The sequence below is a fragment of the Luteolibacter pohnpeiensis genome (assembly GCF_016595435.1).
GTDB lineage: Bacteria > Verrucomicrobiota > Verrucomicrobiia > Verrucomicrobiales > Akkermansiaceae > Luteolibacter > Luteolibacter pohnpeiensis.
Genome location: NZ_JAENIJ010000008.1, coordinates 57,672 through 115,342, shown reverse-complemented (window position 1 = coordinate 115,342; position 57,671 = coordinate 57,672). Strand labels below are relative to the sequence as shown.

Genomic DNA, 57,671 nt, shown 5'->3' with positions numbered 1-57,671 from the left:
GCAGTCGCCTGTTGCGCGGCGATGATTTCCTGCGGTCCGCAGACGGCTGTTGAGTCCGCTGATTGAGCGCCAGGAAACTCAGCTGCAGCCATCTCGACGATCGAGCACTCGGCTTCCCGATCCGGATAATCGATCAGGACTTTCATCAGGAACCGGTCGAGTTGCGCCTCCGGCAGAGGATACGTTCCTTCATGCTCCACTGGGTTCTGGGTTGCCAAGGTCATGAAAGGCGGCTGCAGACGCATGGTTTCACCATCAATCGTGACCTGGCGTTCCTGCATCACTTCCAACAACGCGGCCTGAGTTTTCGCGGGGGCACGGTTGATTTCGTCCGCCAGGAGGAGATTGGTAAAAATCGGACCGTGGCGGAGTTGGAACGTCTGGCTTTTCATGTCAAACAGCCGGAAGCCGGTGACATCCGATGGCATCAGGTCCGGGGTGAATTGAATTCGTGTCGAGCTGCCGCCAAATGCCTTGGCTAGTGTGGTGACAAGATAGGTTTTCCCGAGGCCAGGCTTGCCTTCCAAAAGCACGTGACCACCTGCCAGCAATGCCGCCAACACCTGGTCAATCACCACATCCTGCCCGATAATGACGCGCCGGATTTGATCGCGGATGCGATGGATCAGTTCAGCCAGGCTGTTGACAGGTGGATGGCTCGGGGTTTCAGGATTCAAGTCTTGTGTCATGTTAGAAAATTCAGTTCAGCACTTTTGAAAGTTGTTGCAGGTCCGCCGTAGTCCGAATCAGCACGGCCGAATCTGAAGGAGTGGTTTCGGACAATGCCCGCGCCACGCGGTCGCGGCTCAAGCCTGCGCGATCTGCCAGCCATTGAAAAAAATCGTCATCGCGGTGACCAGCTTTCAGACTCCAGTGCTGGCCGCGCTCTATGATCTGTTCGCGGAGCGGTCTGAGCAACGAAACCGCCTTTTCGAGACGCCATTGGAAATCGCCCAAGGCTTCCAGATGATGATCGTAGCCCCGCAAAGGCGACGGCGCTTCCGCCGCTTCCAAGGGCCCGAATCGGCTGAAATTTTTCCACAGCCAAAGGACCACCAACACCCCGAGGCCGATCAACACTGGCCATAAATACTGCAGTAACATTCGCCAGAGTGAAACCGCACCCCCGCGAAGAAAAATGATACTTCCTGAACGGGATGCATCAATCATTGCCTTCAACAAAGCGGCGTGATCCTTATCACCAATCCACCGGTTGCGGAAAATCCGAGCATCCGTCACCACGGTAATTCTGCCACTTTCCAAAGGCACACTGGCAAAATATCCAGCCTTTCCTCCATTTGACGAAACCACCGAAGTCGAGTCTTCAGCAACCTCGAATTGAGCACCACGGAACTTTACCCGATCCACAGCCTCTGCGACGTTTCCGAATGGTTTCAACTCGATTCCCGATCGATCGAGCATCTCTAGAAGTGGATCGGACAATTTAACTTCGTTGCTGTAGAGGCTCCAATCATTGGTTGAGCCATCGGCATAATTCACCAGCACCACCAGATGGCCACCTTCGCGAACCCATTGTTCAAGGGGGCGCGTGTATCCCTCGTTCGAGAGTGATGTCGCCGGGACCAGACACATCGCATCGCTCCAGTCCGGAGTTGACCAGGAAGACAGCGACTTCACCTCATCCGCGTAGGCCTCTGAAAACCGCTGCGCGGCAAGCCAAGGATTCACCCTCGCTTTCCCCTTGTAGCCAGTCTCCACGGTCACTTCCTTATATTCGCAACCGCACAAGAAAAGCAGAAGCCCGCCTGCAATTGCATAAATCCATGCCTTCATGCCCGCCTCCTTTCCGGCAGCGCCTGGAATGGCCAGCTGCTACACAAAGTTCCCACCTCAAGATCTGCGGGAGCGGTACCCGCATACGCCATTCTCATCCAAGTATGAGTCAAGCTCCCGAAGTAATCCGGATGTGCGACAGCACCGGCATGGCGTACCCGTTCAAGACAATCTCCCTCGGTATCCGATTCCTGAATTTCGACATGGGCCAACACCATGACTTTTGAAATGGCTCCACGGTAAAGCAATCCGAGTGCTTCTTGGCGCAATCCACGCTGCCACAAAGCCATGACCGCTGCCGGAATATCATCCGGTAAGGATTCAGGAGTAACTTCCATTCCCATCACCACTCGCGCCGAGGGTACGGTCGCGGAAGTTGAGGCAATTCCACCCCGGTAGATAAATGCGTGTCGGAAACGCCAGATCACCCAGGCCAAAAAGCAGATCACCAATCCTAAAAGCGAATAGAGGAACAATGGAATGATTTCGGGGGGGATCGACCCAAAAATATCTTCCAACCAACTCCGGCGGGTAGATGATTTTTTGGGCTCTTCCTTGGGGATTTTACGCGTTATGGTATGCACCTCAAAATCCGGATTCGATTTGATCTCTCGGATCACTTCCGCAGGCGGAGGGTTCCCAACTGTCATGCTCTGGGGGCGTGCTGAGGAAATGGCAGGAAGAATGAAGAAGAACAACACCGCCGCTCCGGCTGCAACTTTGCCAAGCCGCTGTCCCAGGCGTTTGAACGCCAACTCAACATCCCATCCCTCGATCCAAGTACGATTGTTGACGTAGATTCCAAACCCCGCTCCGGTTAGAAAAAGATCCACGAGTGACATGGAGAGGATCGTGGCAAAGGCAACGGTGCGCATCACCAGTAGCGGAATCACAAACGGCTCATCCGAAGACCACGATTGCATCGCCTCTGTCCAGGGCGCGTCCTGACCAGATGGCAGCATGATCGCCCCGAGCCCAATCAGGCCGATGGCAAACCAGGCGGTTGCCAAGTCTGCTGATAGAAAAATCCATGTCACAGCTCCATCCCCGCGGCGAGAAAGCTGCCGTGCCCGCATTTTATAATGCTTTCCCCGTAGTCCTTCCAAATCATCCACCGCAAGTGTGATTGGAAGCCAGGGCGACAAGCGACCGAAGCCAAACCTGAAAAAGAGACGGCGAACCCATACCCGAGGGACTTCCCTCCAGATAGATTTCCAACTGGGTTTTTCCCCAAACAGCCGCCGACTGAGCTCGAACAACACCATCCGCGAACCAGCTGGCTTAAACCACCAAATCAAGGCGAGATACAGCGCAGGGTGATCCCACAACAACCAGCCAAGCACCGCAATGGGAATTCCCAACGCCATCCACCACAGAATCAGGCAGCGCCAAAAATGACGCCGGACCATCGCAAATCCAAGATCCACCGCCTCCCAATCGCTACGGGGGCGGATTTCCGCAGTAACCTCATCCAACCTCATAACCGCGGTTCCTCCCAACTAACAATAGATACGCGCTTACCAAAACCCACCCCGTGGCACCCACACCGTATTTGATATTCGAGGGGATCTCCTGAGCTGACCAAAAACCTTCAACCACCGCAGCCATGGCTGTCATGACAGCGGCGCCATAGATCAAGGGAAGCGATCGCTTGGTCGCTTCGACCAATGCCCGGACGCGCGGCAATCGCCCGGGATTCAGGATGGCCAACCCCACCCTCATGCCGGCCATTCCAGCGACAATCATCCCTAACAACTCAAACGAGGAATGTCCGATTACAAAGGTCCAGAATGACTCAGGATTGCCAACCTGATTCACATATCCTGCCGCAGCTCCCATGTAGACCCCATTGAACAACAGGAAAAATAAGGTTCCGACGCCTGCCGCCATGCCGCCCGCAAAAATCCGGAAATCTATGCCGACGTTGTTATAGATGTAGAAACAAAACATCATGAAGTTCGATCCATACTCGGACCTCAAGTGGGCGATTTGTTGTTCCTTGCCGCCATACATTTGCTCCATCGACGCCATGCCAGCTGGTCCGAGGACGGATTGAATCCAGGACATATCGTGCTTCGCCGAAAGTATCATTGCGAAAAACGGCAACCAAAAGACCAGACTGCACAGCAGGAAAAGCCGCCACTCACGCCTTACCGCACATGGAAATCTCCAGGTTACAAATGAGACCGCATGTTCAAAGCCCCCTCTTTTGCCACGGTAGATGACGTTGTAACCTCGAATTACCAGACCATTCAGACGCTCATGCAGGCGATCGCCATACATGCGTGACTCGACCAGTGAGAGGTCGATGCAAAGCTCACGGAACCGACGTGGAAGCTGATCCGCGTGCTCGTTCGGCTTTCCAGATTCCAAACCGGCCACCAGTCGTTCGTATTCCAACCAACGCTGTGAGTTTTTGTGTTCAAAATCACCCGGTGTCATTTCGTCTCCACTCCCTTCCACTTTTCGACTTTGGCCACGGGAGCATCACTGCGACGCTCCTGCACCCAGTGCGCCATCGCCATCAATCGATTCACACCAGCAGTTCCCGCTACTCCGCTAAGGCTGACGATTTGATCCGCAATTTCGACCCGGCGACCTTCCGACCAAAGTCCGGAACGATCCCTGAACATGATCAAGGCTCGCGTTTCATCTGCCGAAAGACCCACAGGCAATGGGATCGCCGCCATGGGAGGTGGTGACGCGATCACCGGCATGGCCTGCAACCGATCATAAACCACCACCGTTCCGGCAGCCAGATCACCCAATCGCTGAAAACGCTTGGAGGACAAGCAGCTCGCGACTCCGAATCCATAAGTGAATATCGGCATGGCATCGATGAATCGCATGAAATTTCGAACCATCGCCTGGCCAAATGTAATGGGAGAACCGTTTGCCTGGATCACACGCAGCCCCATCATCCGCTTGCCGGGTGTCGCCCCCCAGGCTCCGGCTTCGAAGATCACTGGATAAAACCAATCCATCAAAAACCAAACCAGCAAGCCGATGCCGCTGATCACTCGGCCGCCCAGTGCGACACCAGCCCAACCGAGGCAAAGTCCGATCACAAACAACGCCAGGATACGGATCAATAAATCCAACATGAATGCCCCCGCACGAACCATGGGTCCCGCCATTCTAAGACGAATCTCGACGCCTTCCGCGAGTTCAACAGATTGCAAGGTGTCCAGCTTCTCCACGACCATCATTCTCAATCGGTGGCTGCAGACTAAGTGGAATCTGTGGCACGTAAAGAAATCTCGAAACCGAAAACATCGAGGCAACGCATACCATGATCTTTCGAACACTCAGGATCGGACGATTCACCTCGGTGGATTATAGCCCATCATAAAGTGCCTCAATCATCTCCACACATTTTTGTCCCGGCATGACACTCAGCTCCATCTGATTCATCACGTAGGCAAAGGAAATGCCGGTTTCAGGATCCCCGAAGCCATGACTGCCACCTGCTCCAGGATGACCGAAGGCTGCTTGATTCTTCCCATACAATCGGCGGATTTTTTCACCATCCACTCCCACTGGATCCTTTTGACAGCCGCAGGTAAAAACGGTGGGACGCAGCAAGACCCGGTCCTCGGCAGCACTTTGCACCGTCGCCAACGCCAACCGAACTTCAGTAGACAGCGGGCTTTCCAGAGCACCGATTGCCGCCTGATAGAATTTGGCCAAGGCGGACGCGGTGCCAATGCCCCCCATAGAGCAAATCCCTGCCGACCACGCCTTGGGATCGTTCATTTCCTGCACGGAATGCAATCCTCGCGGGGAGGAAAATGCCCGCCTTGTCAGGGTTCCCTCTTGGTTGAACTCTCGATAAAACCCTTCTTCGAGATCACTTTTCGCAGCTTTCCCGGGATACAGCTTGGCAACCCGGGGCCAATATTTCTCAGGCAAGCCGATCCAGAAATCGAGATTCAGAGGGTCGCCAATTTTCTGCCGCCAATACTCACCCAGAGGCATGCCGGTGAGCCGTCTAACAGGTTCTTCTAACAATGCTCCGAAAGTCCTCGGATGATAGCCATGACCATGGCCTAACTGCCAGGCCGGTTCCTGCTCTTCAATCGCGGCCACGACCGCTTCATGATCCCATACGCTGGCTCTCTGATCCAAGGCTGGGAGTCCGCATTGATGGGATAACAAATGGGCAAAAGTCGCTTCCGCGACGGGAAATCGCGACCATACTTCACGAACCCGCGACGACGGATTCAACCCGGCCGATTCCAAAGCGACCAGCAAGGTGGCTGCGGCCGGTCCCTTTGTTGCGGAATAGACAGGCACCATGGTGGCCGAATCCCAGGGCCGGAGCTGTTCTTTTTCGCACCATCCGGCACTTTCGCTCAGAAGTTCGATCCCATTCCACCAGATGCTGATCGAGGCACCCAGTTCACCACGTTCCCGGAAGTTCCGCTCGAAAACCTCCGCAATCTCACCCAGCACTGATGGAGCTACCGCCATGCAACGGCTTTGCCGATCCTAGCTCTTCTTGCAATCCTGAACTTGTTTCGTCTTCTGCAGAACGCCGGGCCATCGCCGGATTTGCGGACCATTCTTCGATCAATCGGAATGCAACCGCAAGCAATGTCGGCCCAAGGAAAACCCCTGCCAGCCCGAATGACAAAGCACCGCCAATCACGCCACAGAAGATCAGCGCAAATGGCATCTTGCTGTTCGCGCTGATCAAATACGGCCGCAAAATGTTATCCACCCCGCTGATTCCGAAAATGCCCCAAACGAGCATGAAAATGCCCCACCCTGGAGTTTCCTGGGAAAACAGCCACAGAGCAGCAGGAATCCAGACCAGCGGCGGACCGAACGGGATCACGGCGAAAAAGAAAGTTAGACCAGCCAACAGCACCGGCCCCGGCACCCCGGCAATCCAAAAGCCAAGCCCTGCCACCAACGCTTGGGCCAATGCCGTGCCGATGATGCCATACATCACCCCGCGCACCGTATCACCTGCTACCTGAAGCAGTCGGCGCCCCCGCCAGCCGGCCAGCCGATCCACAGTCACGCCGAGACGTTCCGAGAGAACCGACGCATCCCGCAAAAGGAAAAAGGTCAAAAACGCACTGATCAGCACCTGGCTGATCCCTTGTAACAAGGTCACTCCTACACTCAGAAGCCAACCTCTTGCCCAAGCGATGATCTTGCCCAACAAGATCACCATATTTGTGGAATGCGGGCCATCCGCGGCATCATCGGGTGCCTCCTCACTTGCCACTTTGGGCGCGATAGGTTCTACCGGCGGCGCATCCTTCAAAATCGGATCTTCGCCGTCTTCGACGACGATTTGCGGACGCGGTGCATTCTCCTCCACATGAGAGGCGCGCTCCAAATCGTCCATCCAACGTTTCTGACCTGCGGAAAATTCCGACCAGTAGGTGGTCACCTCGTCTCCCACGACGGGTAAATTCGCCAACCACTCCGGTGGATTTGCCGGCGGCGTGGAAAACCACTTTTTGGTCGCTGTGGCCAATGATTTCCCGTCCTCAGCCACGCTGAAGCCGATGACTGTCAGTGGTCCGGCCAGGGTCACGGTTAACGTCAGCGTTACCAAACAAGCCGCCAAAGTGCGCGAACCGCGAAACCAGCGGGTAAACCGCTTCTGCAAAGGGCTCAGCGAATAAGCGAGCACGATCGCCCAAATCACGGCCGAAAGGAAGGGTCTGAGGACCAAAACACATCCCAGCAACAATAGAAACAGCGCCAATCCACCAAGGATTGGCTCCACTTTGATCCGACTCCGCTTTTGACCGAACTCCATCTCGTTGCCTGGGATGATACTCGCTCAACGAACGAATCTCCAGATGTATCCTACGATTTTTCTGCCAACCATTTGGCGGCGTGTTTGGCGAAGTAGGTCAGGATCATGTCAGCCCCGGCCCGCTTGATGCCCATTAGGGATTCCAGCACAATTCCCTTTTCGTCCAACCAGCCTGCGGCTGATGCGCTTTTCAGCATCAAATACTCACCGCTCACCTGGTAAGCGGCGACGGGCAGGGTCGAATTTTCACGCACTTTTGAAATCACGTCCAAATACGGTCCGGCTGGCTTGACCATTAAAACGTCAGCTCCCTCCGCCTCATCCAGAAGCGTTTCGCGCATGGCTTCGCGGATATTGCCGGGATCCATTTGATAGGTTTTCTTGTCCCCTTCCTTCGGTTGCGAATCCAGAGCACCGCGAAACGGCCCATAGAAAGAAGAAGCGTATTTCGCCGTGTAACTCATGATCAGCACATCGGTGAATCCTTCCGCATCGAGGACGGCACGGATCGCCGCGACCCGGCCATCCATCATGTCCGATGGAGAGACAATATCCGCGCCAGCGCGAGCGTGGCAGAGCGCTTGTTTGCACAGGATTTCCACAGTCTCGTCGTTCAAAATCTCCAACTCGCCATTTTTATCACGGCGAACCACGCCATCATGACCGTCTGAGCTATAGGGATCGAGCGCCACATCAGTGATCACGCACAACTTCGGATAGGCTTCCTTGAGTGCGCGGATCGCACGAGGAACGAGTCCATCCTCGCGATAGGATTCTTCGCCGTGTGAAGATTTCAGTGACTCTTCAATCTTCGGAAAAAGCACCACCCCGGGGACACCCGCAGCCAGGGCTTCCCCGGCTTCTTTCACCAACCCAGGAATCGACCATCGGGTGCATCCCGGCATTGAACTCAGAGGCGTATCTTCCTCATCTTCATGCAAAAATACCGGAAGGATCAAATCCCCAGGGGTCAAAACCGTTTCCCGGACCATGGACCGGATGGCACTGCTGCGACGATTGCGACGCGGGCGAATCGATAGGTTCATGCGCGGGAGCGTCGGCACTCGGCAGTCCCGATACAAGACTTAGAAAAGGGAATTTCCTTACTTCAGGGATTTTCAGGAATCCGCCACGGCCACCGCATTTGCGGCGGCGTATTCCTTGGCGTGAGTCAGGCTGATGCTGACCTCGCGGATTCCCTCGCGCTTGGCAAAATCAGCAGCCGCGCCACTCAGCATCAATTTCGGAGCTCCGGTCGGACCGCGAACGATTTCCAAATCCAACCAGCCTGCCTCGCCACCAATCCCGGTCCCGAGCGCCTTTGACACGGCTTCTTTTGCGGCAAATCTGGCCGCGTAATGAAGCGCTGGTTTCTTTTGGGCCGCGCAATAGTCACGCTCTGCCTGAGTGAACAGCCGCGCTAAAAATGGCTCACCGTGGCGTTCGATCGCAGATGCAATCCTGTCCACTTCCACCACATCAATTCCGATTCCAAAAATCCGCATTGTGGAAACCTAGAGGTCGTAATTTGCCATCAAGGCCTTCATATCCTTCACTGCGGTGATGAAGCCATAGCGCATGGCGCGTGCGACGATGCTGTGGCCGATGTTGAGCTCCGCCAAATGAGGCACTGTCAGGATTTTGCCGATGTTGCTGTAGTTGATGCCATGTCCGGCATTGACCTGCAGGGCACAGGCCTTGCCATCCTTCGCGGCAGTCACAAGCCGTTCCAGTTCGGCATCCTGAGCCGCACCTTCCGCATTTGCGAATGCACCGGTGTGAAGTTCGATCATGTCGGCACAGGTCTCCGCCGCCGCTTCAATCTGAGCGAGATCCGGATCGATGAACAAACTGACTCGAATTCCGGCGTCTTGCAATCGGGCTACCATCATTCGGGTTCCGTCAAATCGACCACGAACATCCAATCCGCCTTCAGTGGTGACTTCCTCCCGACTTTCAGGGACCAGGCAGGCAAAGTCCGGCTTCAATTTCAAAGCGATCGCCGCCATTTCCTCGGTGACTCCCATCTCAAAATTCAGCGGAAGTCCAACCTCTGCCCGGATCAAAAAAGCATCCGATGTTTGCATGTGCCTCCGGTCCCCGCGAACGTGAATCGTGATGGAGTCGGCGCCGCCTTCCAGTGCATCCAAACCTGCCTGCAGGGGGGATGGCTCAGCATTTGGTGATTCCAGCATTCTCGCGTAGCGAGCTTGGCGCAGGGTTGCCACATGATCGATATTGACTCCGAGAAGCAATGACATGTGCCGATCTAAACTGGACGGCCCGACACCGCAAGCGCGGGGATTGCTTTCTCGCGGCCCATTTTCACCCTCAATTTGAACCGCATTCTCGGCGTCGCGGCCAAAAAAAGCGGCTGCCGATGGGGGGATTTCGGCAGCCGTCCGATTTGCTTTTCTGTGGAATGAACACTCCTGAATCAGCTCCGATGGGTTGGGGGGAGGCCCGTCTCGCTGACAGGAACAACATGTCCCAAAATCGGCCACAAGGCCATTACGCCATCGCGTAACCCACTGAATGAGCTAAAATTTCGACCTATTTCAGCTACTTCACCGAATCAACCAGCATCTACGAAATAAACGGAGCCTCAGTGATCAGTCATCAAGAAGACTTGGGTTTAGTTCTCAATCGGCGGCTCTAGTTTGAATTCCGGAATACGAGTGAAGAACCAATCACCCGTTACTGTTTCACCAAAAAACGCGCCGCTGACATCTGCAGATTCCGCGACTACGTGGTAGCTATTGTAGGAAAAATGTTCACCTGGCGCGATCATCGGAGTTTGTCCAACGATGCCATCGCCCTCCACCACGGTGACTTCGCCGCTTTTCTCACGCACCACCCATTTGCGGGCACGAATGATCACTGGTAATGGCGAATCGTTATGGATCGAGATGAAATACACAAACGGATGCGGTTTGTCCGCCGGAGCCTCAAGACTCGGCATGTAGATCACGTCGTCGACCTTCACCTGGAGGCCATCGAATTCCTGGATTGCATGCGCCATGACGGGATCGTCCGGCGGGATTTCCAGACTGCCAAGCACGAAAGGACAAACGCCTGATGCTTTCCACCGCTGAACCAAAGTAGAAAATGAAGGCAGTGCGCACAGCTGACAATGGGGCGCCCCCAGCAACACCTGGCAATCAACTGACAGCCACCTCACACCACAGGATTTGATTCATTCCTGACTGTGTGGGCGAAAGGTTGAAATTTGCAGGCATCATCTCCACTTGACCACCTCGGCTGTGGCTCGTAATACAGCCCCCACATGGGATTTGACACACTAGGACTCTCCGCACCCGTTCTCGAAGCAATCGGGGAATCCGGATATACCACCCCCACCCCGATCCAGGCGCAGGCGATCCCTGTCATTCTTGATGGCAAGGATGTCATTGGCGCATCGCAAACCGGAACCGGAAAGACCGCAGCCTTTGCTTTGCCGACGCTTTCAAAAATCGAAAAACTCGGCAAACCGCAGATCCTGGTGCTGGAGCCAACTCGCGAATTGGCCCACCAGGTTGCCGAGCAGTTCGAAAAATACGGCAAGCACACCGGTCTCAAAGTCGCTCTTCTCTACGGCGGTGTCGGCCTGGGAAAACAGTCAGACGCACTCACCGCCGGTGTCGATATCGTGGTCGCAACCCCGGGTCGCCTGGTCGATCACTTCTACCGCGCCACCATGCGCTTTGGTGAAGTCAAAGTCCTGATCCTCGACGAAGTCGACCGCATGCTCGACATGGGTTTCCTTCCGCAGGTCCGCAAAATCGTCAATCTCTGCCCATGGGATGGCCGTCAGACGCTGTTTTTCTCCGCCACGATGCCTCCGGCGATCCAGACCTTCGCCCAATGGTGCCTGACCGATCCTGTCAGCATCGAGATCGCACGCCGTGCCGTCGCCTCCACGGTGACTCACGCGTTTTACCCAGTCGCGATGGATCAGCGTGACGAACTGCTGCTCGCCTTGCTGAAAGAAACGGACTATCACTCGGTGATGATTTTCACCCGCACCCGCAAGGAAGCGGATGAGGTCACCAACATGATCAAGGAAAGCGGTCAAAAGAAAGTCGCCGCCATGCACTCGGACATCAGCCAGGTGGATCGGATGAAGGCCCTGGCTGGATTCAAGGCTGGCGATTACGAAATCTTGGTGGCCACCGATGTCGCCGCCCGCGGCATCGACATTTCCGGCGTTTCCCACGTCATCAACTACCGGGTCCCTGAAAACGCCGAAGACTACGTCCACCGCATCGGCCGGACCGGTCGCGCGGAAGCGGAAGGCGATGCGTTCACCATTCTCACGGCTGACGAGCTCGACTACGCGAAATCCGTCGAAGTCTTTATCGATCAAACGATCGCGCGCAAGAAACTGGAAAACTTCTCCTATATCTACACCGCTCTGTTGGACGATTCCCCGCCGAAGCCGATCCGCCGCAAAAAACCGCCGGGCAAAAAGCGCCGCTAATTGGGAAATTCCCAGCCGTCGACCGGTCACTCTGTTTTGCATTTCCACTCTGATCCCGGATGAGAGTGCTCTCCATCGACCCCGCTATCCGCAACACGGGCTACGCCGTGCTGGAGGGAGATCCACGCCGACCCACCGTGCTGGCGTTCGACACCATTTCGATCCCGCGTAGCGTCAGCCAATCCGGAGCGCTGGCTGCCGTGCGGGCTCACCTGGCCAATGTGATCGCCAAATTCGAGCCTGATGAAGTCGCGGTCGAAGGCATCATCTACGTGCAATCGCACCAAACGGCAATTTCCATGGGTGCCGCCCGCGCCGCCGCCCTGATCGCCGCTGCGGACCATGGGTTGACGGTTTACGAATACTCGCCGAAAAAGGTGAAGCTCTCGGTCGTCGGCAAAGGCACCGCGGACAAACAACAAGTCGCTTTCATGGTCCGCGCCCTCCTCGGCCTCGCTGAAACACCGCCACCGGATGCTGCGGACGCGCTTGCGATCGCGATGGCGCACTTGCAAGCTTCTGATCCGCTCAAGGCCAAGCTGCTCGATCGGCGAATCGTCTGAACCACCATGCTCGAAATTCTCCACCTCCCCGGTTTCATCGATTACGATGACGGACTGAAATTGCAGGAATCGACGGTTGCCGCGATCCATGCGAAGGAGAAAGCGGAAACGGTCTATCTGTTAGAGCATCAACCGGTTTACACCATCGGTCGGCTGCGCGATCAATCCTCACTGCGCGATGCGACTTCCCTTCCCTATCCGGTTCATGAAACCAACCGTGGCGGCCAGGCGACATTTCACGGGCCCGGCCAGATTGTCGGCTACCCGCACCTCGATCTATCGAACCGTGGCCGGGATTTGCACGATCATCTGCGCTTGATCGAAGAGGCCTTGATCCAAGGTTGTGCGGATTTCGGCGTCCAAGCGGGTCGGCGGGAAGGTTTGACCGGCGTTTGGGTAGAAAACCGGAAACTCGCCTCGATCGGCGTCGGCGTCCGCAAATGGATTTCGATGCATGGGTTTGCGATCAACATCACCCGCGCCAGCCTGCCACCGTTTTTTGCCATCACCCCATGTGGTCTGGATGGCGTCAGCATGACCTCACTGGAAAGCGAAGCTGGCCGCGAAATTACGATCGCTGAGGCTGCCGCATCGATTTCCGCCGCGCTGCGAAAGCAATTCGAGCATTCCAAAGAGTGACCAAACCGTCCGATTGACGCAGGAAAATTTCGTGGCATCCTGAGGTATGCCAAAAGCGAGCACATCTGCTGCTGTCAAAGCACCCCGGGGCAAAAAATCCGCAGCTCAACCCGTCAAGGAGCTGATCGAAGAAGCCTACTGGAACTACGTTCTGGAACATGGCCAGGAACCGGCCTCGGTCTTCAAGTTCACCAAGGACCATGGCTGGAAAGAGGAGGAATTTTACGCCCATTTCAGCACCTTCCAGGCCATCGAAAAAGCCTTCTGGCGCAGTTTTACCGAGGAAACCGTAGCGATCGTGAATGGCGATCCCGACGCCGCAGAATACGACGCCCGCCAGAAACTGCTGGCGTTTTATTTCACCTTCTTCGAAGGCATGCTGCAGCATCGCTCAAAGCTACTCTGCCGCCTGCCACGCAAGCTTGAGTCAGCCAGGGTGATTTCCGGAATGACCGACGTTTTCAGTCAATTCGCGGAGGCGATTATCGCCGAGGGTCGTCTGGAAGGAAGCATCGCCGGGCCGTCAAAGCTGGACTCGATTTACAAGCGAGGTCTGAAATTGCACCTCTTATGGCTGCTGGATTATTACCGCCGGGATACGAGCAGTAAGTTTGAAGACACCGATGCGTTGATCGAGAAATCCGTCCGATTTTTCTTCGATGCAGCGCGCTGGAGCGTGATCGAATCCGCCTTTGATCTGGCCCGATTCCTCACTCCCCGAAACAACTTCCGCTGAATGTCCGGGCAACGTTCCATTCCAAAAAGCAAGGTCGCACGCGCCGCCTCGCTCGCCGCAACCGGCGCGAAAATCGGCGTGAATTACCTGAAATATAAAGGTCGCTCCGGCATGGGCGACCCAAATGCCCGGGCTTCGTTTCATGATGAAACCGCCATCGACACCTATAAAGCATTCAGCAAACTAAAAGGCGGCCCGCTCAAAGTGGCGCAGATGTTGAGCCTTGATCAAAACCTGATGCCGGATCAATACATCCGCGAATTTTCGAAGGCACAATACACCGCTCCACCTCTTTCCTACCCACTGGTCGTCCGTAGCTTTCAACGCGAATTCGGCAAGAAACCCACGGAGATTTTCGACGAATTTTCCACCGAAGCCGTCGCTGGAGCGTCAATCGGGCAAGTTCACAAAGCCCGTAAAAATGGCAAGGACTACGCTGTGAAAGTCCAATATCCAGGCGTCGCCGACAGCCTCGATTCCGATCTTCGCATCGTCCGTCCGTTGGCGATGGCCTTATTCAAACTCGATGCCGAAACCATCGATCCCTACCTGGGCGAAGTGAAGAAGCGCTTGTTGGAGGAAACCGATTATGCGCATGAACTTCGGAGATCCGTCGAGTTAAGCAAGGCGACTGCTGAGATCGAGAATGTACGATTTCCAACGTACTACCCCGAACTGAGCCGCGATAAGATTCTAACCATGGATTGGATTGATGGATTGCACGTGGATCAATTCGCCAAAACCGATGCGTCGCAGGAAGAACGGAATCAGATCGGGCAATCCCTGTGGGACTTTTATCATCATCAGATTCACGAGCTGCGCATCTTCCACGCCGATCCCCATGCGGGAAACTTCATCGTCAAGGATGGCCAGCTTTGGGTACTCGATTTCGGCTGTGTAAAAGCGCTGGAGCCCGATTTCTATCAGGATTACTTTGCATTGATGGCCTGCTATCAACACGCGCGTGAATCGCAGCTCGATGAGTTGTTAGAACGGCTCACCCTGTTCAAAGTCGGCGAAAGCGTGGAAGAACGGAATTTCCTCCGGCCGTGGATACGTGAATCAATTGAACTGTTAGGCCGCCCGTTCTGGCAGGAAGAATTTGATTTTTCCGACGCCACCTATCTCCGGGAAATCTTCGAATTCGGCGAACGTGCCAAGGTTGATCCGCAGCTTCAGCGTGCCCAGCGCGGCCGCGGCAACCCAGAGGCGCTCTACCTCAACCGAGCCTATTTCGGGCTCTACAATTTGGAAGGGATGCTACGCGCCAAGATTCGCATCTCCATGCCCGGATTCCTCAAAGACGTCGCTTGAGCGGTCTGTGCGAGGAAGTTTTGCAGAACTTTTGCAAAGCTTTGATCGCCGTTTGGCACAAGGGTCGGTTAGATATGTTTTCGTAGCTGCGCTGAGAAAAGCAATGCCATGAAAACCAAATATCTAACTTTAGCCCTCGCGCCCATTCTAGCCCTTCCTCTCACCCAGGCTGCGGATGAAAAAAATCCCTTCGTCAAAAAGGCTCCTGAGAAGAAAGAACTGCCACCACCAGGCCAGGCATTTGTGAACGTCCTCGAGTATTTCGATGTTCCTGCTGATATGCTGGATCAATGGATGGACGCCCAACCACCTTCAACCGACGACAAGCCACTCCGGGCGCAAATTCTAAAATGGGTTGCCGAGAATCAGGCGACGTTGGTGCAAACGACCCTATCCCTCGGCACCGAAAATCGAACTGCTCAAACGAGTTTCACCGCAGAACAAATCTATCCAACTAGCTATGATCCCTCCGCCCCAGGGACATGGGCGAAACCCGTTTCTTTTCAAACTAGAAATGCGGGTTTCACTACGATCGCTGGGATTACGAGAGTAGAAGACAACGTCAGACTCAGCTCGACGTTCGAATCAGTGGAGAAATTGATCCCGTCGTTAAATTACGGAATGCTTGAGAAAAAAACACAGCAATCTACCGATGTCTTCTTACCGAAAATCTGGAATTGTCGCCTGCCTGAAGTTCCAAAAGATCATGATGATCCATTCGCAGATCCAGATCCCGATTGGTTACCGATTCCCTTAACACCTTGTTTCCCCGGCGAAGTCAAATTGCTCTTCAGGACTGACAAACCCATTTCCGAAACAGAGACTACTCGAACTGCAAGAGTCGTCCTAACGCGAGGTGACATTCCAGAATCCACGCATATTCCAAAGTCAAATCTCAAGTCTGAATCCTTCACGATCTCAATGAGAGTCGTTGAAATACCTCAAATGACATTCTCTGCCTGGTTGGACTCGAATGAGCTAACAACCGCCTGCTGGTCAGCAGAGCAAGCGATCCCTCAATGGCTCGAATCATCAACTGCTAAAATCTCGGACCAACTATCCGCGCGAGCACAAATGAATCTGGATTCAGGATTTAGCCAAACGATCGAATATATTTATCCAACAGAATGGATGCCTGCCAAATCTTCAAATCCTGACGAAAGCTCAACGGAGAGCACACCAGAGCAACCAAGCATGGGAACCTCCTACGAAACCCGGAATATCGGTTCCACCCTAAATGGCAAGGTCGAGCAGGACGAGGCCGGAGTCTACTTTTCGGGGACGATCGTAAAAGTTGAACACTTAGGCGACTCCGTCATGCGTCGTATCAAATCAGGTGACGCATGGATTCCTGACGTGACCTTTCCGTTATTTGCATCGACCGAACTGAAGGGCACCTTTCGATTGAATACGGGACACTGGACACTCATAGGAACGACAGGAACCTATACGGAGTTTGGGCAGATCAATCCGGACACCTGCCGACTCTATCTCATGAAAATCGAATAAACCGTTGAAGCACATTCGATTCATCACTCAACCCGGCGGCCTGACGATCCTCATCGCAGGCTTGCTGGCGGCGTGTGTGCTTACGGGAGGTTTGTTCCTATCACGTAAAATCAATCGACAAACTTTGCCTCCCGTCGGAAATCAAATCGATGACAGCTTCCGCCAAGCGATCATCGCAATCGATGAAATGGAACCGCTATGGCAGCAGGCATTGGAAGAGGAAGCCGATATAAGCCTGAAGGAAAATCCAGCAAATAGTGGGAATGCTAGAATTCCCACCGCAGTAGGCGTGATTCAACGGAGTTATCTGATTCCTTCCAAACCGGAAGAGCCCCATGCCCATGCCTCTTTTCAGGAGCATCCAACAATCCGCCCGGTTTTGGAGAAACATGAAAAGAATAACCCGGCTGAGTGGGTTTTCGAAGATTCAATTTTATCCAGCCACGGCGACTTCATCCGTACACCAGGAAAGCCATTGGCTTATGCAAAAGGAAATCGCTCCATGGCTGTGATACTCATTCTTGATCCGACCCAAGCAGGAGCAATCGTTTTCAAGAATATGTTGCCATCACTTCAAGCGGCCGAATTGAATAAAATTCCTGGTTCAGTTCAATGGGTCGGCCCCGATGGAAAGATTATATCAGAAACCTCGCCGAAACCACCGAAACGCCCACCCGATGAAACGCTGAGGCATGTTTCGAGCTTCGGGGATTGGCAGTTAAAGTGTTGGTTTCCGATCAAAGAAACCGTAATCTACCAAGTTCCATCTGTTACGGCTACAGTAACTCTAACCATTCTCCTCATTTCCGGCGGGTTTTGGAGTGCTTCGAATCAACGCAAAGCTGCCTTTGCCGCAGACCAGCGTGTCAGCTTTGTGAACCGGGTTTCCCACGAACTTCGATCCCCTCTCACCAACATCCTTCTCAATACCGATGTCGCTATCGATCAATCATCCAACGATGAAAAACTGAATCAACGGCTCAGGCTTATCCGTGAAGAAACCGGTCGACTTGGACGAATTGTCGACAATGTTCTTACCTTCGCAAAACTCGATCATGGCTGTTTAGAAACTCAACTCACTTTATGCGATCCATCGCGGGTGATCCGGGAAATCCTTGTAAACTTCGCCCCACTTTTTGGACGGAAAGGCATCCATTATTCTTTCGAAAATGATGGTCCCGATAGGATTTCCATCGCCAAGGATGTCCTCACCCAAATTATCAGCAATTTGCTCTCAAATGTTGAAAAATATGCCGGTCTAAATGCCAAGGTCAGCATACAGAGCGGCATCAAATCTGGCCGATATCGAGTGCAAGTATGTGACGATAGCCCCGGCATTCCAAGAGAGGCAGCAGAAAGAATCTTTCTGCCATTCGAGCGAGTTTACGAGACAACTACCGAAGGAGCCAGTGGCACCGGGCTCGGTCTTGCCATTTCAAGAGAACTCGCAATCCGTGCAGGAGGAACACTCGATCTTCTATCCACCACTGAAGGAGCAAGTTTCGAACTCACCCTTCCATGCAGCTTTACCCATGACGACATCCCATGAAGATCTTTCTTGCAGAGGACGATCCCGTAACGCGCACCACCATCCAGGAACTATTGGAGGACGAAGGTTATGAGGTTGCAACAGCAATGGACGGCACTGAAGCCATTCATACCTGGGACCATCATCGCCCGGAGATCATCCTGCTGGACATCATGATGCCCGGAGCCAGTGGCTACGACGTTTGCCGTAGCATCCGAAAAGCCAATCGGTCTATTCCCATTCTTTTTCTATCGGCAAAATCTGAAGAAGTCGATGTCGTCCTGGGGCTTGAGCTTGGAGCCGACGATTTCGTGCGAAAGCCCTTCGGCAAACACGAACTGCTCGCCAGGATTCGCGCAGTCACCCGACGTAACGAATCAATACCAACCGGAGGTAGCTTTCCATTCGGTGATTGGGTGATTTATCCCAAGCGCCTCATTGCAGAGAACCACGGCAATGGCGCGATTGATTTAACCGATCGCGAGATAAAGATCCTACAACTTCTAATCGCCAGGCAAAGTGAAGTCGTAACCCGTGATGAATTGCTCAATACTTGTTGGGGAATGGAATATTATCCGGAATCGAGAACTCTCGATCAGCACATACTCAACCTCCGTAAGAAGTTGGAGCATCATCCATCAACACCTCGATGGATTCAGACGGTTCGTGGCGTGGGATACCGTTACCCATAATCGTAGTTTAAAGAATTTTAAATAAAAATATAGGAATACCTAGATTAGGTATATTATAAACCATCAAATTACAACGTATAACATCATCAAACAAATAATAAATACTATTTCATTTAAATCACCAAAGCCACCATTGATCGTAGCGTCTATATAGAGTTAATGGCGGCAGATATATAACTCCCCCTGAATCATCTTTCATCTTCATGAAATACGGACATTCCTTACCATCAATCTTTTCAGTTGACGTATAGAGATAAATTAAATTTTTACCCTTGACGATGTTCAAATCACCATCATGAAGGGATTCAAGTTGATTGAAAAATCCTTTTAGTTTTTCATAATAGGATTTCTTAATATTTTTCATATCCTCAGAACTGCTATCGTAGCATTTCATCGACCACAGTAAAACCCCACATATCTCAACTTGATAAAAATTAGCTTTATCCAAAGAGGGCAATCCTGATAAAAACTTGCATATTGACCCATCATTCAGATCAGAATCTTTGATATTACTATGAAATATTGGAAGTTCCCAATGAACAGAAGGATTCACATTCATTTCAAATGAGGTCTTATCACCAGAAAACTCCTCCGACTTAATGACTTCATACGGATTTAATATATTACTCTTAATGACTGAAACCTTCCATATCTCACCTTTCTTATGAGATAAATATATTTTATTAACCCCTTCCTTCAAGAATTGATTTATTCTCACACCAAACGGTTCTCCTGAATCAAACACTGCAACAGGATTACCATTAACCATGGCGCACAATAAATTACTTTTCTCATCGGTCGTTGCATCATCGGTCGTTGCATCATCAGCCGTTGCTTTCGAAAGCACTAATACATATACGTCGCTGTAATTAATAGAAAAACTCTCTTCACATCGAACAAAGCTTGAGAAAGTCAAAAATATTAGGAACACCAAGCTACATTTTTTCATATCCCCCCCTTTAAAAGCAGGACCATCTCTGTCAAGCTTTTTTCAATATTTAAAGACTGTTATTAATCCAATAATCATTGCAATTAATAATACTGAAATACCCACGCAATAACCATTATTTAATTAATGCTATATGACGGAAAACGTTGATCTGCCAGGCACCTCACAAATTGACTCAATGCCTGTAATCTACGAGTTGGTAACGCCCAATACGACACATTTCTTCACCCAATCGAAGAACTTTACCCTGACTCACAAAACCGCTCGATTGCCGCTTCTTAAGCGATCCCGGCTTCACGGTGCTCGGCATTTTGCGCTGCATCAGCCATGTAAAAATTCGGCCATCTTCTTCAATTTACTGAAAAGCAAACGCCTCACTCATCTCCATTCAGAATTGGGCTCAACCCTACCTGTCCATGCCCCACGAATGCGATGGAATAGGGTCCCAATCGCCAGGCGGCGCTCGCCGATACGACATACCGGGACCGGGCCTTGCACTGAAGAAGTTAGAAAAACTTCTGTCGCAGAAACCAAGGTTCCGAGATCAATATCAGCCTCGCGAGCGTCGATTCCCAGTTGCCTGGCAAGCTCAAGCACCACTGCCCGGGTGATGCCGGGAAGACATCCCGATGAGAGTTGAGGCGTAAAAAGCTTACCTGCAACCACTGCGAACACATTGGCCGTCGCTGCCTCACAGACTTTACCAGAGGTATTCAAAAAAAGCGTTTCCTCAAAACCGGCATTTCTGGCGTGTTCCAGTGCCAGTAGATTCTCGGCATAGGACGCGCATTTCAGTCCGCTGAGGGGTGATCTTTCGTTGCGGACCCAGGGCGAAATATCAACGGCTATCGATTCCATTTCGGTTCCAGCAGCCTCTGCCGTCAGCCAGACGGATCGATTGGCTCCCGAGTTCAAGTCCCGGATTGATCCGCTGCCGGCCGTGAGGGCGAGCCTTACTTTCGCCCTGCCGATTTCGAGCTGATTCCGCTGCAAAAGCTCGCGAATGATGGACTCGAAAGAATACTCGAGGGATTTCCAGCCCAATCGCTGACAGGATTCCCGAAGTCGGCGAAGATGCTTTCCGAGAAATTTCGGGTTGCCATCAACCGCGAGTATCGTCTCGAACAACCCTAGACCGTGCAGCAAGCCACGATCGCCAGGATTGATCGAGAATTCTCCCTCTTTGATCCATCGCCCATCTTGCCACAGCGTCACCATTCCTGGCGATGTTGTCGGATCTCTCAAAGATGTAAAATTGAAACATCTGCCTCCATTTGTCACGTATGCCCCAGCCATGCGTTTTTTAGCAGTAATTTTGGGGTTGGCCGTAGGTGTTCAAGCTGCGGAACCGTTTCGAATTCAGATCGTCGATCGTGAAAACGGTTGGCCGGTTCCGCTCGTCGAGCTGCAAACCACCCACCAAGAAAAATTCGTTACGGACAACCTCGGAATGGTTGCGATTTCCGATCCTGAGCTGCAGGACCATGAAATCTGGCTCAGCCTGAAAAGCCACGGCTACGGGCTGAAACCCGACGGGCTCGGGTACCAAGGATTTCGCTGCACACCCGAAGCCGGGAAACATCTCCGGGTCGAAATCGACCGCCAGATCATTGCCAAACGGCTTGGCCGCCTCACGGGCGCGGGACTCTATTCCAACAGCCCCAAACCACTGATTCCTGAATCCGGCATCATGGGTTGTGACTCGGTTCTGGTGGCACCCTATCACGGAAAACTGTTCTGGCTCTGGGGCGACACGTCGATGCCCGGTTACCCGCTTGGCATTTTTGATTCATCGGCCGCGACCACACCGCTCCATCCATTGAAAAAATTCGAGGCTCCCCTTGCCTTGGAATTCGACCTCTATCGCGATAAAAATGGGAAGCCACGCGGAGTCGCACCAATGACCGGCGACGGACCAACTTGGCTCAGTGCAATCGTCAGCCTACCCGATAAATCGGGTCGCGAGCACTTGGTCGCGACCTATTCAAAAATCAAAAACTCGCTGTCGGAATATGAAGTCGGCCTGTGCGTGTGGGATGATCCATCCGAACAGTTCAAGCCATACCGGGTCCTTTGGAAAGAGGGCGATGCCATGCCGGATTTAATTCCCCGCGGGCACCCGGTTTTATTCAAAGACATGCTTTTGTTAGGCGATCCCTTTCCCACATTTCAGTGCCCGGCAACGTTCGAGGGTTGGAGCGATGCATCCAGCTGGAAAAAAATCGAGCCGCCAAAGGCTCCGGTTTCAGCAGAGAATGGAAAGCCGGTTCCCGCACACCGTGGATCCGTGGCTTGGAACGCATATCGGGATCGTTGGATCACGATTTACACTCAGAACGGTGGCGACTCGTCCTATCTCGGCGAAATTTGGTATGCGGAAGCCACTTCACCTCTCGGCCCCTGGGGCCCAGCGACGAAGGTGCTGAGCCACGACAACTACACCTTCTACAATCCCCTTCTTCATGCCGAATTGGTTCCGGAAAAGGCGCCCTACATTTTGTTCGAAGGAACCTACACCACAACCTTTGCGAAAAACCCGGTCCCAACCGCGAAATACGATTACAACCAGATCATGTATCGACTCGATCTGGATGACCCAAAGCTCAAGGGCTCGGAAAACTGAGATCAATTTTCTGCGGGCGGCGCGGATTTGCCGCGCTTGCGCGGCGTAGCCCAATGGTCGACGGCGCTGTTGACTAAAAAATCATCCCCTAGTGCCTCGCGCCCTAACAGAATGCGATGAATCATGGTCTTGCGGCTCACCAGGCTCATCACGATTTTCTTTTCGACACCGGCAAGCCTCAGCGTGGTCTCGACGAAAATCCGGTCATTCCCATCGCCCGTGCTGCTGCGGACGCGTTTGCGGAACTTGATCTGCTCCTCGAGCGTGATCAGTTTTTTTTGTTTCCGATCTAACCGAACAGTGAATCGCACCCGATCGTTCGGCAGTTCGACGATTTCAGCGCAATCGATCGCGCTGCTGCGTGCGCCCGTATCCGCCTTGGCCCGCATGCGCAGCGACCATTCCGGAAGCTCGATCCATTCTCTCCAGCCGATGATCATGGGAATTGTTAGGAATTTTCTTCGAGGACGTTCACCACAATATTCGTAGCGAGGTGTTCGCGCAGCTGAATTTCAATCGTATCCGAGTCCAGATTATCAATGCTTTTCTCCAATTTCAGCTGTTGTTTGGCATCGGACGGCAAAGCAATATGCACCACAGGATCGCCTGGTCCTACGGCGGGCATCGTAGTCATTCCCATCACGACTCCCGCGAGCGGGCTGCGGATGATTTCCATTTCTGAACCGAGGAGGTTGGTGCTGCTCGCCACCGCCTGCCCTTCAGCTACCGCATCTCCCGGAGCCACATGAAAGTGCAGGAAGCCCCCGCTTTCGGAACGGATCCAGCGTGTTTCACGAACAATGACCTGATGCGGTGGCGGCTCACAAACTCCGCCGGTCATCTGCAACTCTGCCAGCACATTGGAAATGCCGCGCAAAGTCAGCTCCTGAACGCTCGGCTCCACTTTCCAAACTTCACCCGCCTCCAGCACGATGGTGGGACAGCCGCTTTTCACCGCGGCTTTCCGCAGAGAGCCATCCGGCCCGGCGCTGTTAACGATGACTTCGCAACCAAAGGCGCGTGCGAGCCTAGCGCACTCGGGCTCGTCAAAATCCGTCCGGACGTTGGGAAAATTCGTCCTACGAACCGCCGCCGTGTGCAGGTCGATCAAATAGTCGCAACGGCCGACGACCTGATCGAATACCGCCCGGGCCAATCGGGAGCTCAGACTGCCATGCAAACTGCCGGGAAAGCATCGGTTCAGATCCCGTCGATCCGGCATGTAGCGGCTATGTCGCTCAAACCCCATGATATTGACCACAGGAACCAAAATGAGCGTGCCGTGAGTCAGGGTAAAAGGCGGTTCCTGAATCAGTCGGCGGATGGCTCCCGTTCCATTGATTTCATCTCCATGGACCGCCGCCGTGATACCGACGACCGGACCGTCCTCGGGCGCACGCCAGACCATGAGCGGCAGCGTGACGCTGGAGCCACTGAAGTTTTTTCCGATCTCCAATCGGAGTCGCTTGCGCTCACCCGGCGCAATTTCACTCGCCCCCCATGTTCCGATGTCGCTCGATTTTCGGCTCATCAGGGATTCGGGTCAGTGGTGGATTTTGGGCTCGGCTCCAGCTTTTTGACCCGTCGTCGCTTTTTCGGTTTCGTCGGGATCAGGCCTTTCATGTGCTCGGACTTGCCGTAGCAGAGCAAGGAATCATCTGCTTCCAGAACACGGGATCCCTTCGGATTGGAAATGACCATGCCTTTTCGGCGAAGCGTCAGCACCACAACATCCAGCTCCCGCAACCCGGTATCATCGATGGTCACGCCGACGAACTGGCTTCCTTCCGGAATGTTGATGTCTGCCACTGAATAGCCGCGACTGACGGTAAGTCGCTGGCGGATATCGATTTCTGGAAATTTCACCTGATCCGCGATGTAATCGATGATTTCCCCGGCAATGTCCAAGCCCGTCGCCCCTTCGATCCCCTCCAGGCCGGGGGAAGAGTTCACCTCCATCACCTGCGGGCCCGAGGCACCTTCGAGCATGTCGACGCCGCAAATCCGCAATCCCATGATTTGAGCCGCGCGCACAGCGGCCTCTTCATACACCGAATCCAGCTGGATCATCTCCGCTTTGCCACCGCGATGAACATTTGAGCGAAATTCCTGTCCCTGAGCAGTCCGCCGGATCGCAGCCACGACCCGATCGCCGATCACGAAGGCTCGAACATCCTTGCCTTTGCTTTCGGCTACGAATTTCTGCAACAGCACCTGCTGCTTGGTGCTGTGCAGGGTCTCGATGATCGCCTTCGCGATTTCCAGTTTGTCGGCCAAAATCACTCCGACGCCTTGGGTTCCTTCGAGCAGTTTGATGATCACCGGCGCTCCGCCCACCCGCTGCAATGCATCTTCCACATCGCGCTTGTCATCGACATAGGCACTCAAGGGGATTCCCACGTCGTGCCGGGAGAGAATTTGCAGGCTGCGCAGTTTGTCCCGCGAATTTCCAATCCCAGCCGCCGTGTTCGGGGTGAAGACATCCATCTGCTCAAACTGTCGAACTACGGCAGTGCCGTAGCGTGTGATGGATGTGCCGATCCGCGGAAGAATCGCATCGGGCGTCCTGAGGATCTTGCGGTGGTAATAAAGCTCCGGCGTTCCGTGATCGAGCCCGATGGTAAGCCGAAGCGTATTAAGGACTTCGATTTTATGCCCTCGATTTCGACCCGCTTCAACGAGTCGGCGGGTGGAGTAACACTTCGGCGAACAGGACAAAATGGAAAGTTTCATAACAACAACTCGGTGTCATTCCGTGATGACTCATCCCGATACCGTTTCATAAGACCATTGCCTAATAGAGTCAAAGCAAAGGGAGATCTCAAGCCATAGATCCACTTAAACAGCAGATAGACAAACATTTGAATCGTATCCGCAAATTGCATATAAGCATAATAATTTCTTGCATTCTTGAGTCAAATGACATCGAAAAGAGTAAGTAACAGTTATTAAATTGCACACCTACCAGAGGCATTGAACTGCATCAGCACCCCTACAGCGAATGCCTTCCAGCAAATCATCTAACCACTACATCCACACCTAGATTCAACTATCTACCTGCCAATTCGTTATCTAACTCAAACTTCATTTCATATATCAGATTCACACAGCAAAAACGCTAGGTGAAAATCTGATTTATTCTCTATTTCATTGACCTTTTTGACCTGTTCAGCTGATACCTTGAATCATCTATCAGAAAGCTATTTGGATCATTCAAAAGTTACTGATCACAATCATTACTTTCCCCGTTCTGCATGAAATTAACAAATCCCCGCTTGTATCGGATGGCAACAGGCTTTCCATATTCATCACTCGACGAATCAACCGGGATTGAAGCCATTTCCGGGAGATGGGTATTCGCGCCGCTTGGACCATTGTCTGATTATGAATCTCCGACAAAAAACGGTTGGGGAATTGGATCAAACGATTACTCAGCAGTAGGATTAGACCTTAGCTGGATCCAAGCATCTGAGGTAAATCCAATAGCACCGAGTGACTACTACACTTATAGGATTAACAACTATAAAGATCTCACCGCATTCGATGAGGACTATTACATATCACTGAAATTTGATCCTCGGGCTGCGCTTCGCAGCTTGGACTACGTGATCGCCTCACTCTCATCAGCAAAACGCCAGGCTGTCGATCTGCCAGGTTGCAATTTCGAGATTCGAACCAGTTTTGACCAATTTGAGTCGCCTATGGTGAAATGCCGAGGTGGAGAGGCCTTCGGCATGATTTCATCCGGGGCAGTTAGCAGAACGAATTTTTACCATTTCGAATCTTTATTCACCGGAAACCTGTCTGCTCCGCTCGAGGTGCGATTTTACTATTACGGAGAGAATCTCAGTCCTACCCCTGCCCTCGCCATGTGCGGACCTGATCTACAACGAAGCCCCTTTTCGCTTCGCTTCCTGGCAGTCACAGGTGATGGAACTGCCTCACCATCCTCCCGCTTTGCGGTCCAGGCGGTCGATCTGCCCAATTCGCAGCGTCATGGGCTTCGCAAATAGCTGCGGTGATGTCCGCAGGGACTTGGGAAAAGTGATTTAGGATCATCCTCCGCTTGCCAGGAGTCTTCCGATCCATTCCGTTTGCGGCATGCGGCTCCCTATTTTTCTCAGTAGCGCAACCATCATTGCTCTCGGATTTTTTGCCATGCGCTTTCTGGAGCGCGCACCTGCAACGGGATTTTTGACCGGTGCACTCCAACTCGGCGGCGGATTGCTGATCTGTGGTCTGTTCGCGATTCGGTCGCAAACCCACTGGCACGGAGTCATCGGAGCTGGAGTGGTCTCATTGCTCGGTGCTGCCCGCGGGCTGGCGAATGTCGCGAAACTTCCCGGCTATTTTAGCGGAACCAGACATGACGGACCTGCTCCCCTCTTCGAAAGCTCGGTTGCCTTGATTTGCGTCATTTTGATGTTTCGCGTGTTGCGCTACCTACAAGCCGAGCGGCTGCGGCGGATGTTGGAAGAAGACGATGCCAAGCTGGATAGTTGAGATCTCCACTCGAAGCCGAGTTTTGATCCACACTGCCGTTCATTCGGTTGAATTACTCGTTTCCAGCATCCGGCTGCGGAGTTGATTCACTCGCAGGCGGCGTTCCGGAAGGTGAAGCTTCAACCGGAGGAGTTCCGACCGCCGGAGGTGTTGGAACAACGACCGGTGGTGGCTCAGGGGCAGCTGGAGGCACGTCAGGCGGCGCGGGCGGAAGGAGCAGGTTTTGCCATTGATGCAGCTCAAACCCGGTGCCAATACCGCCGATTTCCTGCAGCAACTCATAGCATCGTTGCCGCCAATGATCATAATCGGGAGGGACCCGATCCTTATCGCGGCTGCCTGGAAAGACCACATAGCTCACTTTTAAATCTGATACAGGCCGACTGTAGGAAGATGCTCTGGCATTGATCTCTTTGGCCAAACGGAGTGAAGCCTCGCCCACCTTATAGGTCGGTCCTGCATCACCCACGATCGCTGGATATAATTTGTCGCCGAATACAACCACCGCGAAATCTCCAGCAGATGGCGCAAATGGATCACCCTTCGTGGACATGATGTCCTGCGGAATCACGATGAACGGGTCATACTCGGCAATCAGGAAGCTACGTCCCTTCATGTCCACGATGCCACGCTTCAGCATCGCGATGCGGCTCTGGAGCCATTTTTTACGCTCTGCCGTGGTTGTTTTGTCCGCGATCTCTTTTTCAGCACCGGCAATTCTTTGCTCGAACCCCACAATCATCGGATTCGGAGTCCTCGTCTGCTTCGGCCAACCGAAACTGGTGTAGGGCTGGTAGTAGGTCGAATTTACGATGGAATCCGGCATCTTCGGCAAACGATCACCATCCGACCCATCCGAAACGACATCCATCTCGGCCTGGAGGAAAAACACCCGGCGCCCTGATTCGGAGCGAAGTTGCAGGATCGTTTCACAGTCGTAGAGATTGTGTTTGGAAAGCAATTCCGAGAGTCGATTCGCATCGGTTCGGATACGTGCTGTTTTTTTATCGTAAAGCTTGTAGAACCAACTGGATACCTCTCCTTTTTCAACCAATCCGGTCAATCCGGGAAGCATCTTGGAAAGATTCGGGTTACTCTGCTCCAATTCCGCAACTGTCTTCGCTGGCGCGGGGACTTTCACCGTGAGCTGATAAGAAGCCACGTAACTATCGTCAGACACCCGTTCTTTCGAAGCGGTTTCGCCCTTGAGGAGATTCAGTTCCGTTTTGAATGGAATACCTGAGCGCAGTTGGCGGACATCGGTCACGGTGCCAAGTTGCGAGCTGGTGACGGCAGGAGGTGGCGTTGCGTCTGACTCCAATTGCTTGCGGATTTCCGCAATTTTGCGCTCATACTCCTCTTCCATTTCCGCATGGATTCGCTCTTCCGCTTGACGCAGGAGGTCTTCATTGGCGGCGGACATCACCACCGGTTTGGGGGCAAAAATCTCCTTCAACCCTCGTTTAACTTTGCCCGGAATGGGCGACAAAAGCGTCACCAAAAATGCCACTCCCAGCAGCAAAAAGCCCGCAGCGATCCACGAAAATCTCTTGGTTTTCCGTCGGTTGCCGCGTTGCTGATCTTCCATGAAGCATAGCGTAGCAGCCTTCTCGTCACCATCAATAGAACTTCGAGACAGAATCGAAAATCCGGCAAAATTTCCGCTCTCTGGAAAGTCAGCCATGACAAACCGTTCCCCATCCCTACACTCGACGCGTGAGCTATCAGGTCTTCGCCCGCAAATATCGTCCCAAAACATTCGCCGATGTCCTCGGTCAGGATCATGTCGTCCGTACGCTAAGCAACGCCATTGCCCAGAATCGCTTGGCACACGCCTATCTTTTCGTCGGTCCGCGCGGCACCGGAAAGACCTCAACCGCACGGATTCTGGCGAAAGCTCTGAATTGCACGGGTGGTCCAAAAATCGATTTTGATCCGGACGAGGATATTTGCCAGGAAATCGCCGAAGGCCGGTCGCTCGATGTGCTGGAAATCGACGGTGCCTCAAACAACGGCGTGGAGCAGGTGCGCGATCTGCGCGAATCCGTCCGCTTCTCCCCAGCCCGCGGCCAATTCAAAATTTACTACATTGACGAGGTTCACATGCTTTCCAACGCAGCCTTCAACGCCCTGTTGAAGACTCTGGAAGAGCCGCCACCACACGTGAAGTTCATCTTCGCCACCACCGAGGCGAACAAAATCCTTCCGACCATCATTTCCCGTTGCCAGCGCTTCGATCTGCGGCCGATCCCAACGGAAACGATTGCCGCGCACTTGCAGCACATCGCCGCCGAAGAAGGCATCACCCTGGAAGCCACGGCTGCGTGGGCGATCGCGAAGGGCGCGGACGGCGGCATGCGCGATGCGCAATCGATGCTGGACCAGTTGGTGGCGTTCTGTGGCGAAACCATCACCGAAGCAAACGTGCTGGATATTTTCGGTTTCACCTCCCGCGAAAAAGTCGCCCAACTCACTGGCTGTCTGCTATCGAGAGAAACTCCAGCTGCGCTTTCCCTGATCCAGAAAGAAGCGGAAACCGGCCGCGAGCTCAGCCAATTGCTGGGCGAACTCATCGGCTGCCTGCGTGCCTTGCTGGTTGCGAAACTCGATCCCACTGCCGATGGCGAAGGCATTCCTGCGGATTTGTGGAATGCCTTGCTTGAGGCTGCCGACGAATACCCGCCAGACCGGATTTTGGCGGCAATTGACGTTTTTGCCGAAACCGAAGGCCGGATGAAATGGGCGACCAACAAGCGGTTGCACTTCGAGCTCGGAGTCATCAAATCGATCCAAACTCTCGGCGAAGTCCGGATCACCGACGTGATCAAAGTGCTCACCCGAGGCGCGGATTTCATCCCTGTCCCAGAACCTCGCCCAGTCCAAACGGAGCAGACACCACCAAGTGCTCCAGCGAGCACAGCTGCACCGGAAGAACCCGCTCCGGTAGAAGCCACAACGAGTGAAACTCCTACCGACGCGCCCCCAGCCACGCCCGAACCCGAACCCGAACCTGAGTCTGCAGCACCGGCTCCACCGGCTACCATTGTCGTCGAATCTGAGCCCAAACGAAGCAAACCCATTGGCGGAGCCATCGGTGCACTGGATTCCCTGATCGCAGCCGCACCTGAGGAAAGCGAGCCACCAGCGGCACCCGAGCCAGCACCTTGGGAAGAACCGAAAAAAGCCGCCGAACCTGAACCCGCGCCAGCAGCTGCGCCCATTGACGACGCATTTCACCAAGATCCGCTGATCCAGTCCGCCCTTGAGAAATTTGAAGGCAAAATCCTAAGATGACGCGGCTGGCGGCAATCATCCTCGAATTTCTTAAAAGGACTGGTGCCTGGGCTCCGGCACTGGTGCTGATTTTGCACGAATTTCTCAATATTCGTGGGTATCGGACCCAAATCGACTGGTGGAACCACTATTCCGGCGGCCTGGCCTTTTGTTTTTTTGCATGGAAAAGCCTGCCATTGTTTGGTCGCTGGATCGGACAAATAACGCCAGTCGGCAGAATTGCGATCGCATTTCTGGCCGGTTGCACCGCTGCACTTTGTTGGGACATCGTCGAATTTTTAATGGATCTGACCTTTTCCAGCAACATTCAGAAGTCGCTTCAGGAGACGATGATGGATCTACTCAACGGCTTCCTTGGATGCTCGACGACGACCGCCATCTTGTGCTTTCTTCTGGCACGCAGTCGGGCAAGATTGGCAAAGCCAACACCCACACGGTGACCTGCCGGTAATCCACCGGCTCCCTTACCCTATTTCAACCGAACTCATCTGATACCATGAACATCGCCAAATTGATGAAACAAGCCCAGGACATGCAGGCCGGGCTTGCCGCCAAACAAGAAGAACTCGCCATCCAAACCGTCGAAGCCTCATCCGGCGGCGGCAAAGTCAACGTCATCGCCACCTGCGCCGGGGACGTGCTTGCCATCAAAATCGACCCATCCGTCGTGGACTCATCCGATGTCGAATTTCTCGAAGATCTCGTGCTGAAAGGCGTGCGTGAAGCCATTGCCAAAGGCAAAGAAAAGGCAGCTGCCGAAATGAAAAAACTCACCGGCGGTCTCGGCATTCCCGGCATGTGATCTGCATCTTGCGGCATCACCATCATGCACATTTCGTTCCGCCGCAGTCTGGGATGGTTTCTGGTGGGATCGTCCCTGCTGCTGCATGCAGCTACCGTCGTTCTTTACTCACGCCAACCGGATCGGTTTGCGGCGGTAACGGTGATCCCGATCTGGGTTTGGGGAGGCATCGGGCTGGTTCTTTCCTCCCTCGCCTACTATTCCCTGCGAGCCTCCCTCTCACTGATCGTCAGTTTTATCTGGGTTGTCACCCTTTTGGTAGGCGCGGATGAGGCGAAGGTCCTCACCAACCTCCATCGCGAAGCTCCGCAACCCGGAATCCCACAACCCTTTAAAGGCGAGCCAGTATTACGGGTTCTCACGATCAATTGCGCGCAATTCAACTTTGGCGATCCCACGCCAGATATCGCCGTCTGGCATCCAGACATCGTTTTATTTCAGCAGACTTTGCCGAAAAGCGTGCGTCACGTCGCCACCGAACTTTACGGCAAAGACGCCCAGATTCGGACCTTTTTCGACAACGGAGTGATCACTCGCTGGAAATTCAAGCAGGAGCCGCTGATTCACTCGAAAGCCAGTCAGGAAGTAACCGTGGTGATGCCGGATGGACGTGAAATTAAAATCGTCAATTTGCACCTACTTACCGCCGCAACGGACATTCGCCTGTGGCAGCCGAGAGCGTGGCGGGAGCACCGGGAAAATCGCGTGCTGCGGAGGAACGAGCTGAACGGGATTCTCTCGCAGCTTTACGAAACCAGTTCGTTCCCGGAGACGCCTGTGATTTTGGGAGGTGATTTCAACGCACCCGCCAACGATCAAGTCATGCGCTACATTCCCGCGGAGCTTACCGATGCCTTCACGGCGGTAGGCAAAGGCTGGGGCAACACGTTCCAGCGGCGCGTGCCGATCCTCCGCATCGACCATCTCTTCTCAACTTCGCATTTCACGCCGGTGCGCTGTCGGGCGGTGACCACGCGTCATTCCGATCACCGGTTTGTGGTGGCTGACTATTTGTTCAACTGTCCGCCTCAGCCCTGATTTTTGGAAGCCGATTCTTCATCTTGCCAGTTCGGCAGCTGGCGGTCATTTTCTCCGCCCCATGCCACGCAACCACACCATCACCATTCTCGCCGGAGACGGCATCGGCCCCGAAGTCATGGACCAGGCCGTGCGCGTGCTCGAAGCCGCTGAAGCGAAATTCGGCTTTACCGTGACCCGCACCGCGCACCCGGTCGGCGGCGCCGCCATTGATGCCACCGGCCATCCGCTTCCGCCGGAAACGGTAGCTGCTTGCGAAAAAGCCCAGGCCATCTTGTTCGGCTCCGTGGGCGGCCCCAAATGGGAAAATCTGCCGCCTGATCTGCAACCAGAACGCGGTGCACTGCTTCCCATCCGCAAGCATTTCGGTCTATTTGCCAACCTTCGCCCTGGAGTTTGCTTGCCTGCACTCACCCATGCATCGCCAGTGAAGCAGGAACTCATCGCCGATGGATTCGACGTGCTTTGCGTGCGCGAACTGACAGGCGGCATCTATTTCGGCTCGCCAAAAGGCCGCCATGAGGAAAACGGCGAACCCGTCGCTCTGGATACGATGATTTACCACAAGAGCGAGATCGAACGTATCGTTCGCGTCGCCTTCACCGCCGCGATGGGGCGCAAAAAACAGCTGCTTTCCGTTGATAAAGCGAACGTCCTGGCATCCTCCGTCCTGTGGCGCGAAACGGTTCTGGAAATTGCGAAAGAATTCCCGGAAGTCGAGCTTTCTCATATGTATGTGGATAATGCAGCGATGCAGCTGATCAAACGTCCTGGCTCATTCGACGTGCTGGTCACCGAAAACCTGTTCGGCGACATTCTTTCCGATGAAATGGCCATGATTTCCGGCTCGCTGGGCATGTTGCCATCCGCCTCGCTCGGCAACCAGCGCGAGGACGGCCTCTACTTCGGCCTCTACGAACCATCCGGCGGCTCGGCCCCGGATATTGCCGGCCAAGGAATCGCCAACCCGATCGCGCAGATCCTTTCGTTGGCGATGCTGCTGCGCTTCTCGCTCGGTGAAACGGAAGCGGCCGATGCAGTCGAAGCAGCAGTCGCGGCTGCAATCGCCGACGGCTTCCGCACGGGTGACATCGCCACCGGACGCGATGGAGAAACCAAGGTGGGCACAGTCGGCATGACCGATGCGATCCTTGAACGCTTCTGAAAAACCTGATCCAATTCCGCGATGTCTCGGTCGAACAAAGCGGATTGGATCACGATCGGTTTCACCGTGTTTCTCGCGGTTTTGATCCTGGCATCGGCCCGCGACGAAACTTACTCGATCAACACGGTCACCGGAGCCACTCGGACACAGGTCCGCTACGCATTCTTCATCTTCGGCGCGGATCGGATCAGCCCGACCTGGGCTACGGAATCCGCCAAGCGACAAGGCATTTCCATCGCAGGAAAATGGAAAAATACCGGCTCGTTTCGCACCGTTCTCGGGATGAAATCGAGAGGCTGCACCTCCAATTTGCCGGCTTCCGCCGAGCTCAACTTGTTATTCCGAAATGGCAAGGTTCCAGCTGACCAGCAAGCCGAGGCCGATGCGCTGCTGCGCAAATTCGTCGCCGAACCGGACGAAACCGCGCGTCGGTACCTGGTTTGGGACTCAATGCTGCTGAATCGGTAACGGACTGTGCCGCCCGCCAAATCGAAGCCTTTCCGGCCGTTCTTTCTTGAATTATTTGTCCCGCCCCTCACGTATCGGCCCCGATCCGTGCGCTTTCCCACCTTAATCATCATTCCCCTGTTGCTCGGCGGCTGCGAACAATTCCGCTTTGCGAAACCCGTTGAACAATTTCCCATTCAGACTCCCGGAAGCTGGGCTGCAGCCAGTTCTGGGAAGGACAAGGCCATTTCCACCGGCTGGCTGAAAACCTTCCAATCCAGGGAGCTGACCCAAACGGTCGATGAGGCCCTGGAGCATAACCGAAACCTCAAAGCGTCGTCCGCCCGGTTGAGAGCAGCACGGGAATCCTTGATCACCACACGCGCCCGGCAACGTCCATCGGTAGGCCTCGGCGGCAATGCTTCCCTGACCAGTTCTGAAAATGGCAGCTCGCCCAGAACCACTAGCGAGAGCTACGGCCTAACCCTGTCCGCCCGCTGGGAGCCCGATCTTTGGGGCAGGTTGCGCGATGCGACCAAGGCATCGGAAGCCGATCTCCGGGCAGCCGAAGAAGATTTCCGCGGAGCAAGACTGTCTCTTGCCGCAAATACTGCGAAGGCTTGGTGCAATCTGATTTCCTCTGAGCAAGAAGTCTCATTGGCCGAGCTCACACTCAAGTCCTACGAGAGCAACCTCCGGATCATCGAGCGCAACTACATCGGCACCGGTGAGGGCGCGCTGGACATTCAATTCGGCCGGACCAACGTCTCATCCGCCAAGCGCACCTTGGAAAGTCAAAAGCAGTCGCGCGAAAGTGCCGCCAGATCCTTGGAATTGCTACTCGGGCGCTATCCATCGGGCAGCATTCGCACCGATAACGATTTGCCGGTTTTACCACCGAATGTTCCAGCTGGATTACCCTCCCAGTTATTGGAAAGAAGGCCCGACTTGGCAGCCGCTCGCGCGCGGGTCATGGCCAGCGCCAAACGTGCGGACGTGGCTCGTAAAGCGTTGTTGCCGAGTTTTTCACTCACGGGAAGCGCGGGAACCCCCACCGACCGATTCGCCCAGCTTCTCAATCCGGATCTGCTGATTTCGACCATCGCCGCGAGCGTAGACCAGGTCATCACCGAGGGCGGAGCCGTTTCTGCCGAGGCCCGCTCGGCATTGGCTCAAAATGAAGCCGCCATCCAGGATTACACTCAAACTGCCCTCGAGGCCTTTCAGGAAGTGGAAGCCACGCTATCGGCCGATGTGTCATTGGGAGCACAAGAAAAGTTCCTCAACTCCGAGCTGGAACAGGCAACTCTCGCCGAAAAACAAGCTGAGCGCGACTATTCGGAAGGCATCAATCCAGACATCCTTTCGGTGCTCGAAGCGCAAAGACGTGCCAACAATGCCCGCGCCAGTATGATCCGCCTGCGAAATCAGCGTTTGCAAAACCGCATCGATCTCCACCTCGCCCTAGGAGGCGACTTTGAAACCCAACCCTGACCTTTCAGGACAAATCTGCGGGATATTCCAGTTCGCCTTTCTGCATTTTTTCAACGAAAGTCGCTGGGAACTCCGCTCGTAATCATCCCGACGCGCTGCTCATGCCCTCTGCTCCCAAGTCTCATCTTCTGATTCGCATTGCCATTCCCGTGGCCATCCTTGCCGGTGGTTACGCGGCTTGGTCGTGGCTGGGTATCCCGGTCAAAGCCCCGACCCCACAACCACGTCCGCCATTGCGACTGAAAACGGAGCATCTGGAACTGAGTCGCTCCGATTTCCCGGTCAGCCTGGAAAGCCAGGGCACCGTCCAGGCACACCACACGACCCCGCTCACGGCGATGGTTTCCGGGGTGATCACCAAAATCAATCCAACCTTCGAAGACGGAGCTTTCTTTGAAAAAGGCGACATTCTGGCCGAACTCGATCCCGCGGATTTGCAGGCCGATCTCACCTCGGCAAAATCGACACTAGCCCGCTCTGAAGCCGCGCTCGCTCAGGAAGAAGCCAGCGCGAAACAAGCCAGGCTCAACTGGGAAGACATCGGCTACGAAGAAGCGCCATCCCCGCTGGTTCTGCGAATTCCACAGCTGAAGGAAGCAAATGCCAATGTGACAGCTGCGCAGGCTGAGCTTGAGCGTGCGACCCGAAATTTGGAACGGGCCAAAATCCGTGCGCCATTCGCCGGCCGGGTCCAATCCCGCCTGGTTGGCCTCGGTCAATCGATCAATGGAACCACCCAGCTTGGTGAAATATTTGCCACGGATACCGCTGAGGTCCGCCTGCCTTTGACCCCTTCCCAGCTCCAATTCATCAATCTGCCGACCCGGGATGACGATCCAACGCTTGATGTCACCCTGACGGATGCCCTGACCGCTCCTGGCACACTCGGCAAACACGAGTGGAAAGCAAAAATCGTCCGCAGCGAAGGCACACTCGATCCGACTTCCCGCGAACTGTTTGCCATTGCGAGAATTGATGATCCATTCGGCCTCATCAACGGCGGCCCGCAATTGCGCATCGGCCAACCCGTGCGCGCCAGCATTCAGGGAAAAGTCCTGAAAGATGTCTTCGTCTTGCCGCGAACCGCTCTGCGAGGAGTCAACCGGGTATTTTTGATCAACCGGGACGATCCACAAATGCCGAAAATCCAGCGCAAGGAAATCAAAGCCATTTGGTCCACGGACCAAATTCTCGTGATCCGCGATGGCCTGGAAGTAGGAAGCTGGCTGGCCACATCCCGCTTGCCTTACGCCCCGAATGGAGCGCCGGTGGAGATCATCTATCCGCAAACTGCAGCGGAGCTTCCGAAACAAGAATCCGAGGATTCCTAAATTTCTAACGCTCTGTTGCGGCGCTATTTGCCTGATCGTATCCATGTCTGAGGAAAAATCGGATCAACCGAAGAAAAAACGTCCGGACCCTTTTCTCGACGCGTGGGTACGCCGAACCCGCAAGCAGTTCTCTGGCAGTGGCATGATTTCACAAGCCGCCCACATTTTCGCTCGTGAAGAAGGCGGCGACGTCGACGTTTGGCGGCGAAGACTACGATCCATCCTGAATGGCCGCCAGGCACCAACTCTCGAAGTCCTGGCGCGCCTCGACAAACTCGCTGCAGGAAAACCGAGTGAACCGCAAATCCCGCCATCTGAGGGCGAATTGTTTTAGAATTCCAACGCATCTTCACGACGAATCAACTGTTTCACATTGACCCGTTGCCTCATCGGGTAAATTTTTCCAGCCCGTTTCGCTGAATCCCGTATCATGCACCGACTCCCATCTGCTTCTGTTGTCCATCGCTTCCGGCTCTCGGCGATGCTGATTTTGATCAATTTCGTTTTGTTCCCGGTATCGATCGTTCTCTTGGGCTACTCGATTTTCGCTGAAAAAATGGAACTCACCTTGATCAGCCTCGGCTTGCTTTTGGTGGGCATCATTCTTGCGTTGATCCAATGGGCAAGCGCAGCGCGCGCCCGTTGTCCGCTTTGCCTCACGCCATCGCTCGCCAACAAAGCGTGTTCGCGCCATCGCAACGCGAAAAAACTGATGGGCAGCTACAAGCTCCGCGTCGCCACCTCCATCACCTTCAAAGGCAATTTCCGCTGCCCTTATTGCGGCGAACCCACCCTGATGGAGGTCCGTCAGCGACGAAATATTCAGGCCTGATCGATCCACGGATTGACAGCGCGCCCTTACCGCAAGAGTTTTCGCCATGCTTTTCCACTTGAAATCCTTGAGATCGCTTGTCCCCTGCGCGGCGGCAATAGTGATTGCACTCACCCCTACCGCTCAAGCAGAACCGACCATGCCCGAGACTCCCACTGACGTAAAAGCTGTACCCGCAGACGCTGTAAAGACCGCATCCGGTCTGGCCTCCAAAGTCCTTCAACAAGGCACCGGCACCATTCACCCTGCCGCAGCTGATACCGTAACGGTTCACTATTCCGGCTGGACCACCGACGGCAAATTATTCGACAGCTCCGTCAAACGCGGCACTCCTGCTACTTTTCCACTGAATCAGGTCATCCCAGGCTGGACCGAAGGTCTCCAGCTCATGGTCGAAGGCGAAAAGCGCCGCTTCTGGATTCCTGCGAATCTCGCCTACGGTGAAAATCCTCCATCTGGAGCACCAGCGGGCATGCTCGTTTTCGATGTGGAGCTGCAAAAAATCACCCAGGCTCCAAAACCACCCGCCGTCCCCGAAGACGTCGCCGCAGCTCCTGCCGACGCGGAGAAAACCGAATCCGGTCTCGCTTCCAAAGTTTTACAAAAAGGCACCGGCACCGAACACCCTAGCCCTGAAGATTCCGTAACTGTTGACTACTCCGGTTGGACCACTGACGGCAAAATGTTCGACAGCTCCGTGATGCGCGGCCGCCCTGCTACATTCGGAGTCACCCAGGTGATCCCAGGTTGGGTCGAGGGCCTCCAACTGATGGTCGAAGGTGAAAAACGCCGCTTCTGGATTCCTGCAAATCTCGCCTACGGCGAAAAAACGACCGGAGGCCGCCCTGCTGGCATGCTCGTATTCGATGTGGAGCTTCACAAGATAGTATCTGGACCAAAAGTTCCTGAAGACGTCGCTGCAGCTCCTGCAGACGCGGAAAAAACCGAATCCGGCATCGCCTCCAAAGTCTTGAAGAAAGGCACCGGCTCCGTTCATCCGAAAGCAACCGACCGGGTCGAAGTTCACTATTCTGGCTGGACGACGGACGGAAAATTGTTCGACAGCTCCGTGATTCGCGGTCAAACCGCAACCTTCGGACTAAACCAAGTCATCCCAGGCTGGACTGAAGGTCTGCAGCTCATGGTCGAAGGCGAAAAGCGCCGCTTCTGGATTCCTGCGAATCTGGCCTACGGCGAAAAACCTGCTGCTGGCCGCCCTGGCGGCATGCTGGTGTTCGATGTTGAACTGTTCAAAATCAAGTGACCAGTTTTCGCTTCATCTGTCTTCTTGCTATCTCCGCGCTGGTTTTTAACTCCTGCGCGGAGATTTCGTCAGAACCGCCCGCTTCTTCCGAAATCAGGGACGCGGAGCGTATGGCGCGTGTGGAAAGTCGCTCCAACTCAACCACCAAGACCTCTGCGGCAGCTTCCACTGCTCCGGATCGGACTGGCAAGCGTGTCGGCAGCATGACCCGCATGCCGTTGGAGCAATTCTTTCAGCTGCAACAAACAGATGGCGCACTCATTTACGATGTTCGCCCGGGTTTCGTTTACGCATTTGGCCACGTTCCTGGCGCCGTCAGCTGGCCCAAACGGGCTTTTGCCAGCAAACTCTCACAATTTGAACCAGCCATCCTCGCCGCAAATCGCTCAGGAAAACCCGTGGTGCTGTATTGCACGGATGCCGAATGCCCGGATTCCCGCACAGTCGCTGGTTGGCTGACGGATCGCGGCTTGGATGTATACGTCCTGGAAGGCGGCTGGGCTGCCTGGAAAGAAGGAGATCTCCCCACTGAATAAAATCCCATGTCTACGACTACCTTTGAGAACGTCAGCGTCGACCCCAAAGCCAATGTTTACTTTGATGGTCGCGTCGTTTCCCACACGCTCCACCTGCCTGATGGCTCACGCAAAACCATCGGCCTGATTTACCCAGGTGAATATCACATCGGCACAGCTGCGCCCGAGCTGATGGAAATTTCCGCCGGAACTTGTGAAGTCACCATTGATGGAACCGATGTAAAACGTTCTGTCGAAGCGGGTTCATCCTTCGATGTCCCAGGAAAAAGCGGCTTCACCATCTCGGTTCCCGAGCAAGTGATTTGCCAATACATCTGCTCATTCCTCCCAGGGGAATAAGTTCCAACTCACAGCCATGTCGGGATCTCGGATCGCTCGGTTTTTCACATCTACCATCGCCACGGCATGCATGTTTTCTTCATGCAGCCTGCGCCTGCCGGTTAAAGATCAAGTGATCCACACCCGGGTGAGCTCGTCAGCCACGACTCATCCACAAGCTCATGCATCCGCCAAACCGGCGGATGAAGAGAAATATGTGCTGATCTGGCTGCTGGCGGACACCCTGCACACCGGGATGGTGTTTCCCTATGACTGGCTGCTGGAATCCGGATTCGTCCCGCCGGAGAATTTTGGTCACCCACTCTATGTCAGCATGAGTTGGGGAAATCGTGATGCTTACGTGGAAAAACGCTGGCTTAGCCCTTGGAAGGCTGCCCGCGCTCTCTTCACGCCATCGCCAGCGGTCATGGAAATCATCCCAATCACCTGGGATGTCGTCGATGTTGTCCCGCACCAGCGAGTCTATCGCAAGCTACTGGAGCGCGATCAAGGCCCGAAACTGGCTGCATTTTTGAACAAATGCAGTCGCTGGGATGAAAACGATCACCCCATCAGCATTGGCCCATCAAGCTGGGGCGGCGGCCTGCTTTTGGAATCCCGCTACCACTACTTTTTCCCGCGCATCTGCAACGTGTGGACAGTTCAAGCCATCGAAGCAACCGGCGGAAAGATGAATCCGTGGTTCGGAATCACCGCCAATGGTGTGATTCGCCAAGCGGTGAAATCCCCGAACGACTACGAGAAAGTCTGGAACGGCCCTGAGGAAGAAGCCGATTCAGGCGAAGCCGAAGATTCCGGGTCCTAATCGAGTTCCTGCCCGTGCTGGGACTCAACCAACAAGCGCCCCGCCCGGCGACGCAACCTTTTACCGTTCGCCAAATCCACGGCCGTCGGACCTTCTGGCGACAGGAGCTCGATGCAGCAGGAAATCGTTCTGCGACTGATATCCCCCACTCCTGCATCTGCCAAAAAAGCCACTAGCGCCGCTTTCTGAAGCGCAACCGGAAGCGTTCTCATTTTCGGCAAATGCAGCCTGCCCTGCGGATCGCGAACCTCTGCCTGATGCAATGCAAACGCTGCGATCTCTCTCAGACCCGCATCGGATTCGGCGGCCGATCCAAGTGCCTGTACCAGATCGCGCCCGGAAATTTCTGCCAGTAGCGGCATGGCTTCGTTCCGTAAGCGATTGCGCACTGCAATCGGCTCCGCATTGCTCGCATCTTCCCGCCATGGCAGCCCCTTGGATCGTAGGTAATCTCTCAATTCGGCACGCCGAACCCCCAAAAGCGGTCGAAAATAGGTGAGATCTCCCATCGTCCGTTCGCGTTGCATCCCGCGACAACCATGTGAACCGCGTAATAAATTCCACAGAACCGTTTCCGCCTGATCCTCCGCATGGTGAGCCAGGATGACACGTGGACATTGCCAGCGACTTGCGCAGTTCGCGAAGAAATCTTGGCGAGCCTCCCGGGCGGCCGTTTCGAGGGAAATTCCGGATTTTTGCATGAGCGAAGGCACGTCTGCGGTCCCCATTTCAACACTGAGCCCGAGTCGATCCGCAGCATTCGCGACAAAGTCCGCATCGTCATCAGCCGCGGCACCACGCAGGCGATGATTCAAATGACAAACGACCAACTCGCGAAAACCCTGATCCACGAGTAAGTTGAGAAGAGCCATTGAGTCAGCACCGCCAGAAACACCGACCAGCCAGCGGTGGGTTTTCGGCATTTGATCGAACCAATCGGCGCTCATCGAGTGCGATCATCCCGAGCCATGCGGGATCTTCAATCTTCTTCCATCTTCTCCCTTGAATCTTCCATCACCAGTCTAAATTCTCAGTCCATGCAAGTCGCTGCGTTTCTTAAAAATCTATTTGATCTGTCCGGCAAAACCGCCGTCGTCATCGGCGGCACGGGAGAAGTTTGCGGCGCGATGGCCGTGGGTCTCGCACGCGCTGGTGCCGAGGTTGTTTTGGGGGGAAGAATTGCCGAAAAAGCAGATAAGCGTCTCGCGGAAATCGAATCCCATGGCGGCAAAGGCTATTTTGTTCCCGTCGATGTCACATCGCGCGAATCCTTGCACGAACTGCTCGATACGGTTCTGAAGCGTTCAGGCAAAGTCGATATTCTAATCAACGGTGCCGGGATCAACGTTCCCACGCCTTTCCTTGAAATCACCGAGGAAGAATACCAGCGCATCATGGATACCAACCTTTCTGCGGTATTCCGTGCGTGCCAGGTTTTTGGCCAATATTTCGTCGATGAATGCCAGCCGGCATCCATCATCAACGTCGGTTCCATCTCGGGTTTGAGCCCGCTTTCCAGGGTTTTCACCTACTCCGCTTCGAAGGCTGCGGTGCATAACCTGAGCCGAAATCTCGCCCGCGAATGGGCTGATAACGACATCAGGGTCAACACCTTGGTCCCAGGTTTCTTCCCAGCTGAGCAGGATCGCAAGGTTCTCGACGAATCCCGCCTTCTGGACATTCTTCGCCAGACGCCGACTTCAAGATTCGGCAACACCGAAGAGCTGATCGGAGCCACCTTGCTCCTCGCCTCCTCCGCCGCAGGCTCCTTCATCACCGGCACCGAATTGGTGGTCGATGGCGGCTTTGAATCCATGTCCATTTAAACTCCGATCGGTTGAAATCCGCCGGATGCCACTCGTTGGCAGCCGCGATTACAACCCCCGCTCTTGCACTCAACACTTCTCCGGTATATTGCCCTCCGCCCGGCGGTCCAAATCTCGCCATACCCCATTCTAAAATGATCAAGTGGATTCTCCAAAAAATCGTTGGTAGTAAGAACCAACGCGAACTTCGCCGCATTCGTCCCACGATCGCCCGTATCAATGAAATTGAAGAAGCGCTGCAACGCGAACCGGAAGATAAGCTCCGGGAATTGACCGCCAAATGGCAGGACCACCTTGCTCGCTATCACGCCCTCGGAGCCCCGGCGAAGCCTTTGGTTTTGCGCATGAGCGCCGATGAATTGGCTGCAACCGCTGCAACCATCGAAAAACGCCTCGGCGTGCTGCGTGAGGAGTTCCCTGCACTTCCGTCCCAAGTTCTGGCAACCCCGGAAGCGATCGAAGCTGCCAAAGCGGCGTTTTTCGAGATCGAACCCGATTTCGTTCGCTCCCGTGCCCGATATCTGGAGCAAATCCTTCCAGAGGCCTACGCAGTCGTTAAGAATGGTGCACGACGCCTGTCCGGGACCACGGTTACGATTTCAGAGCAAGCCATGACCTGGGAGATGGTCCACTTTGATGTCCAGCTCGCCGGTGGTATCGCGCTTCATCGCGGCATGATTGCGGAAATGCAAACCGGTGAGGGAAAAACCCTGGTGGCGACGCTGCCGGTTTACCTCAATGCTCTAACCGGTCTCGGCGTGCACGTCGTGACGGTGAACGACTACCTTTCCTTCCGCGACTCCCAGTGGATGGGCACCTTGTTCCGCTTCCTTGGCCTGACCGTTGGCTGCATCCAAAACCAAATGCCGCCATGGGAACGCCGCGCTGAATACGCTTGCGATATCACCTACGGAACAAACGCCGAATTCGGTTTCGACTACCTACGGGATAACGGCATGGCTTCATCCAAGGACGAACAAGTCCAACGCGGTCACTACCTTGCGATCATCGACGAAGTTGACTCGATCCTCATCGATGAAGCACGGACGCCGCTGATCATTTCCGGTCCATCGCATCAGTCATCTCATCAATATGACCGCTACAAGCCATTGATCGATCAACTGGTGAAGCGCCAGACTCAGCTTTGCAACGACCTCGCCGCTGAAGCAAAACAGCTTCTGGAAAGTGGTGATACCACCGGCGCTGGCCGATGCCTGTTCAAGGTTAAACTCGGTCAACCTCGCAACCGCCAGCTGATGCGCATGATGGAGGACCCAGACATGCGCCGTCTGCTTGAGAAGACCGAGCTCTCTTTCTATCAAGATGCGCAGAAGAAAGAACTCTTCGAAATCAAGGAAGAGCTCTACTTCACCATCGATGAGAAAGCACACGACGCCGACCTCATGGAAATGGGGCGTGAATACCTTTCCCCAGGTGATCCGGATGCGTTCGTGCTTCCAGATTTGGGCACTGCCTTTGCGGATATCGATCTCGATCCGTCATTGGATGATGAGCAAAAAGTTACGGCGAAGAACGCCATGCAGGTCCGCATGGACGCTCAAGCTGAGAAAATTCACAACATTTCCCAGTTGCTGAAAGCTTACTGCATCTTTGAAAAAGACGTCCAATACGTGGTCAAAGAAGGCAAGGTCATCATCGTGGACGACAACACCGGCCGTGAGATGCCCGGTCGACGCTGGTCGGACGGTCTCCACCAAGCCGTGGAAGCCAAGGAAGGCGTGGAAATCGAGAAGGAAACTCAGACTTTCGCCACCATCACCATCCAGAACTATTTCCGCCTCTACGAAAAACTGGCAGGCATGACCGGCACCGCGGAAACCGAAGCTGCGGAATTCCACGATATTTACCGCTTGGATGTTCTGCCGATTCCAACCAACCGTCCAAACCGACGCATTGACGCCAACGACCAGGTTTTCAAAACCCGCCGTGAAAAATTCAATGCGGTGATCCAAAAGATCGAGGAAGCGCACGTTAAAGGACAACCGGTTCTCGTTGGTACCGCCTCCGTTGAAGCCTCCCAAACCGTATCGCGGATGCTCAAACGGGCGAAAATCCCACACGCGGTGCTCAACGCAAAGTTCCACCAACAAGAAGCTGAAATCGTTGCCCGCGCCGGACAACGTGGTGCCGTGACGGTTTCCACCAACATGGCGGGTCGGGGAACCGACATCAAACTCGGCCAAGGCGTTGACGAACTGGGAGGACTTTACGTGATCGGCACCGAGCGCCACGAATCGCGCCGGACCGACCGCCAGCTGCGTGGCCGCTGCTCCCGTCAAGGAGACCCTGGTCGTTCGCAATTCTTCATTTCCTTCGAGGACGATTTGATGCGCAACTTCGCTGCCGCTGACCGCATGACCAACATGATGGAGCGGTTTGGCATGAAGGAAGGAGAGGCTCTTGAGCATTCACTGCTGAACCGCTCGGTAGAAACCGCCCAGAAGCGCGTTGAGCAGCGAAATTACAGTGGCCGGAAGCGCGTTCTGGATTTCGACGACGTCATGAACAAACAGCGTGAGGTCGTTTACGGCTACCGCAATGAAGTCCTGACCACCGAGACACCGCGCGATCTCGTCGATGAAATCATCGAAGAGACGATTTCCGCCAAAGTGAATGATTTCCTGGTCAATCGCGACAGCGAGTCGGAGGACTACAACGAACTGCTGCATTGGGTGAACGCCACCCTGCCGATCCGCATGACGGAGGCGGATCTCAAGATTGAATCCAGCAGCGAGGACGAATTGATCAAACTCATCGTTTCCAAAGTCAAGGAAGCCTATGGCCAACGGGTGACGAACCTGCCGCCAGAAGTTCTGGATCAAGAGGAGCGCCGGATGGTTCTGGTTGCGATCGATAAGCAGTGGCAGGCCCACCTTTACAACATGGACGCCCTCCGCGAAGGCGTTGGCCTGCGCGCCCAAGGTCAGAAAGATCCGTTGATCGAATACAAAAACGAAGCTTACGAACTTTTCGTCAGCTTGATGGGATCGATCAAGGACGAAGCTCTTCAGAATCTCTTCCGCTCTGCCGCTAACCTTGAAGCATTCCTTCGCCAGCTGCACAGCGCCCCACAAGAGCTCCACGGTGGAGAGGAAGCACTGAGCCGCCCGTCGATTTCGATTTCTGATATCGATCCAAGCGGCCTGCCCTCGCCTGAAGGCACCGGCGCGAAATTGAGCCTGCCGAAACGCAAGCCTAGCTTCTCGATTGAAAATACCGGCCGCAACGCCCCATGCCCATGCGGCTCTGGTAAGAAATACAAGCAATGCTGCGGTAGAGAAGCATAAGAGTATTACTTGTTTAAAAATCCGGCACGTTAGTTTCTGTCCTTCAGTAAATCTAACGTGACCGGATTTATTTTTATAAATTAACTGAGAAACACTTGCAAGAAGGCCAGTCCGCTACTAAGCCTCCCGCATGTCGATAGATATTCCTGAAGACGTAATGGAGAAAATCCTCGAGCTTCGTAAGAAAAACGGTCTTGTACCGACTCCCGAAGCTGTAATTGAGGATATTACCACCGCTAAGACCAAGTTTACTCTCAAAGAAACACCACGTTATCGTCGCGCAGGTGATTCCCCACTTTATATTGCGGGTAAGTATCTTACTTCACATCGCGGTGTTTGCCCAGCCACTGGCGAACGTGAAACACCACGCAGCGAGTCAGTTGCTACACCAGTTTCAACTAGCAAAGAACAAGTCATTTCCGAGGACGCTTTTGTGAAAGTTCTTGCTGGGAAAGGCTTCAAGTTCACTCGTTTGGTCAACACGATCACGGGCGAGGTTGTCAAAGAAGAAAGTGATCCAAAGATCGCCCGACTTAACTTGGCTTATCAACAAATCCCAAATAATGCGGATCACACCAAAGTCTATGTTCAGCGCACCACGCCACAGATCCAAGTGGCTATGACGCTCGACCGATTCTTGGAACTAGCTGGAATTAAAGGATAAGATATCACCCTAGTTTTTCGATCTAATCACCACCCTTGTCGCATAACTGAGGGCGACTCGGGTGGTTTTTTGTAACGCCAAAAGATTCTTCATTGAGAATAAAATAAAACAGATTGTTTAATTTCTGAAAATCTATCGAAATTTGGTCGAACGATAAAATTTTACTGAATCACTAGACAATCGTTTAAATTCAAACAACTCGTTTGTCTTATGGCGAATTACTTAGTTAACTACTCAGGAAATACGACGGCGACCTGTCAGCGTCCATCCTAGTAGAGCGAATCCTCCGAGAGCAGCGATGGTAGGTTCCGGTATGGCCAGTGCCGCCACCTCAGAGGCAGACAACTGGGTATCGTAAACCCGGACATCGTCGATCACCCCTAAGAATTGCTCACTTCCGGCGGCGTTTGATCCAATCCGGATCACATATTGCTCATCTGCGGTGGTTCCTGTTCCCCAGGCGGAGATGGTGTCACTGGCGACAAGAACCCCATTGATATAGAGAGACAGCAGGCCGGTAGAATAATCGGCTGTCGCTGCGACATGGTAAATTTGTCCAAGCTGGATGGGATCCGAATCCGAGCCATTGGTTCCGCCACCTACGTTTGTTCCCACAACCAGCGAGCCGTTGAAGTCGGTTTCAGTGCCTGTCCGGCGACCGCCAACACGAAGGTCACCGAAATCGTTCATCTGAAGGGTAAAACGGGCACTACCACCAGACGTTCCCAACCAAAATACCGGGCTTGCAGTATTACCGGAACCTGCGAAACCCGTCGGCTGTATCCAGGCAGAAACGCTGAAGCCACTGAGGTTGCCCCAAACTCCATTCGAAGCGATTTCGATACGGCTTCCAGAAACGACCTGGACTGCCTGGGTCGAGTCAGGGGCAATGCCAGACACCCAGGTTGCCGAACCCACGATATTTCCATCGGGAGCTCCACCGATGACAGACTGACTAGCTACAGTTCCAGTGCCTTCTTCCAAATCGTATTGGGAAACCAAGGCGGCGGATGCTGTGGATGCGAGCAGGATCGTGGAAGCACTGACCAATGCAACATTTCGAATGGATACGAGATATGCGAAGTGATGATAAGATTTCATGTTAATGGGTTGGTGGAATCAAGGGGCCGATGGATATCGGAAAATCGGGATGCCCTCTGGTTCTATTGGCGATTTTTTAAGATCAATTCCGACAGCATGATTTAGCATTTCAGGCTGGAGAGGATCCCGTGAACATAATGACTATTTTTGCCGAACTACCAAGCGGGCGAAGATTTGATTCAAACCCGTCGGGAGTGTGTATGAGATAACGGATGAATCATTCACCGTCGGAGTGACGACCACCCACGGATCGGATCCCGTGCCTAGGGTTGATGATATTTCGATCTGATACGTCACATCGTCATTTTCGACTGCGAGCTGACGCTTGCTGTAAGAAATTTCACCGCTTGATAATGTCGCCGACGAATTGGGAACGACTGGATCGAATCCATCCAAGGCATATTCCATCAAGTTCACCAATCCGTCTGAATCAGGATCCGCATCCGGCAACATCTCCTCAGAACTCAAGCCCGAGAAGGAGTTCATAAATTCAGCGAAGCCAACTTGGGTGGCCGTAACCTGCAAACTTCCACTACCTGTTAGATGTCCGCCCGAATTTGATGAATTATAAATACCAGGCGCTTGTGCGACCCCATCCAACACCAGGACACCAATCACATCCGTCTCATTGTGATCCAATTCCAGTATCCCGCTTGCAGCAATGCTGACCTTGGATGAATCAGACAACCCAGCCGACTCCAAACGAAGCGTGCCGCCTGCTACCATGGTCGATCCCTGATAGGTATTCAGACCGCTTAGTGTGATTGTTCCGGTTCCGGATTTCACCAATGACCCAGGTCCCGTCAGGGCACCTTCGTAATCACTGCTCCCATCGTTACCACCGATATTCAACGTTACCGCATTGCCATCGGTATCAGCTAGTAACTGATCTGCAGTGCCCGTTAGACAACCAACCAAGAATGGTGCTGTATTTGCTGAAGCATCGAAGGAAATCCCGTCAGGGACATAGGTGTTGAGCGCGAGGGTCGCGTATTGGAGAGCATTCGGATGGCTCAACTGGAGAAGTCTGAGGTGCTCACTTGCGATGGCACCATTGCCGGGTTGTTCAACCGCGATTTGACCAGTATATGGGTTCGCCGCACTCAGACGGACCACTCCATTATTGCCACCGCCATTGATGGAACCAGAAATGGTTAGATCCCCTTCACCGCTGATCACTGAGGCGATATCCAGTGTTTCCCAGGTGGCTGAATTCGATTCACCTGATCCGAGGGCACCTAACACCGATGCGCTTTTAACTTCCATGGTACCATTTACGATCAAGGTCGCGCTGCTGCCAAATGCACTCGCCTGATAGAATGAACCACCATTGAGGACCAGTTTCGGCACGGTAATTGTTTCGACCACTGTATTGCCCACCATCGAAGCACCAGCTTTCCCAAGGAATCTTCCGTCGATATCAATTTGCAATGAATCTCCGGCGAAGGTCCCACCGTCACCAGACTCCTTGAGCGCAGCTGTCCGAATGGTATATGGCCCGGTGTAGTAGTGATTTGGCGAAACCGGTGCGCCGGGACTGCTCCAGTGCCCGACATCACTATTGAAAGAGGTTTCCATTAAATTACCGGTATCACTGGTAATCATGACAATGTTCTGAGGACCTGCCGGACCAGTATTAACCTCAATACTTCCAGTGCCACTGATGAAGTCCGGCGAGGTTGTTGCGTCATAAATCCCTTCCGGCTGTGAAACTCCACCGAGCACCAATGCAGCAACCCGGTCATTTTCACCATGGTAAAGATCAAGCATTGCACCGGTATCCACCGTCACCGTGGAACCATCATCGAAATTCGCATAATCGAGACTGATAACACCGCTTTTGATGGTTGTATCGCCGGTATAGGTATCGAACCCTAACAAATACATGGTATTGGTTCCGGTTTTGACCAGGCCTCCGGCACCACGGAAAGCACCACGATAGATCATGTCACTACTGGCTCCCTCACCGATTTCAAGGGTTACGGGATCACCGTTGGTATCTTCCAAAATCTGATCGGTCGATCCACCCACGGAAGCGATGCGAAAGTTCCCGGTATTGACGGATGCAGCGAATGACAATGGATTTGGCTGAGTCGAGCTCAGCAAAATCGTGGCATTTTGGAGAGCATCGAGATGATTCAATTGCAGCAATCGATTCACCGCACTGGCTGTGAATCCATTGCCTGGACCAGCCACCGTGACGACTCCAGAAAATGGATTTGCCGCGCTGAATTTCACGACCCCGGAATTGGTTCCACTGTTGGCGGTCCCAGCAATATTCAGATAGACCCCTGCCCCGGATATGGGTGCTTGAACATCCAACACTTCAAAATTCGGACTATCATTCGAAGCAGAGCCCAACGCGCCAAGGAAAGAGTCACTCAAGACTGAGATCTTCCCGGTAACGATCAATTGAGTGCTGTCATTCGGTGAATTCGCTTGATCGAAAGTTCCACCATCCAGGATCAAACCATCTCCACTCGAAAAATCGATGGTTTGCGTGCCTTTGGTTTTACCAAGTAATCTTCCACCAGTCGCGACTTTCAGGGAATCTCCTCCAAAGACATAGGTCATGCCATCGTCAGCCGGTGTCCGAAGCACGAATGAGTTGGTAAAATAATCATTTCCAGCTGAGGGAGCTGCAGCATTATCCCAATGCCCGGCATCAGCGAACGATGAGGTGCCCAAAGTATCATTTTCACTCAATGAAACTTCAGCTCCATGCATCACGCCCGCAAAACCGATCCACGCCATGAATGCTATGGAACATGCTTGGCGAATCGATGGAGGTGTGTTGGCGAACGGGAATTCAGATGGATAAAACGGACGACGGAAAGATCGATGACGGTTTTTCATAATGATGGGTTTGGGCGATCGACGCGTGAGGTGGGTTATTCCTCTTGGCGCGGCCTGAGGGCGATTTGAGGTTTCGGATGAAACCAAAAGCATCGCCCCTTTTCCTATTGCGATTTTTACTTCCGTATCCCGACAGGGAAATTCGATGATTTCGTAAAAATCCCCCTGAACGCAGGTCTTTTCTGCCTCAAAGATCAATCAGCCCATCAGCCTCACGGCATAAAATGCGCGCGACAGACCAGGCAAACCAATGTCCGTTCGTCGGACTGTCGACAGGATCGGACGGGTTGGATGCATCCCGTAGCATCCGATGCACGATCTGCAGTTGTTCACGTGCTTCAGGGTGGCGTGCCTTGCGCTCCAGTGCCAATGCCAGCAAACACCTCACCGCCGCCTCACGCGTTCCAGCCGGATCTTTGAATTCCAGGGATCGATAGGCCAACTTCAGGCACTCATCCAGCTGATCCGCACGATAGCAATAGAGTGCGGCAGATAGAGCATTCCATTCAGGCAACCGGTTTTGACCTGACACTTTATCAGTTCCAAGCCTACACAAGTCTGCAGGAGCGGCGAGTTTTTCGAGGATCTGTTGATCAACCGGCAGCAATAAGCAGACTTTTAACAGGTGCTCAGCCTGCAACGAATTTCGGGTGGGCAAATAGCGCGATAGCGCTTCAGTCCTGAAATTTTTATACCCATCGATATCACCAGCCTCCAGATAAGTCGGCCCTGTCATTAAAAGATCAAGCCCTTGTACGGTCCGTTGTGGATCTTCCAAACGGTTTGCCTGATTCATCAATTCAAAACAAGCAAGTGCCTGATTCCACCGACCATAAACTGCATTCCATCCACCGACTGAACGGAAAACATCGGCAGCCTCTTTCGAAGGTTCGATCGTGTCCAAAGGATTTTCCTGCAGTAGCAAATCGGCTTCGCGAATCTTACCCTCGCTCAAAAGAATGGCCACTCGTGAAACATTCGCCCGTGCCTGCGCCTGCTGTCTCAGATGGGTTTCCACAAACCTTGCCCGGTCCGCTTCTTCCTTGAGCCTCGCCTGGACCGCTAATGCATTGCGCTCCTTCAGATACATGACGGTCGCACCTCCCATTCCAACGACCAATGAAATCGCCACCATAATTCCCGAAATACAGGCGACCTGATTCCGCAGGAAAAACTTTCGCATAAGATACAGCTTCCTTGGGCGCCGAGCCAATACCGGCTCATTGGTTAGATAGCGGCGGATATCCATCGCGAGGCTGTAGACCGTCTGGTAACGACGGTTCCGGTCCTTCTCCATGGCTTTAACGACAATCCAATCGAGTTCCCCTTTCAACGAGGCAGATACCCCGCTTTCCGCCACAGCAGATGGTATAGGTGGATCGACTTCTAACAAAATGCGCCGCAATTCTGACATTCCGGACTTTGTCAGTTCAACGCTGTCAAAGGGAGGTCTCCCGGATAACAATTCATACAACAAAGTCCCAAGACTGTAAATATCACTACGGGTATCGATATCAATTCCACCCATGTCGATTTGCTCGGGGCTCATGTAGGCCGGTGTTCCAAGGAACTGGCCGAGCGTCGTCAATTCCCCCCGATCCCGAACCGGATTTTCCGTAGCCTTTGCAATTCCAAAGTCGATCACCTTCGGCAAAACAACGCCGTCATGGGATTCTATCAGAATGTTTGATGGCTTGATATCACGGTGAACAATGCCCTTCTGGTGGGCGTGTTGGATGGCTTGGCAGACTTGCAAAAAGATTTGCAGTTTGGCGCGAAGGTCAGGCTTCTCCAACCGGAAATAGTCGGTGATTTTCTGTCCTCGCACCAACTCCATCACGAAATAAGGGCGTCCAACAGGAGTGCGGCCAGCATCGACCACCCGTGCAATATTCGGATGATCCATGAGCTCAAGCGCATGCCGTTCTGCATCGAATCGCTTAACCACGGATTCCGAATCCATGCCCAAACGGATGATTTTCAGGGCTACGGTTCGTCGCATGCCATCCTGCCTTGCCTCGTAAACGACTCCGCAGCCACCTTCGCCGATTCGCTTGAGAAGCACATAGCGATCAATCACCGTACCCTCAACTTCAGCATCAGGGTCAGGCTCTGGTTGCGATAAATTCACCGGGCCGATTTCCCGCATCAAATCCTCCGCTAACTCAGCACGCTCAACTCTGCTTTGGAGGAAATACGCCGCAGATTCCCCCACTGCTGACAACAAGTTTCTCATCCGCTCCAGGCCATCCGGGTCACCTTGGAAGGTTTTTTGAAGATATAGCTCACGCAGCTCACCATCTTTGATCTCCAGCGCGGTATCAAAGATGGCGTTTTCTATCGCAAGATGATGTTGATCCAGTTGATCCGGCATGTCGAAATCTACATTGCCCTTCAAGATGATCGAAGAGTCGGTTTCCCGGCAAGCATTCTGCGCTCTGTGCCTCGAATTGCTTCATTCGATCAACTCGGCTTGTAAGCGCGCGAATATCCGTTTCAGACCGGTTACAGGCTCGTCCATTTTCAAAACAACTCGTTCCAGATGGCCATCACCAATCGGCACAGCAGGTCCAATTTGACTCGCTGGATGATTGGTCCACGAACCAAAATCCAGAGATTCGGAGGTTTGGAGAGAATAGCGCAACCCGATCGCAGCGGAGTCGGCGCGTCTAACAAACTCGAACTCCATATAAACCTGCTCATCATCCTCGACCAGCTTCATGGTCGGCATTCTTGAAACGCCATCGTCATTTGCTGTTGCGCCACCATCGACCGCATACTCCCAAAGGTTGGGTAAACCATCGTGGTCCGAATCCTGATATTCCACACCTGTCGACCATGCAATTCCTTGGGATTCCAGCCAGGATTGCCAATGTTGGGAAAACGTATCTTTGGGTATGATCCAGATGTTCCGGAACCTGACTGGCCCGGAGGCGTCTGACGCATGAGCCTGCAGCAGCAAAGGTTGCAACCCTGATGCCTCCGCTAGCGAAGCCCCTGTTGGGGCAGGAATTTCCACCTCATCGTGAATCTTTACGCCATTCCATCGCACTGTCACTTTGGCATTCTCAATTTTGGTAGTGCCACTCCAGCGCGCAGCCGTGAAATCGATATCATAGCTTTGCCATGCTCCCGCACCCAGACTGGCATTGAGGTCAGCGGCTTTGAGTTGATAGATCGCACCGGCAGAATCATTGGCCAATGCAATTCCGGCCGCTGAATTGAGGATTTGCACCTCATAACTGCGCCGCAGTTTCACACCGGAATTTCCTCCCAGCTGATCCACTCCACCAGTCGGGGAGAGCCATTCCAGATGAAGTGTGAAATCGTTATATCCGGCAATCGTGGAAATATCATTCGGCGATGGACTGGTATTCACCAATAAGGCTCCCCCTTCCACTGACCAGCTTGGCCGGGCGCCATCCTGATCGCGCTTCCAATTTGCCAGAAGCGAAGCTGCAGTTCCGTCAAATAACACCACGGCACTGGATGGAGCCGCGGAAGGACCAATCAGTGACATGGAATCAACATTCGGTCCGGTTGAACCGGCACTGCTCAATTGGATCGTGTTCGTTCCCTTATTCAAATTGACGACAACTACGTTCGTAGTCACCCAATCCGCCCATCCTGAGGTTGGAGAAAATTGGAGAGTCGTTAGAACGCTTCCATTGACACTCAGAACCAAAGGACGGGCTGAGGTGCCGCCATTCGCATAACGAAACGCAACTTGATGATCACCCGCGTGTGTCGAAACGATATTCCAGCGGATGATCTGACCTGCTGCATTCCCATAGTCGGAATAACCCGAACCCGTGTAACCAGCATGCTCGGTTGCCGTTACCGGGCCGATATTTTCCGCCGATTCCGCCTCATAAAGAATCGATACGTCCGGTGAAACGGGAATCTGCGATTCTGGCGGCGGATCCATGACCGTAAAATCCGCACCAGCATCCTCAGGCAATTGATTCATCGTATACCAAGCTTCCGTTGCCCATGGTGCCACCTGGCTTTCATTGACGAAATTTTTCAGCCGCAGTGCAATCACCCGATCCTCTTTCAATCCCGGAATATTGAGATAAACCTTTGTGCGATCGAGTGAGACATCTGCATAAGAAGCAGCCAAAGACTCCACGTTATATTTCGGCCCCCCATACGTGCTTTCCGGTTCGTAATGGTATTGCTGGAGACTGTAATTGGCTACAGAACCGATGCATGAATAAGGAACCGGCTGAGTAAATTCGATGATGATCCCGTCCGCGCGTGCCCGGACACTTTTCATCTCAAAGGTCGTCCGTCCATTCGGTTTGAGACGCTGCAAACCATACGTTGTTCCATTCCAATTCCAGTTGCCGCCGGATCCGACGCCTCCCGCATACAAAGAACCATCCGGCCCCCACACCAATCGATTCATTCCACATTCCAACCCTTGAGTGAATTGAAAGACAGCCCCTTGATACTCACACTTCACCTTCTCCAGAAAAGCGCGATTGATGCCGCCGTGCGTTAATTCAGCGATCAACATCTGACCGGCATACGGACCGCTTGGGATCAAAATCGGTTCCGCTGGAGAATTGGAAATTTCACCGTGCGGCAACCACAGGGCCGGCCTCGTGTATGGCAACTCGACATCCGGATCTTCACGATGTCCATAGTAGTTACCAGGGACCAAATGATTCAACCGGGAAGATGGCAGCCATTCACCCTGATTGTCACTGCAGAACAATTCTCCATCCACACCGACTCCCATGCCATTCGGGGTCCGAAGGCCATTTGCAACAATTTCCCAAGTCCTATTTTGTGGATCTATGCGCAGCAGCGAACCCGGACCATGAGGGACCGGAAATGCTGGCTCTGAGCCGGGAAGATAGGCCGTATTTCCAGTCCGTAGCGGCACGGAAGTCGTAACCCACAAGTAGCCATCTTTTTGCACCAGATTAAAACTAAACTCATGGTAGTTGAACGATGCAGGCCATCCGTGAGCTACCGAAAGATATTCATCCGCCACATCATCGCCATCTGTATCTAACAACTTGGTGACCTCCTGCTTCTGGGTCACGTAGACAACTCCATCAATCACTTTCAACCCGAGCGGTTCGCCCAACCCGGTTGCGAAGCGATGCACCGTTGCCGGACTATCTCCGTCCAAGCCATCCAGAAAATAAACAGATCCGGTATTGTCCCAAGTGCAAATCGCCAAGCGCCCATCGGGCAGAAAATCCATACCACCTACTGCCGGGTGGAAATCACTTGGGCGGAAGTTGATCAAATCATAACCCGGATGAACGCCAATCAAGGGTCGCCCATCGCCTGGACCTCCCGCACTTCCGCCAGCGCCTTCCTCGTAATAATAATTCTTCAACCCTGGCGAAGTCACATGAGTCAGCCCGTCCTCGGTTTCCAGAGATGATTCCGGGATTGGAACAAAATCTTGCGCACCTGGTGGTTTCCATTCCAGCAACACTCTTGCATCTCCCGTGTTCTGATAGAAATCCACGTAGAACGGATAGGTGCCCGGCAATAAATTCAAACTCGCGGATCGACCACCCTCTTCAGCTGGATCGTCATCGACAACGAGTGCCGCTGAATCTCCGATATAAAATTTCGCGCCATCATCGCTGGTGAGGCGGAAAGTATAAGTCCCGCCGGTTTCCACGATTAGATTCCCCCAAGCATGCCCTAGATAATATTGTTCCAGGGAAGAATTATAAATGGTTTCCCACGCTCCCGAGAAATCGACAGCCGGGTAATAACCAGAAACATTTGGGGTTTGTCCGTCCACCAGCAACGGTAGCTCGCGAAGTTCCTCCCCAAGCTCGTAAACCCAAACCGTGACTCCAGGCCTCATCGCCTTTTCCTGGCTCCAGCCCAGGTGAGCAGTCGCCAAAACCATTGCTACAATCGCCAAAAGTCTCATGGGGTCCAGGTAGTGGTTAGAGTGGAACTTCCATCGGTCACAAAATCCAAAAACGTATCGTCGTTTTCAGTCCGCAAACTACCTGCGCCAGCCAGCTGATGAGCCGCTTGATAGCCCGTGCCATCGAGTTCAAGTGAAACTCTTGAATCGGCAGGCAGCCCAAGAATTTCAAACTTCCGCGTCATGCCCGCGCCAACAACCTGCTCAGGAGTTTCTGCCACGGAGATTCGGGTTTCATCGGGCAATATCAGATCGTACAGAAGCGTGACACCGTCTGTCTGCCCCGAAAGCCGATAACCACGCCAATCCACTTTTGGAAAAACCATCTGGCCGTCTTTCTGAAACGACCAAACTTGGTAGTCCCCCATCACGACGAGGTCTGCCAGGGTTGCGGTGCTGCCAGTCGTATTTCGCCGGAACCTCAGTTTGACCTGCTCCGCTGTCACAGCCAACCGCTTTTGGTGACCGTCTTCCGCCGGTGCATCAATGGACATCCAGGTTTGGGCATTCCAGCTCAAACCATTATCTGTGGAAACATCCACCAACAGCCGATTGTTGCCTCCCGGCGTGCGATAGGTCACCATGACCTGATCATATCTCCGAGTATCAAAACTCCGTGTGACCAATTCCGAATTGCTATTTGTTAGAGTCCACGATTCCGCACCTGTCGCTATTCCCTCCGTCGTCCAGCCTGAGGGAATCACCGATTCATCCGTGGCCTCTAACAATGACGACTTTTCGCAGCGATGGTAAACCTGCCCGAGCGCTTTGGAATTCCGCTGTCCGAAGTCGTAGACCTTGCCGTGATATTCGATACCGCCATTCCAAACCTTGTACAGCGATCCATTCGCTGGATTGTAGGCCGCCCACAAGTCAGAGCGCAGAGCCATTACCAACATTCTCGATCGGTTTTCGAAAATCATCCGAAACACCCACGGATCGCGTCCGCGCTCGGCAGCGATGGACGTTTCGGTCGATGTGGCGAACCACGATAAAATGACAACGGACGGTAAAATCCTGGCGATGGCTCGACTGCGACGTCTTGCCAGAAAAAGTTTTAATGACATAGGGAAAGGCCGGAAACTTCCGGAAACCGGTGTGGGTTCACCGATTGTTAGGGTTGGGTTTTTCGGACGATGATTTCGTCCTCTCTCCTTTCCGCGCCGTTCAGGCTTCAAACCCGACAAGCAATCTTCAAAATCGAATCTCCAGCGATTCTAACAAATCTCGAACCTCAGAGGCGACTCTGGATCTCGCGATAAAGCCAGGTTCTGGCAAACGCCCAATAGCGCTCCACGGTTCGCTCAGTCACTTTCATTTCATGAGCGATTTCCCGATTCGACATGCCGCCGAAGTATTTCAGTAGAACCAAACGGGCGCGTTGCGGGTCGACTTCCTCCAAACGCTTCAAGGCTTCATCGATCACCACGATCGAGTCCTTATGTTCGGGTTCTTCCAAATCCAGCTGCTGCATCGGGACCTGCTTCAAGCCGCCGCCATGCTTTTTACGAGCACGTCGACGGCCGCGATCGATCAAAATCCG

The 57,671-nt window shown here is 53.6% G+C and carries 52 protein-coding genes (2 of these 52 cut by a window edge); 28 read left to right on the top strand and 24 right to left on the bottom strand.

The features are described from left to right. The 11 genes from JIN85_RS07145 to JIN85_RS07095 form a co-directional block, all read right to left on the bottom strand. Positions 1 to 689, bottom strand: the 5' portion of a protein-coding gene (locus JIN85_RS07145) for an AAA family ATPase (RefSeq protein ID WP_200269087.1). 301 nt of this gene lie to the left of the window's left edge; only the first 689 of its 990 coding nucleotides appear in the window; it begins with the start codon at positions 687 to 689; the stop codon falls past the left edge of the window. A 10-nt stretch (positions 690 to 699) separates the two neighbouring features. Beyond that, positions 700 to 1,794, bottom strand: coding sequence for a DUF4350 domain-containing protein (locus JIN85_RS07140; RefSeq protein ID WP_200269085.1), 1,095 nt, complete (start codon positions 1,792 to 1,794; stop codon positions 700 to 702). After that, positions 1,791 to 3,275 (bottom strand): hypothetical protein, encoded by a 1,485-nt coding sequence (locus JIN85_RS07135; protein WP_200269083.1) that lies wholly within the window; start codon positions 3,273 to 3,275, stop codon positions 1,791 to 1,793. Before JIN85_RS07135 ends, JIN85_RS07140 begins: the two co-directional genes overlap by 4 nt. Continuing rightward, a complete protein-coding gene (locus JIN85_RS21305; protein WP_200269081.1) occupies positions 3,262 to 4,257 on the bottom strand; it encodes a stage II sporulation protein M in 996 nt (331 codons plus the stop codon). The genes JIN85_RS07135 and JIN85_RS21305 overlap by 14 nt, the downstream gene beginning before the upstream one ends. Beyond that, a complete protein-coding gene (locus JIN85_RS07125; protein ID WP_200269080.1) occupies positions 4,233 to 5,003 on the bottom strand; it encodes an RDD family protein in 771 nt (256 codons plus the stop codon). The genes JIN85_RS21305 and JIN85_RS07125 overlap by 25 nt, the downstream gene beginning before the upstream one ends. Before the next feature lie 127 nt (positions 5,004 to 5,130). After that, entirely contained in the window at positions 5,131 to 6,267 is a 1,137-nt protein-coding gene (locus JIN85_RS07120) for a serine hydrolase domain-containing protein (protein WP_200269078.1), read from the bottom strand. Beyond that, positions 6,239 to 7,543: an AI-2E family transporter gene (locus tag JIN85_RS07115; RefSeq protein ID WP_200269076.1), complete on the bottom strand. Its 1,305-nt coding sequence runs from the start codon at positions 7,541 to 7,543 to the stop codon at positions 6,239 to 6,241. The genes JIN85_RS07120 and JIN85_RS07115 overlap by 29 nt, the downstream gene beginning before the upstream one ends. Positions 7,544 to 7,626: 83 nt before the next feature. Then, complete coding sequence (gene hemB, locus JIN85_RS07110; protein WP_200269074.1) at positions 7,627 to 8,622, bottom strand: porphobilinogen synthase; 996 nt, start codon at positions 8,620 to 8,622, stop codon at positions 7,627 to 7,629. Between the two features lie 72 nt (positions 8,623 to 8,694). After that, on the bottom strand, positions 8,695 to 9,081 hold the full coding sequence (gene acpS, locus JIN85_RS07105; protein ID WP_200269072.1) for a holo-ACP synthase: 387 nt from the start codon (positions 9,079 to 9,081) through the stop codon (positions 8,695 to 8,697). A gap of 9 nt (positions 9,082 to 9,090) precedes the next feature. Next, the gene (locus JIN85_RS07100) at positions 9,091 to 9,837 is read right to left on the bottom strand and encodes a pyridoxine 5'-phosphate synthase (protein ID WP_200269071.1); all 747 of its coding nucleotides are present in this window, start codon (positions 9,835 to 9,837) and stop codon (positions 9,091 to 9,093) included. 374 nt (positions 9,838 to 10,211) lie between these two features. Next, positions 10,212 to 10,598 (bottom strand): ApaG domain-containing protein, encoded by a 387-nt coding sequence (locus JIN85_RS07095; RefSeq protein ID WP_200269069.1) that lies wholly within the window; start codon positions 10,596 to 10,598, stop codon positions 10,212 to 10,214. 264 nt (positions 10,599 to 10,862) lie between these two features. On the opposite strand from JIN85_RS07095, the gene JIN85_RS07090 reads away from it, so the two are divergent. From JIN85_RS07090 to JIN85_RS07055, 8 genes are all read left to right on the top strand, one after another. Continuing rightward, positions 10,863 to 12,056 carry a DEAD/DEAH box helicase gene (locus tag JIN85_RS07090; protein WP_200269067.1) on the top strand — a complete coding sequence of 398 codons (1,194 nt, stop codon included), beginning with the start codon at positions 10,863 to 10,865 and terminating at the stop codon, positions 12,054 to 12,056. 59 nt (positions 12,057 to 12,115) lie between these two features. Beyond that, a complete protein-coding gene (ruvC, locus tag JIN85_RS07085; protein WP_200269065.1) occupies positions 12,116 to 12,619 on the top strand; it encodes a crossover junction endodeoxyribonuclease RuvC in 504 nt (167 codons plus the stop codon). Positions 12,620 to 12,625: 6 nt separating this feature from the next. After that, positions 12,626 to 13,258 carry a lipoyl(octanoyl) transferase LipB gene (gene lipB, locus JIN85_RS07080; protein ID WP_200269063.1) on the top strand — a complete coding sequence of 211 codons (633 nt, stop codon included), beginning with the start codon at positions 12,626 to 12,628 and terminating at the stop codon, positions 13,256 to 13,258. 46 nt (positions 13,259 to 13,304) lie between these two features. Beyond that, positions 13,305 to 13,994, top strand: a complete 690-nt coding sequence (locus tag JIN85_RS07075) for a hypothetical protein (protein ID WP_200269061.1) — start codon at positions 13,305 to 13,307, stop codon at positions 13,992 to 13,994. Beyond that, positions 13,995 to 15,308: an ABC1 kinase family protein gene (locus tag JIN85_RS07070; protein WP_200269059.1), complete on the top strand. Its 1,314-nt coding sequence runs from the start codon at positions 13,995 to 13,997 to the stop codon at positions 15,306 to 15,308. A gap of 108 nt (positions 15,309 to 15,416) precedes the next feature. Continuing rightward, positions 15,417 to 16,817 (top strand): hypothetical protein, encoded by a 1,401-nt coding sequence (locus tag JIN85_RS07065; protein ID WP_200269057.1) that lies wholly within the window; start codon positions 15,417 to 15,419, stop codon positions 16,815 to 16,817. Positions 16,818 to 16,821: 4 nt separating this feature from the next. Further along, positions 16,822 to 18,366 (top strand): sensor histidine kinase, encoded by a 1,545-nt coding sequence (locus JIN85_RS07060; RefSeq protein WP_200269055.1) that lies wholly within the window; start codon positions 16,822 to 16,824, stop codon positions 18,364 to 18,366. Beyond that, positions 18,363 to 19,037 (top strand): response regulator transcription factor, encoded by a 675-nt coding sequence (locus JIN85_RS07055; RefSeq protein ID WP_200269053.1) that lies wholly within the window; start codon positions 18,363 to 18,365, stop codon positions 19,035 to 19,037. The genes JIN85_RS07060 and JIN85_RS07055 overlap by 4 nt, the downstream gene beginning before the upstream one ends. Positions 19,038 to 19,155: 118 nt before the next feature. On the opposite strand, the gene JIN85_RS07050 is transcribed toward JIN85_RS07055, so the two are convergent. Together JIN85_RS07050 and JIN85_RS07045 are read right to left on the bottom strand one after the other, a co-directional pair. After that, entirely contained in the window at positions 19,156 to 19,884 is a 729-nt protein-coding gene (locus tag JIN85_RS07050; RefSeq protein WP_200269051.1) for a hypothetical protein, read from the bottom strand. A gap of 480 nt (positions 19,885 to 20,364) precedes the next feature. Beyond that, complete coding sequence (locus tag JIN85_RS07045; RefSeq protein ID WP_200269049.1) at positions 20,365 to 21,231, bottom strand: aminotransferase class IV; 867 nt, start codon at positions 21,229 to 21,231, stop codon at positions 20,365 to 20,367. A gap of 10 nt (positions 21,232 to 21,241) precedes the next feature. On the opposite strand from JIN85_RS07045, the gene JIN85_RS07040 reads away from it, so the two are divergent. Further along, entirely contained in the window at positions 21,242 to 22,609 is a 1,368-nt protein-coding gene (locus JIN85_RS07040; protein WP_234047289.1) for a DUF4185 domain-containing protein, read from the top strand. 2 nt (positions 22,610 to 22,611) lie between these two features. On the opposite strand, the gene JIN85_RS07035 is transcribed toward JIN85_RS07040, so the two are convergent. From JIN85_RS07035 to JIN85_RS07025, 3 genes are read right to left on the bottom strand one after another with little or no spacing between them, the layout of a single operon-like run. Next, positions 22,612 to 23,049, bottom strand: a complete 438-nt coding sequence (locus tag JIN85_RS07035; protein WP_200269047.1) for an ATP-dependent zinc protease family protein — start codon at positions 23,047 to 23,049, stop codon at positions 22,612 to 22,614. An 8-nt stretch (positions 23,050 to 23,057) separates the two neighbouring features. Further along, positions 23,058 to 24,140 carry a succinylglutamate desuccinylase/aspartoacylase family protein gene (locus JIN85_RS07030; protein ID WP_200269045.1) on the bottom strand — a complete coding sequence of 361 codons (1,083 nt, stop codon included), beginning with the start codon at positions 24,138 to 24,140 and terminating at the stop codon, positions 23,058 to 23,060. Further along, positions 24,140 to 25,342, bottom strand: a complete 1,203-nt coding sequence (locus tag JIN85_RS07025; protein ID WP_200269043.1) for a RimK family alpha-L-glutamate ligase — start codon at positions 25,340 to 25,342, stop codon at positions 24,140 to 24,142. The genes JIN85_RS07030 and JIN85_RS07025 overlap by 1 nt, the downstream gene beginning before the upstream one ends. Before the next feature lie 521 nt (positions 25,343 to 25,863). Between JIN85_RS07025 and JIN85_RS07020 the strand changes: the two genes are divergently transcribed. Together JIN85_RS07020 and JIN85_RS07015 are read left to right on the top strand one after the other, a co-directional pair. After that, positions 25,864 to 26,622, top strand: a complete 759-nt coding sequence (locus tag JIN85_RS07020) for a hypothetical protein (protein ID WP_200269041.1) — start codon at positions 25,864 to 25,866, stop codon at positions 26,620 to 26,622. 88 nt (positions 26,623 to 26,710) lie between these two features. Then, complete coding sequence (locus JIN85_RS07015; protein ID WP_200269039.1) at positions 26,711 to 27,112, top strand: hypothetical protein; 402 nt, start codon at positions 26,711 to 26,713, stop codon at positions 27,110 to 27,112. Positions 27,113 to 27,164: 52 nt separating this feature from the next. On the opposite strand, the gene JIN85_RS07010 is transcribed toward JIN85_RS07015, so the two are convergent. Next, entirely contained in the window at positions 27,165 to 28,796 is a 1,632-nt protein-coding gene (locus tag JIN85_RS07010) for a glycoside hydrolase family 75 protein (RefSeq protein ID WP_200269037.1), read from the bottom strand. 32 nt (positions 28,797 to 28,828) lie between these two features. Here JIN85_RS07010 and dnaX point away from each other — a divergent pair, with 32 nt between their 5' ends. The 14 genes from dnaX (at position 28,829) to JIN85_RS06940 (ending at position 40,459) form a co-directional block, all read left to right on the top strand. After that, entirely contained in the window at positions 28,829 to 30,406 is a 1,578-nt protein-coding gene (gene dnaX, locus JIN85_RS21655) for a DNA polymerase III subunit gamma/tau (protein ID WP_200269035.1), read from the top strand. Continuing rightward, positions 30,403 to 30,846 carry a DUF2238 domain-containing protein gene (locus JIN85_RS07000; protein WP_200269033.1) on the top strand — a complete coding sequence of 148 codons (444 nt, stop codon included), beginning with the start codon at positions 30,403 to 30,405 and terminating at the stop codon, positions 30,844 to 30,846. The genes dnaX and JIN85_RS07000 overlap by 4 nt, the downstream gene beginning before the upstream one ends. Before the next feature lie 56 nt (positions 30,847 to 30,902). Beyond that, a complete protein-coding gene (locus JIN85_RS06995) occupies positions 30,903 to 31,208 on the top strand; it encodes a YbaB/EbfC family nucleoid-associated protein (protein WP_200269031.1) in 306 nt (101 codons plus the stop codon). A gap of 24 nt (positions 31,209 to 31,232) precedes the next feature. Beyond that, on the top strand, positions 31,233 to 32,246 hold the full coding sequence (locus JIN85_RS06990; protein WP_200269029.1) for an endonuclease/exonuclease/phosphatase family protein: 1,014 nt from the start codon (positions 31,233 to 31,235) through the stop codon (positions 32,244 to 32,246). 61 nt (positions 32,247 to 32,307) lie between these two features. Continuing rightward, positions 32,308 to 33,411, top strand: coding sequence for a 3-isopropylmalate dehydrogenase (gene leuB / locus JIN85_RS06985; RefSeq protein WP_200269027.1), 1,104 nt, complete (start codon positions 32,308 to 32,310; stop codon positions 33,409 to 33,411). A 21-nt stretch (positions 33,412 to 33,432) separates the two neighbouring features. Beyond that, the gene (locus JIN85_RS06980) at positions 33,433 to 33,879 is read left to right on the top strand and encodes a hypothetical protein (RefSeq protein WP_200269025.1); all 447 of its coding nucleotides are present in this window, start codon (positions 33,433 to 33,435) and stop codon (positions 33,877 to 33,879) included. Between the two features lie 87 nt (positions 33,880 to 33,966). Beyond that, positions 33,967 to 35,352: an efflux transporter outer membrane subunit gene (locus tag JIN85_RS06975; protein WP_200269023.1), complete on the top strand. Its 1,386-nt coding sequence runs from the start codon at positions 33,967 to 33,969 to the stop codon at positions 35,350 to 35,352. Between the two features lie 101 nt (positions 35,353 to 35,453). Next, positions 35,454 to 36,683 (top strand): efflux RND transporter periplasmic adaptor subunit, encoded by a 1,230-nt coding sequence (locus tag JIN85_RS06970; protein WP_200269021.1) that lies wholly within the window; start codon positions 35,454 to 35,456, stop codon positions 36,681 to 36,683. A 43-nt stretch (positions 36,684 to 36,726) separates the two neighbouring features. Beyond that, entirely contained in the window at positions 36,727 to 37,017 is a 291-nt protein-coding gene (locus tag JIN85_RS06965; protein WP_200269019.1) for a hypothetical protein, read from the top strand. 96 nt (positions 37,018 to 37,113) lie between these two features. Next, positions 37,114 to 37,515: a hypothetical protein gene (locus JIN85_RS06960; RefSeq protein ID WP_200269017.1), complete on the top strand. Its 402-nt coding sequence runs from the start codon at positions 37,114 to 37,116 to the stop codon at positions 37,513 to 37,515. Positions 37,516 to 37,582: 67 nt separating this feature from the next. After that, a complete protein-coding gene (locus tag JIN85_RS06955; protein WP_234047288.1) occupies positions 37,583 to 38,779 on the top strand; it encodes an FKBP-type peptidyl-prolyl cis-trans isomerase in 1,197 nt (398 codons plus the stop codon). Positions 38,780 to 38,889: 110 nt separating this feature from the next. Continuing rightward, positions 38,890 to 39,315, top strand: coding sequence for a rhodanese-like domain-containing protein (locus JIN85_RS06950; protein WP_200269015.1), 426 nt, complete (start codon positions 38,890 to 38,892; stop codon positions 39,313 to 39,315). 6 nt (positions 39,316 to 39,321) lie between these two features. Then, on the top strand, positions 39,322 to 39,654 hold the full coding sequence (ppnP, locus tag JIN85_RS06945) for a pyrimidine/purine nucleoside phosphorylase (RefSeq protein ID WP_200269013.1): 333 nt from the start codon (positions 39,322 to 39,324) through the stop codon (positions 39,652 to 39,654). A gap of 70 nt (positions 39,655 to 39,724) precedes the next feature. Next, on the top strand, positions 39,725 to 40,459 hold the full coding sequence (locus JIN85_RS06940; protein ID WP_200269011.1) for a DUF2459 domain-containing protein: 735 nt from the start codon (positions 39,725 to 39,727) through the stop codon (positions 40,457 to 40,459). Here JIN85_RS06940 and tilS read toward each other — a convergent pair. Further along, on the bottom strand, positions 40,456 to 41,406 hold the full coding sequence (gene tilS, locus JIN85_RS06935; protein ID WP_200269009.1) for a tRNA lysidine(34) synthetase TilS: 951 nt from the start codon (positions 41,404 to 41,406) through the stop codon (positions 40,456 to 40,458). The two genes, JIN85_RS06940 and tilS, sit on opposite strands and share 4 nt — an antisense overlap. Positions 41,407 to 41,496: 90 nt before the next feature. Between tilS and JIN85_RS06930 the strand changes: the two genes are divergently transcribed. From JIN85_RS06930 to JIN85_RS06920, 3 genes are all read left to right on the top strand, one after another. Beyond that, complete coding sequence (locus JIN85_RS06930) at positions 41,497 to 42,285, top strand: SDR family oxidoreductase (RefSeq protein ID WP_200269002.1); 789 nt, start codon at positions 41,497 to 41,499, stop codon at positions 42,283 to 42,285. 134 nt (positions 42,286 to 42,419) lie between these two features. Next, complete coding sequence (gene secA / locus JIN85_RS06925) at positions 42,420 to 45,593, top strand: preprotein translocase subunit SecA (RefSeq protein ID WP_200269000.1); 3,174 nt, start codon at positions 42,420 to 42,422, stop codon at positions 45,591 to 45,593. A gap of 130 nt (positions 45,594 to 45,723) precedes the next feature. After that, positions 45,724 to 46,257 carry a hypothetical protein gene (locus JIN85_RS06920; protein WP_200268998.1) on the top strand — a complete coding sequence of 178 codons (534 nt, stop codon included), beginning with the start codon at positions 45,724 to 45,726 and terminating at the stop codon, positions 46,255 to 46,257. Between the two features lie 234 nt (positions 46,258 to 46,491). Here JIN85_RS06920 and JIN85_RS06915 read toward each other — a convergent pair whose 3' ends face one another. The 6 genes from JIN85_RS06915 to JIN85_RS06890 all read right to left on the bottom strand — a co-directional run. After that, positions 46,492 to 47,358 (bottom strand): LamG domain-containing protein, encoded by an 867-nt coding sequence (locus JIN85_RS06915; protein ID WP_200268996.1) that lies wholly within the window; start codon positions 47,356 to 47,358, stop codon positions 46,492 to 46,494. Positions 47,359 to 47,499: 141 nt separating this feature from the next. Continuing rightward, a complete protein-coding gene (locus JIN85_RS21910) occupies positions 47,500 to 50,112 on the bottom strand; it encodes an autotransporter-associated beta strand repeat-containing protein (protein WP_200268994.1) in 2,613 nt (870 codons plus the stop codon). 289 nt (positions 50,113 to 50,401) lie between these two features. Beyond that, positions 50,402 to 52,612 (bottom strand): serine/threonine protein kinase, encoded by a 2,211-nt coding sequence (locus tag JIN85_RS06905; RefSeq protein ID WP_200268992.1) that lies wholly within the window; start codon positions 52,610 to 52,612, stop codon positions 50,402 to 50,404. A gap of 57 nt (positions 52,613 to 52,669) precedes the next feature. Beyond that, positions 52,670 to 56,128, bottom strand: a complete 3,459-nt coding sequence (locus JIN85_RS06900) for a 3-keto-alpha-glucoside-1,2-lyase-like domain-containing protein (RefSeq protein ID WP_200268990.1) — start codon at positions 56,126 to 56,128, stop codon at positions 52,670 to 52,672. Beyond that, on the bottom strand, positions 56,125 to 57,195 hold the full coding sequence (locus tag JIN85_RS06895; protein WP_200268988.1) for a hypothetical protein: 1,071 nt from the start codon (positions 57,193 to 57,195) through the stop codon (positions 56,125 to 56,127). The genes JIN85_RS06900 and JIN85_RS06895 overlap by 4 nt, the downstream gene beginning before the upstream one ends. Positions 57,196 to 57,362: 167 nt before the next feature. Further along, positions 57,363 to 57,671, bottom strand: partial view of an ECF-type sigma factor gene (locus tag JIN85_RS06890; protein ID WP_200268985.1) — the 3' portion only. It continues 225 nt past the right edge of the window; the window shows 309 of its 534 coding nt (coding positions 226-534); the start codon falls outside the window, past its right edge; it ends in the stop codon at positions 57,363 to 57,365.

Coding starts and splice junctions, on each gene's coding strand:
- JIN85_RS07140 (WP_200269085.1), bottom strand. CDS start 1,794: ATGAAGGCATGGATTTATGCAATTGCAGGCGGGCTTCTGCTTTTCTTG.
- JIN85_RS07135 (WP_200269083.1), bottom strand. CDS start 3,275: ATGAGGTTGGATGAGGTTACTGCGGAAATCCGCCCCCGTAGCGATTGG.
- JIN85_RS07125 (WP_200269080.1), bottom strand. CDS start 5,003: ATGATGGTCGTGGAGAAGCTGGACACCTTGCAATCTGTTGAACTCGCG.
- JIN85_RS07120 (WP_200269078.1), bottom strand. CDS start 6,267: ATGGCGGTAGCTCCATCAGTGCTGGGTGAGATTGCGGAGGTTTTCGAG.
- hemB (WP_200269074.1), bottom strand. CDS start 8,622: ATGAACCTATCGATTCGCCCGCGTCGCAATCGTCGCAGCAGTGCCATC.
- acpS (WP_200269072.1), bottom strand. CDS start 9,081: ATGCGGATTTTTGGAATCGGAATTGATGTGGTGGAAGTGGACAGGATT.
- JIN85_RS07100 (WP_200269071.1), bottom strand. CDS start 9,837: ATGTCATTGCTTCTCGGAGTCAATATCGATCATGTGGCAACCCTGCGC.
- JIN85_RS07095 (WP_200269069.1), bottom strand. CDS start 10,598: ATGGCGCATGCAATCCAGGAATTCGATGGCCTCCAGGTGAAGGTCGAC.
- JIN85_RS07090 (WP_200269067.1), top strand. CDS start 10,863: ATGGGATTTGACACACTAGGACTCTCCGCACCCGTTCTCGAAGCAATC.
- ruvC (WP_200269065.1), top strand. CDS start 12,116: ATGAGAGTGCTCTCCATCGACCCCGCTATCCGCAACACGGGCTACGCC.
- lipB (WP_200269063.1), top strand. CDS start 12,626: ATGCTCGAAATTCTCCACCTCCCCGGTTTCATCGATTACGATGACGGA.
- JIN85_RS07075 (WP_200269061.1), top strand. CDS start 13,305: ATGCCAAAAGCGAGCACATCTGCTGCTGTCAAAGCACCCCGGGGCAAA.
- JIN85_RS07070 (WP_200269059.1), top strand. CDS start 13,995: ATGTCCGGGCAACGTTCCATTCCAAAAAGCAAGGTCGCACGCGCCGCC.
- JIN85_RS07065 (WP_200269057.1), top strand. CDS start 15,417: ATGAAAACCAAATATCTAACTTTAGCCCTCGCGCCCATTCTAGCCCTT.
- JIN85_RS07055 (WP_200269053.1), top strand. CDS start 18,363: ATGAAGATCTTTCTTGCAGAGGACGATCCCGTAACGCGCACCACCATC.
- JIN85_RS07035 (WP_200269047.1), bottom strand. CDS start 23,049: ATGATCATCGGCTGGAGAGAATGGATCGAGCTTCCGGAATGGTCGCTG.
- JIN85_RS07030 (WP_200269045.1), bottom strand. CDS start 24,140: ATGAGCCGAAAATCGAGCGACATCGGAACATGGGGGGCGAGTGAAATT.
- JIN85_RS07025 (WP_200269043.1), bottom strand. CDS start 25,342: ATGAAACTTTCCATTTTGTCCTGTTCGCCGAAGTGTTACTCCACCCGC.
- JIN85_RS07020 (WP_200269041.1), top strand. CDS start 25,864: ATGAAATTAACAAATCCCCGCTTGTATCGGATGGCAACAGGCTTTCCA.
- JIN85_RS07015 (WP_200269039.1), top strand. CDS start 26,711: ATGCGGCTCCCTATTTTTCTCAGTAGCGCAACCATCATTGCTCTCGGA.
- JIN85_RS07010 (WP_200269037.1), bottom strand. CDS start 28,796: ATGGCTGACTTTCCAGAGAGCGGAAATTTTGCCGGATTTTCGATTCTG.
- JIN85_RS07000 (WP_200269033.1), top strand. CDS start 30,403: ATGACGCGGCTGGCGGCAATCATCCTCGAATTTCTTAAAAGGACTGGT.
- JIN85_RS06995 (WP_200269031.1), top strand. CDS start 30,903: ATGAACATCGCCAAATTGATGAAACAAGCCCAGGACATGCAGGCCGGG.
- JIN85_RS06990 (WP_200269029.1), top strand. CDS start 31,233: ATGCACATTTCGTTCCGCCGCAGTCTGGGATGGTTTCTGGTGGGATCG.
- leuB (WP_200269027.1), top strand. CDS start 32,308: ATGCCACGCAACCACACCATCACCATTCTCGCCGGAGACGGCATCGGC.
- JIN85_RS06980 (WP_200269025.1), top strand. CDS start 33,433: ATGTCTCGGTCGAACAAAGCGGATTGGATCACGATCGGTTTCACCGTG.
- JIN85_RS06970 (WP_200269021.1), top strand. CDS start 35,454: ATGCCCTCTGCTCCCAAGTCTCATCTTCTGATTCGCATTGCCATTCCC.
- JIN85_RS06965 (WP_200269019.1), top strand. CDS start 36,727: ATGTCTGAGGAAAAATCGGATCAACCGAAGAAAAAACGTCCGGACCCT.
- JIN85_RS06960 (WP_200269017.1), top strand. CDS start 37,114: ATGCACCGACTCCCATCTGCTTCTGTTGTCCATCGCTTCCGGCTCTCG.
- JIN85_RS06950 (WP_200269015.1), top strand. CDS start 38,890: ATGGCGCGTGTGGAAAGTCGCTCCAACTCAACCACCAAGACCTCTGCG.
- ppnP (WP_200269013.1), top strand. CDS start 39,322: ATGTCTACGACTACCTTTGAGAACGTCAGCGTCGACCCCAAAGCCAAT.
- JIN85_RS06940 (WP_200269011.1), top strand. CDS start 39,725: ATGTTTTCTTCATGCAGCCTGCGCCTGCCGGTTAAAGATCAAGTGATC.
- tilS (WP_200269009.1), bottom strand. CDS start 41,406: ATGAGCGCCGATTGGTTCGATCAAATGCCGAAAACCCACCGCTGGCTG.
- JIN85_RS06930 (WP_200269002.1), top strand. CDS start 41,497: ATGCAAGTCGCTGCGTTTCTTAAAAATCTATTTGATCTGTCCGGCAAA.
- secA (WP_200269000.1), top strand. CDS start 42,420: ATGATCAAGTGGATTCTCCAAAAAATCGTTGGTAGTAAGAACCAACGC.
- JIN85_RS06920 (WP_200268998.1), top strand. CDS start 45,724: ATGTCGATAGATATTCCTGAAGACGTAATGGAGAAAATCCTCGAGCTT.
- JIN85_RS06915 (WP_200268996.1), bottom strand. CDS start 47,358: ATGAAATCTTATCATCACTTCGCATATCTCGTATCCATTCGAAATGTT.
- JIN85_RS21910 (WP_200268994.1), bottom strand. CDS start 50,112: ATGGCGTGGATCGGTTTTGCGGGCGTGATGCATGGAGCTGAAGTTTCA.
- JIN85_RS06900 (WP_200268990.1), bottom strand. CDS start 56,128: ATGAGACTTTTGGCGATTGTAGCAATGGTTTTGGCGACTGCTCACCTG.
- JIN85_RS06895 (WP_200268988.1), bottom strand. CDS start 57,195: ATGTCATTAAAACTTTTTCTGGCAAGACGTCGCAGTCGAGCCATCGCC.